The following is a 57,671-nucleotide window of genomic DNA, read 5'->3' as shown; positions in this document are numbered from 1 at the left end:
GCAATTCCCCAGGGATAGGAGGGGCAATGGGAATCATTATTATTTTGTTTGGAATTGTTGTATTGACATTATCCGGTTTCTTTTTTTGCCGTATTCTTGCAGTGAATCCGGAGCAGAGGGAACTAGAAGATAACGAGCAGATGGACTGGCTGAGAAAATACCAGGAAACAAAGTATACGGGATAATAATATAGAGAAAGGAAAATGAATATGAAAAAAAGAATGAAAGGAATCATCTGCTTGCTTTGTACATGCATGACAATAATCACATTGCCATCATGGGCAGTATATGCGGAAAATGGGCAGATCGCAGAAAAAACATTCCAGTTAGCCACTCCTTCCGAGGCGGACCGGGATACGGAAGACAATGAGGTGTTGGAGGAAGAGAAAGAAACCTGCGTGGATCTGGAATCTGGTTTAGAAACTGATGGAAAGATGGACGAGGATTTAAGAGAAGCTACTCCTTCTGCAGCGGAAGAAAAACCAAAAGCTGCACCTATAATCCTTCCCGCTAAAATAGGGGTAACGGCCACAGCGTTCAGCTCCCTGGGTGATATCTGGGATGCTTGGGCGGGAAAGACCAGCTTTGAATTCTTGAGCGAGAACCAGGGAGAAGGTACAAAAGAAAAACCCTTCCTTATCAAGAACAGGGAACAGCTTATGGGCCTCTCGGAGCTGACCGCCATGGGAATGATGGTTCCGGAGTCCGGGGAGACGAAATATGCCGGTGACTATTCCGGATGCTATTTTGCCCTAGGAGGAAACATTGATTTACAGGGAGTGGATTGGATACCCATCGGTTTTTACAGGGATTCCTCTGAAAATTCCGGTGAGGTCCCTTATCCCTTCAGCGGTGAGTTTGACGGGAACGGGTATACCATCAAGAACTTAAAGCTTTATTCTTTCGCCAGTTATAACAATGTAGGGCTGTTCGGGGCAGTCTTGGATGCGGAGATCCATGACATGGCTATCATACCGGACGGTAACGAGATAAAGGGAAAAGACCGGACCGGAGTTGTGGCCGGATATGCTGAGAATTCCAGGATCCGGAACGTGACCGTGAAAAATGCCTATATCCGCTCTAGCGGCATTGCCGGGGGAATCGCAGGAGAGGTCAGAGGTACCGTCATTGAAAATGCTATCTGTGAAAAGATGATGATTGATGCCACCGGTGGAACCGATGTGATTTATGTTGGAGGGATCGCCGGGATTGCATCGGATTCCTATATCGTGGACTCTAATGTTTCCACAGGGGACGGGACCACGGCCAGAATCCAGGGGACAGGGTATATCGGCGGGATCGTCGGATACCAGAATGCAGCCTATATCTATAATACGCATGTAAGCGGAACCATCGGCGGCTACCGTTCAACGGCTATCGGAGGGATCACTGGAAGATATGCAGCCGGGAAACTTAAAGTGGCACGGTTTGAGGGGACCATCGGAAACTCTCAGCTTGGTTCCTTAGCAAGAGAGGGAACCTTTATCGGAGCCAGACAGGGAGCCGCAACAAATTTTAATTACATAGAAGATGTGGCCTTTCTGTATGCGGATTCTGAAAGCAAGATCAGCTCCAATGTATGCGGATCAGAGATCAGTGATGATAACGACTATAGTGCGACACGTTCGTAAATGAAAAGTTTACGCACAAAGTCGAAGGCTCATAAAGCCAAAACTTTGGAGAACTGTTTATCCAAGAGGTGGAATGACAGGGTAACGCCTGAAAACGCCTCCACTAATACTCCGACTAGCTCTATAAGAAGAAATTCTAAGGGTTAGAAGCTCGGTGAAGTCGGCTGAATGGTATTGTAAATTTCCAATAACTAATAGGAGATACGAAAGCTCTTTGGAGGCAGAGGGTGTACCGGATAGGTCGGGTGTCGATAATGCATGGTGAGAATGTTTTAACGAACTGACGAACTTCTGAATGTACGGGTCTATACGTTGAATATGTAGAAATGCATATTATGCTAATTGCATAGTGAGTGTGGTCAAGTAAAAATTATAGTTATGAAAAACCATATACTGTTACAGGCAGTATCAAGCTCACAGGCTCAGAGGAAGCACCTAAACAATATCAATGATAGGATAAATGGAACGTGGAAAGGTATTGGGTCTCTTAAGAGATAATCTGACGAAAAGCTCAAGGCGTTTTATAAGCAGATGAACCAATGCTAAAGAGCGGAGGTCGCACCAGTGAAGTTCCTGTAATGGGAATGGAGGAATGGCCTCTAGTCAGTTGCATTTGTGTTAAATTCATACATCGCTCATGGAGTCGAGTATGACAGCAGAAATTGTCATCTCTTAAAGTAGGTGGCGCATACATGAAACCTACGGAAAATAGCCCCAAAAGGGCAAAATCGAGACATGCGGAATACTATGATTACCAACAAATTCAAGATGAACTTTATGCGAAAAGTCAGCGAGATGAAATCTTTGGACATCTGATGGAATTAATCATCAGTCAGGAGAATATCAAGATGGGATACCGCAACATCAAGAAGAATCATGGCAGTCATACCGCTGGAACGGATAAGAAAACAATCGATGACCTCGCTGAATTACCAGAGAGAGAATTTGTTGCCTATATCCAAAAGCTGTTTACGAATTATCAACCAAAACCTGTAAAAAGAGTAGAAATACCTAAACCTGATGGAAAAACTAGACCGCTTGGAATCCCATGTATTCAGGATAGAGTGGTACAACAATGTGTTCTGCAAGTTTTGGAACCTATTATGGAAGCGAAATTTAGCGACCACTCCTATGGTTTTCGGCCATGTAGAAGTACAGAGCATGCAATCGCGGAGACCTATAGACTTATGCAACAGTCTCATCTGCACTATGTGGTTGATGTGGATATTAAAGGTTTCTTTGATCACGTGAATCACAGAAAACTCATGAGGCAATTGTGGACGCTGGGAATTCACGACACAAAGTTATTGCAGATTATTAAGGCCATGCTAAAAGCCCCGATCCGGTTTCCTAACGGAAAATTGGTTTATCCTACAGAGGGCACGCCTCAAGGTGGTTTATGTTCCCCATTATTGGCGAATGTAATGCTCAATGAGTTGGATTGGTGGATTATGTCACAATGGGAACTGCAAAGTGACCATATGAAGAATCCTCTAAAACCGCAGTTTAATAAAAAAGGAAAAAGAGACCTTGGTGGCGAATTCACAGCATTGAGGAAATCAAATTTAAAAGAAATGTATATTGTGCGTTATGCGGATGACTTTAAAATCTTTTGTCGAGACTACAAGACGGCCCAGAAAACCTTTGTGGCAGTTAAACAATGGATAAAGGAACGGCTCCATCTTGAAATCTCGCCAGAAAAATCGAAGGTGACAAATCTGCGAAAACGATACAGTGAGTTTCTGGGATTTAAGCTAAAGGTCCACCAAAAGGGTAAGAAATATGTGGTAAAATCACATATTTCTGATAAAGCGGTTTTAAAAAGTCAAGAAAGCTTATCTAAACAGGTTAAGGAAATGCAGAAGCCCAAGGACAGTAAAGAACTTTATCAAAGAGCTGGAAAATACAATTCTATGGTAATAGGAATGCAGAATTATTATTCATTGGCAACGAATGCAAGCCTTGATTTTGGAAAGATAGGCTACAAGGTTAAAGCTCTGATTAAGAACAGGTTAAATACAACAAAAACAGGTGAAATTGGTCAAAAATATATTCGGGACAGATATGGAGGTTCTGGTCAAATAAGATGGGTGCAGGATATTCCTATAGTACCTATTGCATATGTTAAATGTAAAAATCCCATGAACAAAAAGCGTAAGGTTTGTCCATACACAGAAGCAGGCAGACAAGAAATACATGCTGGCCTGCGGATAGATGTGGAAAAACTCAGACAACTTATGCTAAATCCAGTCATGGGGCAATCCATTGAATACAATGACAACCGAATCTCATTATACGCAGCCCAATATGGTAAATGTGCTGTTACAGGTAGGATTCTGGAAGTAGAGGAAATCCACTGCCACCACAAAATCCCCTGTCACTTGGGAGGTGGAGACAGCTACCAGAATCTAATCATAGTGCAGAATATCGTACATAGATTAATTCATGCATCAGTAACAGAGACCATAGAAAAGCTGATAAACCAAATCAATCTAACCAATGACCAATTACAGAAAGTAAACAAACTGCGTGCTGCGGCAGGACTGGAAGCAGTCACAGCGGTTCCGTAGAGTTAGATGTATGAATAACAACATAAAGCAATTGATGGCAAGCCGTATGCGGTGAAAGCCGCACGTACGGTTTAGAGCGGGGGAAAATCTGGAGATAACTTCAAAGGATTACCTATCGCTATCCTATGCTGCGCATGTAGGCTACTGGCATACCGGGGATCTGTATTATACCTTGGTGCAGGGCGGGGCTAAAAGGACCATATTAGACCGGTATTTTTACGAAGAATTAGAAAATGGCATCCTGACTGTCATGGATGAGGAAAGTGGGGATTACGTTCTGGATCATTTTGCCCCAAATTCCCTTGGGCGTCCCGTGAGAGGTTACCTGTTAAATGTGAATCAGATCGACACGGTGGCAAATGGCCAGAACTTTTATGATATCGCTACACTTGAAGTGAGGGGAAGCTCCCAGCACTCCAGACCTCTTGATAAAGAACATCGGGGTGCCATTGCAGCCGGGACAACGGTAAGCGTAACAACAGCTCCAAAGAATACGGACACAGAAAAATTCCAGATGGAAGGTTCTCCAATTTACACAAACAGTAAAGGAGTAAAGAAGAGTACTGCCTATTCGGATAGCAGCCATGCCTATACCTTTACGATGCCTCAGGAGAATATATCTGTATCATCGGTTTATAAGAAGGTGGCCGTGTCCATTAAGGTGGAACCAGAGGATTATTCATTTGCAGTAGTACAGACCAGGACAGGTAACCGGAAAAGCCCGGTAAAGACCACAGAGATCAGGAATAAGGAAGGGAAGCTTATTGCCCGTTATATCAACGGAGTGTTAGAGCAGGGAACCGAAGTTCAACCAGTAAATATCAAGGCCATCATTGATGCCAATAATGACGTAGAGGACGGCCGGGTGAAATGGAGCATTGACGATCCCCAGCTTATCAGCCTGGCGAAAAATGATGATGAGGGAACTGATGGCTATACGGCCAAATCAGCCAGCCTTACCGTAAACCTTTTTTCCTCTTTTTTTACAAGCATCACAGAAGAGGCAGAAAGAACACAGGCGGAAGGGAATTACCGGTATAAGATCCCCAATACGATTTATGGAGCTGGTCACCAGAACGGCGGCGTTGCAGTCCTGACAGCACAGACCAGGCCATCCGCTTCCTTTGAGGGAAAGCCTTGTACGGCAAACAGCCGGATCAATGTTACATTTCAGATCCTGGATAATACCTTAGTGGCAACGGAGGGAGCGGCCCTTGATAAACAGGCCCTTACTTATACCGTAATAAGGAACTTGACCGGGGAACGGGCTAATCCACAGGAAACAGTGTCAGTAACGGCTCCCCAGTCATTAACGGCTGCATTTACACCGGATTTTTTCTCAAGGGATGAAGTAACCTGGTCAAGCTCGGACCCGGCAGTGGTCTTAGTATCCCAGGATCAAGAAGCTTACCGGGAAGCATCAGTTTCAGCCCTTAAGGATTCTGCCTGGATCAGAAATATCATGGCGACGGATAATGGAATCCGGGAGAGTGATAAGTATGTAAAGATCTCCGGGGCAGGAAACCGGGCTGTGATTGTTACGGTAACCGGGAAGGACAAGCTTGGAAATCAGGCTTCAGCTACATGCCAGGTAAACGTAAAGTTTGCAACCAATGACAAGACAAGGATCGTTCCGGAAGGGATCACCCTGGATAAGACGGCGCTTTCTTACAATCTTGGGTATCGGAAGGCAGGGGATATCCATTCCGAAACGGTTCAAAAAGTCGGCTTTGTAACGAGAAAACTGTCCGCAGCCGTTCTTCCGGAAGTGGAGGATAACACAGAGCATAATCCCTATGATCGCAGTGTTTTATGGACCTCTTCCGATCCGGAAGCAGTAACGGTGGATCAGGAAGGGAATGTAGCACCGGTTGACGGAGCGCCGTGGATCAGAGAAGCACTTTCAAAGGCGCCGTATCGGGCAGAAAAGAACGTGGAGATCACGGCCGTAACAAAAGATGGCCGGAAAGCTGCTTCCTGTAAGGTGACATTAACCTTCCAGGCAGAATGCATTGAGGCAGACCGGGAGAACGAAAAATATGACCTGATACTCACAAAGACGGGAAGATCAAGCAACCCCGTTCTATCATGGAAAGGATTTGAAAGCAAGAAATTCAATGCTTCTGTTTATTCTGGAATTCAGGATATGAAGAATGTTCTATGGCGTTCCTCTGATGCCAGCATCCTTACTATGGATCAGGAAGGAAACGCGGCTCCTGTAGTTTTTAATGAGAAACAGGAGATTACGGCTGACTGGATTAAGGAGGCTATGACAAAGTCCCCATATACCGGAACTGTAGCGGTAACGGTTTATGCATCTACAAATGATGGAAAGATGTTTGATTCGGTAACTGTTACTCTTAATTTTAAAGTAATTGACAATACGACCTCCGGCAGCTCCGGAGTAGGCGGTGGTTCTTTAAGCGGAGGAAGTGGAGCCCGCTCCGTGGGAGTAACGACTGCAGGGAATACACAGGGGCCAGCAGCTCCGGCCGGAGCAGTAACGGGAACCTGGACACAGGTTGCAAATGGAAAATGGATCTTTGCGTCTAATCGAACGTATACAGATGAATGGGCATATATCAGTAACCCATACGCAACCGGAGAGCAGGAAAAAGCCTCCTGGTTCCGGTTTGGCAGGGATGGGTTTATGGTAACGGGCTGGCAAACAGATCCAGATGGAAATACCTATTACTTAAAAACTGCAATGGACGGAACCCAGGGCCAAATGCTTACCGGGTGGCAGTACATACCCTGTGAAACGGGGCAAGCTGTAGGGAGAGCATGGTACTTCTTTAACCCGGAATCCGATGGAACAAGAGGTAAACTCTTAATCAGCACAGTTACACCAGATGGATATACAGTAAATGGGAAAGGCCAATGGGTACAGTAAAACGACATAATAAAAATACATATCCCCTGCCCATAGTGGCAGGGAGGAATGGAGGAAAATATGAATCGTGTAATATTAATGGGGAGACTAACCCGTGATCCAGAAGTAAGATATTCCCAAGGAGAGCGTGCTATGGCAGTTGCAAGGTATACCCTCGCAATTGACCGCAGAGCCCGCAGGAATCAGGACGGCAATGAACAGACAGCTGATTTTATCAATTGCGTTGCATTTGATAAAGCAGGAGAGTTTGCAGAAAAATATTTTCGTCAGGGTATGCGAGTGCTGATTTCCGGAAGAATCCAGACCGGGAGTTATACAAATAAGGACGGAAATAAAGTATATACAACGGATATTATTGTGGATGAACAGGATTTTGCTGATCGTAAGAATGCATCTTCTGATAATTCCAGGCCGGAGCCGTCTGATGTAGTAGGGGGCGGCTTTATGAATATTCCAGATGGAGTGGCTGATCCAGACTTACCATTTAATTAGGGGATAAAATAGTGATCTTGTACATTGGCAATAGAATATATTTAACTGATAGAAAAAAATGAAAATAGATTTTAATTAAGGCCGATTCTTGTAACAACACATATAAAAGCATGTGTTGATTGACACATATAATTGTATGTGTTACAATAATTATATCAGAAGGGAAGATACATGAAGAGTTATTCATCACGGGAAGTTATTGCAATGCTTGAAGTTGATGGATGGTATGAGGTTGGAGTAACTGGAAGTCATCACCAATACAAACATCCGATTAAGAAGGGACGTACAACAGTAAAAAATCCTGACAAAGATATTCCGCTCCCAACGCTGAAAAGTATTGAAAGACAGTCAGGGTTAAAATTCAAATAGCCCTTATTCTCTCACGATAAAATATAAATAGAGGAGGCCTTTTATCATGAAAAAATCAGAACGCTATTTTTATCCTGCTATTTTTACTTATGAATCTGGAAAGGAAATTGCAGTTGTTTTTCCTGATTTGGATTGCGCTACCAGTGGAAATGATGATGATGATGCATTTCTTTCAGCGAGGGAATTACTTGGTTGCGTCCTATATGGTTTAGAGGAAGATGAGGAGTATATACCAGATCCTACGCCGCTTTCGCAGATAGAAGTACATGAAAATGAAAGAGTGGTTTTGATTGACGTTTATATGCCTTCCATTCGTATGGCTCGAATCAACCGTTCCGTTAATCGTACAGTAACACTTCCGGCATGGCTCAATGCTATTGCCATGGAGCATGATATAAACTTTTCTCAGTTGTTACAGGAAGCTATAAAGTCCCAGCTACACATTAATAGATAAGTCCATTTGATAGCGAAAAGTTCTATAAAAATATGCTTACAAGGGAAGATGATAAATTAACAGACTGGAGTTAGCTATCCATTGTACCTTTTGAATAACACGAATTTATAGAGTTGTCAAACCGGAGATTTTTAAATAAGCTTTAAGGGAGGAATTAAGTATGAAAAAGAAATTATTGACGGCTGTTATGTCAGTTGTTTTAATAATTGGATCAGCAACAACATCTTTTGCAGGACAGTGGAAGCAGGAAGGTGCTGCATGGAAATACCAGAATAACAATGGCTCTTATGCTACAGGCTGGAATTGGATTGATGAAAAATCCTACTTCTTTGAAATAAACGGGAAGATGCTTGCAAACACGACCACTCCTGACGGTTATTCGGTTAATGCAGACGGGGCCTGGGTTATAAATGGTGTTGTGCAGACACAGAATACCAGTGAACCAGCTATGGACAATATAGGCGATTATGATCCGCAATACCCCTTAAAAGGCTATATGGAATCATGGTTTGTGACCAGTCCAGTTACTGGTACGACTGCCTGGAAGAGTGACCCGGATAATTTTGTCTACGAGGCCAATAATCATAGTAAGTATGCCTTTGATCTTGTGGTCCAAAATAGAGACCCACTTTCTCTTAACTATTTTGGTGGAATAGAATTGGCTGCTATTGCGAAGTTAACGAATTATCAAACTACGGGATTAGATCCGGATCAGGAAAAACTGGAACGCCTGACAACAGAACTAAGAAACTTTTTAAACAGCTTTGATTGGAGAAACGCATCCGATTATGAAAAGGCGGTGCAGATTGCAAAGCGAATTACTAAGGCGGATTACTTGGATCGGGAAGGTACCCAGTATCCCTACAGCTGCTTGGTGGAAGGAAAAGCTAACTGTAATGGCTATGCTTGGGCAGCACGCCTACTTGCTACATGTGTTGGATTACCTATAGAAGAACTTGGCTCAGTAAGTCATACTTATCCAGTGTTTTTGGTGGATGGTGTATGGTTGTCTTATGAGCCAACTAGTAAGGATAATTATTTTACTGTAGCGAAAGTTTATACTCCAGCATTTTATTTAGCAGGTGAACCACAATTAACGCCATTAGGAGAATATTGTAAGGCAACTGGATACGAAATCCCCACGCTAGAAAGTGTGGAGGCAATGTTCCCCGATGTTAGAAGAGGTATTATTTACGGAGAACAGGCTCCATTCATACATTTTGAACAAACAAATAATTAATTAAATAAGTAAAGAAGAAAAGCTATCGGTTGATCATAATCGGTGGCTTTTTTTGTTCAAAACATGAGAGAAAATTAAGGAGAATAGATGATTAGATATTGGAAAAATGGAACAAAACTAAATCAGAAAATTGCTGGGCTCCTTGCAACTGTCTTATTGTTAACACCTATATTCACCTATTTGCCACCAGGTATGTTTAATTCGTGGGGGTTTGGTTTGGTCTTTGTCAGTTCTGGACAGGCTGGACATCCCTATTTGATGGGAAAAGCGCCTGGTGACGATGAAAACAAATGGTTCTTGTGCATGAACCAAGGAGCATCAGCCCATAGCAATTATGACTATTCCAAGGTTAATATGGATATTGATTATAATCAAGGAACCATTGAGCAGAAAAGAATGTTCTGGGCTTACATTGGTGCCTTTAGAAGTTATGATAATGACATAACTCTGGATCGATTAGGTGTTTGTACCAAAGATGAAGCAAGAGACGTTGCATGGTCAAAAGGAAAAAGTAATGGTGGTTCGACCTGGGTAGAAAATATGGCGAATGATGGCTTTATGTCATTGGAAAATATCCCTGAAGGTTGTAAAAACCCAAAAGATATTCTTGAATTGATCAGTAAATTTAATTCCGAAAGCAAGGCCATGTATATCAATGACTTAAGAAGTGGTCCCGGTCAGATCGATACAAAAAAGCTCTATGAATTAACTGGGCTTTCCGATTGGGAAACATTTAAGAAATATTGTAAAATTGATCCTGTAACGCCAGGACTGGTAATTAACACGGAAGGCCAGAATCTCTCATGGAGCTTCCCTAACACCCCGGCTGGGCAGAAACCAGCTGAAGCGGTCATGAAGATTAGCTATGATCCTACCATTTTTAGAGTATTGGAAGTCACAGGCCGCATGGAGTATTTCCAGTGTAACGTTCCAGGTTCTCAGCAACTATATCGTGCAAAAGGAAGATTAAAAGAAATAACTTGTGAATTTTTCCTTACTACAAAATACAGTGCAAATGCACCTACTCCTACACCAGGGGATGTTGGAGAGATATCTTTAAAGGTTTATCAGCATAACGAAACCTTTGAATCCAATTATAAAGTTGATCTAGAAAAAAGGGATTATGAGACTGGAAATCCTTTACAGGGTTCCACATGGCAGGTATTGGAGCAGTTTGACGATAGCCAGTTAAGCAATGATGAATCTCGTGGAGGAATCATTGAAGACAACATGAGGGAAGACCCAACAACCTGGCAGGATTGGTTAGTGTTTGATGATGACCTAGTAACAGATGCCAGTGGCCGTGTTTCTCATAAGGATACCCGCTATTATGATTTTAATCACGCCTATTGTAATGGACATCCGATCCCCCCGGAGCCAGAAATAGAAGAATCAGAAGGTGGAGAAGAAGGAGAAGGAAGCAGCGAGGCTGACGAAGCAGCGGAAGCGTATGAAAGATTAATGGAGGAATGGCAAGCGGCAGTAGACGAATGTGAAACCCGTGCGGCAGCTAGTGGAGGAACATTCCATCACTGGGAATGCGGTAGTGAAGATGAGCCATCTGAGGATGATGCATTTGAAGCATCAGGCTGTAAAGATGCCAGAGATAATGCTTATAAAACTTTTATTAATCTTGAGTATGACTACTCGTTCAGAGAAACAAAGCCAAGGGATGGCTACATTATTCATGATCCAGGACATCCGGATGATGTTCCGATTGAAATCATTACGACGGCGGCATCTGAATCCGGAAGAGCTAAAAAGTGGAAAAGTGTCAGTAATGCAGATATAAAAGTCACAGGATATGTCCGTAACATAACAAAGGGCGGCTCAAGCGACATCGAGAGTTTTTCAGGATTAGCAATGGGGAGCTTTGCTGCTAACGTGGAAATCCCTGGATTAGAAGATTCTAACCTGTTAGAAGAAAGTGAATTCTTACTTGATGATAATGATACCAATATTGCAAGTCCTTCTACATATGCTGATGCTCCTGAGGAAAGCGGAGATTTAATCCTGAAAGAAACCTATGATCTCCCATTAGGAGAAAGAATCATCAACAAATTACTTAAGTTTATAGGGCTTCCTACTGCCTTTGCAGAGGAAAAGGAGATAACCGTAAAACTTACTGCTAAGGATGATGAAGAATTATATGATGAGGAGTTTGATGCAGAAGAGGAAGAAGAATTTACGGATGAGTATTTTGATGATGATGCTACTCCGTCGCAGGCTAGGAAAAACATTATGAGCCTTTCTTTCAGATCTGCATTGACTAATAGCCTGGCAACAGAATCTGAAGCATTTATTCCTAAGAAAGAAAGAGGAATAAGACAAATTAGTCTTTTGGCAGAAAATACTGATGAAGAACCAGTTATGACAACAATGCTTGGTTCTAGTGCTCTCAGCAGAGCTTCCAAAGGGATTGAAGAAGGAGAAGAGGACAGCCAACCGGAAGTGGACAAAGGACCGAGTAATAATACGGCCCAAACCTTTAAAGTATACGATCACCGTGTACCAGGACAGGTTCATTTCAATAAAAAAGACATGGAATTAAAGGCTAGAGAGTCTGGAAATTATAATTCTTATGGAGATTCCCAGGGAGATGCAACCTTAGAAGGTGCGATATACGGTTTGTTTGCGGCAGATCCAATTTACGGACCGGATACCCAACGGGATGATAGCGGAAATGTAACCTCCGGAATCGGAGTGGTATTTGACGCAAATGATCTTGTCGCAGTCGCATCTACAGATAAAAATGGGGAAGGTTCCTTCTTAACGATTACGGAAAGACCTCATAGTATCTACGATTATAAAGCTGGAAAGATCCAGTACACCGGAAAAGGGTATCCGGAGAACCTGTATGTAAAGGACGGATATGAAAAAGCACAGCCACAGGAAGAACGGGACCGTATCTACAAAGATAATAAAACTATGAATGGGGACAGCTGGATTGGAAGACCTTTAATCCTTGGCAATTATTATATCAAGGAACTTACCCGATCCGAAGGCTATGAGCTTTCCATCACCGGAAAGGATATGGAGGTTACGAATGCAAGCGATAGTACCCGTGAGTCCTATGGTGACACGGCTGACGCAAAGGCAGCTCCGGTAGGATCTGCATGGATATCAAAGCAGCTATATAATGCAGTTACTTTCCCGGAGGGAAATGAGGCTTATGGAAATAAGGAGAACTTACTTCTTCTTGAAACAAAATCAAAGGATGCCACAAATGGTTATAACGTAGTGCTTGACGGGATTCCGGAAGGAGCAGATGTTTATCTCAATAACGTCACATTGAATCCGGTAGTGATCCAGCAAGTTGATGGAGGAAAGTATGTTGATGCAAAGGAAGAACCATATTATCTGACAGCAGAATCAGACTCTGTTTATAAGCGTGACATCAATGGATACATGATTGAGAAACCTGGGGTTACTGCAAGTATAAAAATTCCATACGAAGCGGTCGGAACGGAAGCAGATAAACTTCCTACAGAAGGAACTGCTACAGCCAGTGATCCTGCAAAGTTTACCAGCACCTTTACAACCTCAGATAGCAACTTGAAATATGTAAAAGCCGAATTGGAGCAGATGATGCGTAACTCTCTCCATATGGAAACACCGAAAGATGGTGATTATTCTACGGTAGATACCCCTGTCTATGATGAGAACCGGACCATGAATGGTAAAACTGTTTATGGCAAACCGGAGATGGTTCTGGAGATTGATAATGTCACGACGAATAAATCAGTGATCGAAGCAATTTTAAATTATTACATCAACGAAAAGGTATTTACCTATGGCGGACTTCAAAAAATAGAATACAGTGCCGGAAAAGCTATTGTAACGGTCGTTGTAGGTATGAGTCCGGCGAGAACCTTGCTGTATCAGACAAATTCCAGTGGTGACATTGTTGCAGCTTACTTAACAAAACTGAATACAACCTATGGAAGATATGTCATTAGAAAGTATACAGGGAATGAATTAAATGCCGCAGAAGTAGGCAATACAGGTAAATATATAATTAACGTAACACCAGATTATGAAGTGGGCGATGATGGAATACCAACGGACAAGACTATGTACCCGACAGATAGCGAGAGGTACCTCCGTTATGCTACAGGAGAAACCTTATACGATTACTGGTACTTAAATGGCGGCTCTTACGTTGGACATGCTCCCGTAACCAGGAAAGTCTGGGAGCCTAATTATAAGGAGGTCACTGTAAATGAAGAGAATGTAAGCACATCTAAAATCACGAAGGTTGGCTCCTTGGAAGAAGTGGTGGACCGTATTGGCAGTACCTATTATTACTATGACAAGGTTGCAAAGCAGTACATCATTCATATTGGCTCAAAAGATATGGATCTTACTGGAGTAAAATCAGGTAACTTTACAATCGCACTTAATAATGGAAAGACCGTTGTAACAAATGAAGATATAAGTAAGATCGGTTCAAATAATGTGTGGGGGTATATGGCCGGGGCCGGCATATCCAATTCAGAATACGTAATACGTATTTCCGGAGCAGGGGCAGGAGTTTCTACTTCCGCAGAATTTGATTCGAATAAGACTTTCATTAAAAATCAGCATTTGATTTGCAATGGATATCACGATCTGCTTGAGGACGGAAATACAAGAGAAACACCAACCCCTGTGCTGGAACGTATCATCGGACAGCAGATTAAGGTAACGAAGGCCATAGATGAAAAAACATACAACAACAACAACTCCTATGCCGAAGTCCATGATGACTGGTTTACAAGAACCTTTGGCGGTCATCCTGGAAGGGACACGGTGGCCAGGAAGATGGACAACTTCCGCTTTAAGGTGTACCTAAAATCAAACCTGGAACGACTTTACCGTGACAACGATGGAAATGTAATCTGGCAGGACAGACTGGGGAATGAAATTAATGCAATTGACCGAAATGAGAAATTCCCGGCCCTGGTAAACAAGGTTTTCACAAAAGTGCAGCATGTCACCGCTCCTTTATATAAAGACTCAGAGGATGCAATTATAAGCAATAATACCTTGTACAGCTATACAAATGATTTTATAAATGGAAACCAGAATAATGGCTATACTTCCGTACTGGAAACCATATCGGTAAAAACGGATAGCAGCGCTGGAGCAAGAATTGTTTCTGTTTACAATTATGACAAGTTCTTCGATGCCATCAATGTGGCCAATGATGATAAGTGGGACCGTACAGAGAATGGAAGCACCTCTTTTAAGCCCTTTGCCTTTATAAAAAAGCTCCTCTTTGGAGCAAGCGGGGCAGAAAAGCAGTATCCAGCGGTACACAATAATCCGGAAATTATAAACCATAGCAACACATCGGATTTCGCTACGGATAATGCCTTACGTTCTGATAATGTTCGCCAGTTTGCCATTACCTGGTATCTGGATGACGAAGTGGCAAAGCTGGTGAAAAAGAATCCTGCCGGAGAAACGGAAAGCGCCACAGGTGGCAATGCTTATTCCGATGAAGTTTACGATAAAGCCCTTTCAGAAGCAATCTTAAAAGCGGAAAACTATTTAAACCCCTTCTTTGAATATGACCTTGACCGGATATATTCCATTGAATGGGACAGCGCACAGGATGGTGGTTCAGATAAAGATCTCACAACACTTTCAGCGGATACGCTGTTCGGAGATGTTTCTGGAAGTAGCGACGGTTATTACTTCGCCACATCGAAATATCTACCATACGGAACCTATGTAGTGGCAGAACAGCAGCCGAAATTCAGTAACCTGGGGGATTTAAAGAACAAGCATTACCAGGTTGACAAGCCAAGGGAAGTCTCTCTCCCTTCTGTATATGCAGATTACGATGGCTCCCAGGCTACACCGGAGGTAACAAATAATTATTACAATTATTCTGCCGGCATAACACAGGCTGAGATGGAGAGTAAGTACAAGATCCGTTTCAATGAGGAGAGTGTGAACGTAATCAAGGGTAGAAATGCGGATGGCGACTTTGAAGTTTACAAGTACGGCATGGACATTGACAACATCAGAAATGGCATGACTGGAACTGGATCAGGTGATTATTTTGCACTGAGTCAGAACGAATTCAAGCCATATAAAAACTACTACAATGATCAGGATGACAGGCTGAGTGGAAGTGTTCCCTATTATTTGTCAAAGGGCATGAGTGGTAGAGAAGCGGTATCAAAATATTACCGTTTCAGCTCAGTTGCAGAAAATAAAGGTATTGCAAATGATGTTCCATTCCCAGGGGGAACCATTACAGAAAGTAATGGTGCTGGTATTCAGTACAAAGATAATATAACGACCATGCAGGGTGCACAGGTTGCTTATGATGGAAAATATGCTCCTATGCTTGTGCCGTGGACGGTCGTGGCCTCTAACAATGCAGTTACAGAGATAGCAGACAGCGCCCTTTCATCAAATGGAGAGAGTTCATATAAGGGCTTTGGGTATACGAAGTTTCGGAACAGTTTTTATAAAGCAAAGCTAAGGATTGAAAAGCTGGATTCTGAAACAGGTGAAAACCTTCTCCATGACGGAGCCTTGTTTGCTCTTTATGCAGCATCCAGGGAGGATGAAAAGAATACGGATGGCCTGGTGAAGTTTTGTGAAACGGATACCCGGATCGAAGGATCACAGGAGTTTTTAGAAGCTATGGGAGCCAAGAATATTACCATAGAAGGGAACACCTGGAAGGGAACTGTCATGGCAGGAACACCCATATGTAAGGAATCGGAGCAGGTGGTACTTGTCGATCAGGAAGGAAGAAGAACAGGACAGTTTGAAGCCTTTACAACCACCAGGGACGGCCTTCAGGCCAAGGAAGAGGATCTAACAAAAACTTCCTATCAGGACCAGAATACCGGATATTTAATTACTCCACAGCCTCTTGGAGCCGGTACTTATGTCCTATGTGAAATTAAGCCTCCAGCTGGATATGTAAGGACAAAACCAGTAGCCATAGAAATTTACTCCGACCGGACCACCTACTACCTGGACGGAGACAGAGATAATCGGGTAGCGGCAGCTATATATGAGGATCAGACAGGGGATGTGACAACAACGGACATGGCCAGAATCTATGTAGGTAATACCCCGGTACGCTTAGAAGTTTCCAAAATTAAGGATTCCGCTCAAACTGTCACTTATAAGACCGACACCAGGTTAGAAGGATCAGAACTGGAATTAAAACAGAAATATGGTACAGAAAACCTGGAGTTTGCCTATAAAAACGGAACTTATTTAGGCTATGCCTGGTTCAAAGGTACCCTGGAGTACTTAGAATCCAGAAAGGCCGCAGGCGAAGATGCAGAGCCGGTCTATGTAGATAGTGTATTTGCCGGATATGGCCTGATATCTAGGCCCTTAGATACCGCCGACGATAACAACCGCTACGTGGCCGGGGCGCAGATGACTCTTTATGACGCCATAGAAATCAAGGAAAATGGGGACAGCGGAGATTATGGATATGATGGTATTGAGATAATAAGGGACCGGAATAACAATGTTCAGTCCATTCAGGTATTAAAGGGACACGCTGGGACAACTATTGAATTTATTCGAGAGGAGGATGAGGAAGGAAGCTTAAACGGAGAGTCAGGGGAAGGAACCTGGACTTACCGGACGATAGAGCGATGGGATACAGATATTCTTTTCTATTCCCTTGGAGAGCTGAAGGTAACAGAAAACGGGGCGAATGGGAAGCTTTATGGCTATGATCGAAACGGGAACCAGGTACAAGTGAAAAACCAGGAATCCATTTACGTGCTGAAAGCCGGGCAGCCTGTCTACGAGCTGACTGGAGGTGATCTGACTGCGGTGAAATATTCTTCAACAGACAAGTGCTTTAATTTAAGCCATGGAACGATCTTTTATCACCTTGACAGCAATGGCAACCGGGATGCATTTGTTAATCCAACTACCGGCATGGCCTACGCCAAAGAAGGACAAAAGGTCCTGGTATGGCCGGTAAAAGTATCCCGGATACCCGATAAAGCGGGGCAGGCCCCGAAAACCGGAGCGGTCATAGCCAGAGAAAAAATCAAAACTTGGAGAATCGCTGCCATCAACGCCGACACGGATCAGGAATATATCACAGGGACTTATAACGGAGTTCTATTTGATAAAAGCATGAATCCGGTCTTGAATAGCCATGGCCTTCCGGAGTATTACCAGAGATCGGCTGAAATCTATAAAAAGGGCGATCCTGTCTATGATATTGATGGTGATTTCGTCCGCTACAAATACGATGACCTTCTTTCTGCCTATAACAATGCAGCTTATAGGATCAATGACAAGACCGGCATGGAAGATATCGGGAAGGAAGAGGACATTACAGATGATAAGAAGCTTTATCACCGCAAGGGAGAAGCCTGGATCATGGAGAATACCTGGATTACCGGAGAGAAGTACCCCAATGATCCATTTAAGGCAGATATGACAGCAGGCCAGGCCGATATGCTAAAGCGGGTGATCCCAGGAACGTACATCATGGAAGAGGTCAAAGCTCCATCAGGCTATACCAAGGGATTTCCGGTAGGTGTTACCGTTATAGAAACCAGAGAAGTCCAAAAGACCGGGCTGGAGGATGAGAAGATTAAGGTGGAGATCGTAAAGACCGATGCACCGGACCAGTACCGAATTGATGTACTCAGTGATTATCAGGAGGGTCTTACAGTCACAGAGCCGAAGGGAGCCTACCGTTATGGTCAAGTTTCCGGGGCGCATTTGGCACTTTATAAAGCTAAGCGGGTTTATACCACGGACAGCGAAACCTATCCGAAAGGATACTATTTTGCAAAAGCAGAGAGTAAGGCGGCAGAATGGACGGTAGAAAATACAGCTGATAATGCGCCAGTGCAAATGATAGCCGACTGGATCACAGACGGGACTCCGAAATACTTTGAGGGAATTCCTGCAGGGGACTATATTCTGGAAGAGATAGATGCAGCTGTTGGGTATGTCCGAAGCTCCATGGAACTTACGATAAAAGCTGCCGGAGAAGTGCAGACTGTAAATCTAAAGAATGACCATACCAAGCTGGAGGTCTATAAATACTACGTACCCGATAAAACGGGGCAGGCTCAGGATAGCACCGGAAAAAAGGTTCAGCTTCCGAACAGCCATGCGGCTGGCCTGGCCCTTTATGAAGCGAAAACAGATAAAGACGGAAACATTCTGATGGATGGAGTGAAGCCAGTATATGACGTGGAAAAGAGGGTAGTGGGATGGATGACCGATGACCTGACTGAGTATACAGATAAAACAGAAAAAAGTGCTGGTTTTATGAACCGCATAAAGGACTTTTTTGGCCTGGCAGAAAACCAGTCCAGTTTTATCACGGACTTTGAAGCAGCTTACCAGGAGAAAGGGGAGGACCTTACTTCCCTCATCTGGTACACGAAAGACGGGGAGCGGAAGGCCAAGCGGAGCGAAATCATTCAGACCGGAAAAGGGGAGGGGACCGTCCAGACCTGGACCACTGATGCCGGAAAGACAATTCGAATCACCATATACCGGAATGTAAAGAATGGTTTCCTTGATCCAGATGGAAAACTTCCTCTTAACTTTGAATATCAATTCAACTACAAAGTGGAAAACGGGATAAAGAGTTATGACACCTTAGAAGGCTTGCACCGGATTGATTATTTGCCCTTTCATGCAGTAAAAGAAGGGAAGAAAGTAGGGAATTACGTCCTGGTGGAAGAAAAAACACCGGCTGGCTTTGAAACAGCCGATCCAAAGGCTATTGTCCTAATAGAGACTGGAAATGTGCAGAGATTCAGCCTTGAAAATGAGGAAAAGTACATTAACGTTCACAAAGTAGTAAAAAATGGTGCCGGAGAATATGCCGCAGAGGGCGCAGAACTGGCCCTTTACCGGGCTGATGAAGCTGGGAACTTTGTGGAAGATGAAGCCCACCTAATACAGACCTGGATTTCCGGATCAGATGGAAGGTATACGGAAAACGATAAATTTAATGGGGACATTCTGGAGGGATTCACCGTGGGAGATTTAAAACCTCACCAAATCGGCAAAACCCCTTATGGAACCTATTATATCGCAGAGCTTACGGCTCCAGCCTACATGCAGAAGATAAGCCCAATAAAGATCCTCGTAGGAACAGAAAAAGTTCCTGTTTACCGGGTCGTAAATATCCCAACCGTCGGGAAGCTGGAAATTAAAAAGAAGGCTTCCGATACCGGAGAGGGACTGGAAAACGCCCGTTTTAAGGTATCTAATAAAGATACCGGGGCTGTCTGGTACATGACAACTGGAACAGATGGAAAGGCAGAAATAGCCGAACTTCCGGTGGGCACAGTGCAGAAAGACGGAACTATAATACCTTTCACTTATGTTATTGAAGAAATTTCTCCACCGGATTTTTACCAGATCTCAGAAGGAATGAAGAAGTTCCAATTTGATGGAAAAGAAGTCGGAAAAGAAGTACTTTATACCTGTGAAATTGAGGACCAGCCAACAAAAATTCAATTCAAAAAAACTAACTTTGATAATGGGATGGCTGTGGAAGGTGCAGAAATAGCTGTGTATGAGGCAGTGGTCATTGATGGAGTGTACCAAAAGGCTGGAGAAGCCACCCAGACTTTCATATCAGGTCCGGATGGTTTTATCCTGACAAAGAAGCTGTCAGCGAACCGGGTTTACATCATGGAAGAACTAAAAGCCCCAGCCGGATATGCCCTTTCAGAGCCGGTGATCTTTACCTTAAATAAAACGGGAACCGGAATCAGGAATGTATCTAATGATTTTAGCATTTTAAAGCTGGCCTGTGACAATGATGCCATAGAAGCCTTAACCGTCACTTCAAGAGTTCCAGTAAAGGTATATACCATATTAAAAGACTTAGACGCAGGAATCCAGCTTCCGTCCTTTATTGGGACAGGCAGCGGTCAGGTTATAACGGCGGAAGATGGTATCATAAACGGCCATTTATATGAAATCACCGAATACACCAGATATTCTGATGGCAGGACAGAAAAGTCCTTTAAGGAAACGAAACGGATCTATCTTGACGAAAATGGATCTTATTCCATTCCTTCCAGGACATACCTGGAAACAAGGCAGGAGCTGGCCGATGGAAATGGTAACGTCCTTGCAAGCTGGACCGTTAATGAGGACAATCATGATTATACGATCAAAAACCCAGTAACAAGGGAAATCCCTATAGCACAAGTAACAAGCAGCATAGGAGCGGATCACAGTGCAGTAAAAACCGGAAGTGTCATAAAATACACGGTTACCTATACCAATCCTTACAATCATCCAATTGATATCCGTATCAATGCGGTCCTAAAAGATGGACTTGATTATTTAAGATCCACCAATTATGGAGTAGAACAAAACGGAAGTATTACCTGGAATCTTACGGATATCGATGCCCATGAAAGTGGTACGGTGGACGTGGTGGCTGTGGTCAGCGGTGAGACGGGAATGCAGACAAATGTGTATTTTGAAACACAGGCGGAGGCAGTTACGAGGCGTACTACTCTCACAAATCCCATTGTCCCGGAAGGTTCCATTACTATCATAAATAAGCTGACTGGAACCGGAAAGGATCAGACGGATGAATTTACTTACCATGTAAGACTTATGGACTCTGCTGGAAAAGCCTTAACTGGATATCAGGCATACGGTGGTACATCGGAGGGACGGATCAAAGGAGAAGGAAATATCACAATAACCGGTGACGGGTACCTCACCTTTGGAGGCTTGCCCTATGGAACCAGATATGAGATTACACAGGAGCAAAAAGACGGCTATGACAGCGTACTCCGCGCTACCGGGCAGATAGAAGAGGGAATGATAACGGGAGAGGTTTCAAAGGCCATACAGAGCGCAGTATTTGAAAACAACCGGAACAATGAAACGATCCGGGAGATCTTGACAGCAGGAGGTAACTACCGTCTCATAGAAACCACAATGTATAGTGACGGAAGCAGCCTGATAAGCGGAGTTTATCGCTTTCAGCTAAATGCTTCAGGAATGGTTGATAATGTGGATATGGAAGATCGGCCGGTACACTTATATTTCACGAAAGTGGATGGGCAAACAGGAGAGGAGCTTACAGGAGGCCGTTACAGCCTGATTGATGCAGAAACAGGAAAAATCATTTATGAATTCACGAAAGAAAAAGGAAGGGAGGTTCTTATTCCGGCAAAACTGATTACTCCAGGAAAAGAATATATCATCTTGGAAGAGCAGCCCCCAGCTGGATACTCTTTTGAAAAAGAGATCCGCTTCACGGCGGAGGAAAGCGGCATAAGGTCAACCATCATCATGCAGGATAAAAAAACAGAAATAAAGATTTTAAAAGTAGATGCAGAGACAGGAGATATTCTATCAGGCGGCCGCTTCTCTATCCGGGAAACGGATACTGGGACATTAATTAAGAAGTTCACTGCTACTGGGAGACCGATAGTTTTAACGGGACTACTGATTGCGGGAAAAACTTATGAACTTTCAGAAGAGAAGCCTCCGGCTGGATATAGCTATAGCAAGAGCGTGACCTTTACTGTTCCGGAGGAACCAGGTCTGATTACTGTAGTCATGAAGGATAAAAAAACGGAGGTCTTGATAAAAAAACAGAAAGGTTCCCTTCTTATTGGAACGCCATCAGAATCAGCCGGTCAGTTGCCGGGAAGTACGCTTCAGATCTTAAATGAAGATAAGACCCCGGCAAGGGCAATCCGTGATGAAAATGGTTTTAAGGCCGGAGAAGATTTGATCTTTATCACAGGAATCCAGTTGAAGGAATTAACAGGCCAGCTGGAGGCCGGGAAAAAGTACTGGGTTCACGAAATCACTCCGGCAGATGGATATGCCTACGCAGAAGATATCCCATTTACAGTCAGTATAAACAGTGATAAGGACGTTATTATCATGATTGACAATCCAACCCATCTGATCCTATCTAAAAAGGCTATCACGGGCAGTGAAGAGCAGCCAGGAAATCATATGAGTATAAAAGATAAGGATGGAAATATTGTGGAAGAGTGGATATCTGGGGAGCAGCCTCATGAACTCATTGCAAAATTAAAGGCGGGAGAACGGTACTGGCTCCACGAAATCCATCCTGTAGATGGATATTCATATGCAGAAGATGTTCCTTTTACCGTAAGCAAAAATGGTGCGGTAGACATGGTTGAAATGAAAAACGAAGTCACTGCGATTCGGCTTAACAAAGTGGATTCATCCGGTGTGCTTCTAAAGGGATCCATTTTACAGGTGTTGGATCATCAGAAAAATGTGGTTATTCCGGATTTTGAGACAACAGGCGAGGCCATAGATATCACTGGAAGCTTAGAGGCGGGAAAAACATATTACCTTCATGAGGTGAAAGCTCCATCAGGGTATTTTCTTTCCTCTGATATAGCATTTACAGTGCCAAAAGGCTCCGGACTATTGGAAGTCACAATGACAGATCTCAAGCAGCATAGCCCTGGTTCTGAAAAAATGTTTCTATATAAAATAGACGCTGCTACAGGGCAGGGAATAAAAGACGTGGAATTTTCTATTTACAGACCTAACGGAAGTTTATACCTGACTGTAAATACGGGAGAGAATGGGTATGCAAAATTCGATATGCCGGAAAACGGAACCTATACCTATAAAGAAGCAAAGTCAGCTCCTGGTTACCTTTTAACAGATCACATCTACTCCTTTACCATTCATAACGGTGAGGTATCAGGAAACAGTACAATATCAGTTGTAAATCATCCTTCTCCGGAGGTGTTAATCCAAAAGGCAGACGCTGAAACCTCAGAAAAATTAGCCGGTGCAGAGCTGGAGATCAGAAATGAAGCCGAAGAGCCGGTATACAAAGGAATAACAGATGAAAACGGTGAAATTTCCTTCCTTCCGCTTCGCTCTGGAAAATATACCGTACATGAAATAAAAGCCCCGGAGAGGTATATAAAGACGGATACCTGCCTGACCATTTATGTAACGGATGATGGAGCTGTAACAGGAGAATTTATATTGTATAACAATCCGGAACACGGGAAGAAAAAGGGTTTCATCACAGCCACATATCAATCCGGCCTAAATGGTCTTGGAGTTACTAACTATAAAGGAAAAGGATTCTGGGGTTGGCTGAGAAGGCTGCCTAAAACAGGTGATGTAGATCTGAGAGGAGGACTGCTCTTAAGTATAGGGCTGGTCGGTATCGTTACTTTCATCGCAATCGTAAGGAGAAGAAGAGATAAGAAGGATGAAAAATAGGATTAAGAAAGGTTTTGCTGCTATGTTCCTTGTCGCACCCCTTGTTTTGGGGTGCGCTGGAATAGCACATGCGGAAGAAACGTTCATTGAAATAAAAAAAGAGTATAGGACCTTCATGAAAGAGGAAGATGGAAGGCCCCGATTTAAAGAAGTTTATGAAAAGGGCGGTATTGTCTATCGGTTAAAGTCTGTTCAAATAAACAATGTGGAGGAAATTCATCCAGGGGATATTATTACCTATGACTCTGATCCCTTTGTTGGAGATCCAGAAGGATATGCACCAATAGAAGAGATAGTGAAAGAAGGAAAAAAATACACATTAAAAACCAGCGGGTTTTCAAAGGTGGTCACGGAAGAGACTGCGAAATATTCAGAAGCCTCCATATTGTATGAAGGAGTAGAATACATAGATTCTCTGCCGGAAGATGCCCAGGTCAAGGTTATCAATGAGGATTTAATGCAGGAATTAAATGTAACACTTCCAGCGGTTGGCTATAAAGAAGAAAGTGCCTACTGGGATTATAATTTTACATTCCCTATAACCGTGAGGGGATACGATGCGGACTCTTACATGCTGGGTCAGACTGAGATTTCTAACCGTTCCCCTTTAATAGATCACGCAAAATTATTTTTAAGTTATCTTAATTTGCCATCACAGTACTATGAGATAACAAGCATAGAATGGGAAGGGGATCCTGTGTCAAAGGATGGAGAAATGATCCGAAACGCTACTGCTCATGGGCGTAAATTTGTAAAAGATATCAGGGGAATTTATGGAGGGGATGTCACCTTCCCTTCCATAGAAGCCAATATTTATCATGGAACTTATATTGATGCAGAAGCTGAGAATCAGACAGAGCAGATTATATATAAGAAAGAAGCAGTAGCGGCCTATGAGCGGGATGGGCGAAAGGGGTTTTGGAATTTCTTAAAATGGCTTCTGACAAATTCCGTCACCTTGTCAATCCTTACAATTCTACTGATCATACTTTTATTACTTGTCATAGTTAAAAGAGTGCGAAAAAGAAACAGAGTTCAGAAAAAAACGGATGAAAGAACCGACATCCAGGCATACAGATAGGAAGGGAAACATTTATGATCTACAATATTGAAGTTCAGAGTGGAAGGAATACAGAATAACTGCAAAAGTTCAAGGTTCAGCCCTATTTGCCAGACAGGCTTTCTGTCAAAGTAAATAGGGCTTTTTTGTATGCAAAATGCAATATTGCGTTCCAAACCATAAGACTCTGGCTGCAATACTTGACAAAGGAACAGGTACTGCCCATAATACATTATATAGAAGAAGTTTTGAAGAAGCAGAATTATACGGGCACATGAGGAAATGAGGAGCATTAAGGAGGATCGGGTATGAAAGAGTATCGCTGGGCGACATTAGGCTGTGGAGTAATTGCAAAGCAGCTGGCAGAAAATTTGAAGAAGCAGGGAAGAACTTTATACGGGGTCGGAAACAGAACTTATGAAAATGCGGTTAAATTTGCAGAAACATACGGAGTGGAGAAGGTTTACCATAATGTCTATGACATATTTCATGATGATGATGTGGATATTATTTATATTTCAACACCCCATAATACCCATATTACTTATTTGAAAGAGGCATTAAAGAATGGAAAGCATGTACTGTGTGAGAAATCGATTACGCTGAATTCTGAGGAGCTTTCTGAGGCGGTCAGCCTTGCGGAGAAAAATGACCTGGTACTTGCTGAAGCAATGACAATTTATCATATGCCCCTTTATAAAAAACTGCAGGAAATTGCGAAAAGCGGTCAACTGGGCCCTCTGCGCTTTATCCAGATGAATTTTGGAAGCTATAAGGATTATAATATGGAAAACAGGTTTTTTAGTCCAAGTCTTGCCGGCGGAGCACTGCTTGATATTGGGGTGTATGCCCTTTCCTTTGCAAGATGGTTTATGGCAGAGGCCCCGGACCAGATCCTGTCACAGGTAAAGCTTGCCCCCAGCGGCGTTGATGAACAGGCAGGAATCCTGCTAATGAACAATCAGCAGGAGATGGCTTCCATTTCTCTGTCTCTTCATGCAAAGCAGCCTAAGCGGGGAACAGTGGCCTTTGACAAGGGCTATATAGAAATATATGAATATCCAAGGGCAGACAAGGCGGTGATCACTTATACGGAAGATAACCGCCGGGAAGTGATTGAAGCAGGAAACACCGACGATGCCCTGTTGTATGAAATCCTGGATATGGAGAAAGCTGTTGCCGGAGAATGTAAGGAAATGCGCCTGGAATATACGGTAGATGTCATGAACATAATGACAAAAGTACGAAATGACTGGAATATGAAGTATCCGGAAGAATTATAAACAATTTTCTTACGAAGGTTCGGGAAAGCGGGATATCATTGACACTTTATCAAAGCAGGGATATACTCTTGTTACAGCCGGAAGGCTTCTTTCGGATTATCGCAAGAGGTTCTTCCTCAAGGGATTTTAGAATACGGGAGAATAATAATGGATTTGTTTGATTATATGAGGGAAAATACCATGAAAAAAGAGTCCCCCCTTGCATCAAGGCTTCGACCGTCGACACTTGAAGAGGTAGTGGGGCAGCAGCATATCATTGGCAGGGACAAACTGCTTTACCGGGCCATTAAGGCGGACAAGCTGGGATCTGTGATATTCTACGGTCCTCCGGGAACCGGTAAAACCACTCTGGCAAGGGTGATTGCCAACACCACCAGCGGAGAGTTCAGACAGATCAATGCCACTGTAGCCGGAAAAAAGGACATGGAAGAAATCGTGAAGGAAGCCAAGGATTCCTTAGGAATGTATGGTAAAAAGACAATCCTGTTCGTGGATGAGATCCATCGTTTTAACAAAGGGCAGCAGGATTATCTCCTTCCATTTGTGGAGGATGGGACACTGACTCTCATAGGAGCCACTACAGAAAATCCTTATTTTGAAGTAAATGGAGCTCTTCTTTCAAGATCCAGGGTATTTGAGCTTAAGCCTCTGGAAAAGGAGGACATCAGAAAACTGGTCCACCGGGCGGTATATGATAAGGATAAAGGAATGGGCTCCTATAACGCAGAGATTGACGAGGAGGCGGAAGAATTTCTGGCGGATGTTTCCAATGGAGATGCAAGAGCCGCTTTAAATGCGGTGGAGCTGGGAGTCATGACCACGGACCGGGATCCGTCAGACGGAAAAATCCATATCAGTCTCCAGGTGGCAGAAGAATGCATCCAAAAGCGGGTGGTGCGTTATGACAAAACAGGAGACAATCATTACGATACCATATCGGCCTTCATAAAGAGCATGCGGGGTTCGGACCCCGACGCGGCCGTTTACTATCTGGCAAGAATGCTTTATGCGGGAGAAGATATAAAGTTCATTGCCAGAAGAATCATGATCTGTGCTGCGGAGGATGTAGGTAATGCAGATCCCCAGGCTCTTATTTTGGCAGTGGCAGCCGCCCAGGCAGCGGAAAGGATCGGGCTTCCTGAAGCACAGATCATTCTGGCGGAAGCGGTCACCTATGTGGCCTCGGCACCTAAGAGCAATGCGGCCTGCATGGCGGTGTTTGGGGCTCTGGATACAGTACAGAACCAGAAAACCATGCCTGTGCCGGTTCATCTGCAGGATTCCCATTATAAGGGAGCGGCGAAGCTGGGCCATGGGCAGGGCTATCTCTATGCCCATGATTATCCGGGCAATTATGTGAAACAGCAGTATCTTCCGGACGGGATGGAGGACATATCGTTCTATCATCCTACGGAAAATGGTTATGAGCGTAGAATCAAAGAGCATTTAAGGGAACTGAAAAAATAACTTTTCTTTTTTAATATTAAGGTATATAATAGGCGTATCGTACGACCTGGTTTATCATGATTTGGGCCGGAATAACATTTCCGGCCATCTGTTGCGATATTCTATCGTGAAGCATTCCCAAGATTACGAAACAACTGTTATAAGGAATCATGAAGGAGAATAATATGCGTGAAAAATTACAAACATTGCCGTTAGCGGAATTAAAGGAGCTTGCCAAAGCCCAGGGAATCAAAGGGTGCAGCTCCATGCGAAAAGCTGAAATTATAGATTTACTTTGCGAAAAGGGAGAGGAGGCTCCTGCTTCGCCGGGGAATGTTTCAGTAGAAAAGGCGGAGGAAGTAAAAAAAGAGGCTTTTAAGACTGTTACGGCACAACCAGCCGCTCAGACCCAGCCTCATACGGATTCTGCGAGCCAACAGGGACAGATGAACGGGGATCAGCAGATACAGTCTGCGGCCGGCGGCCAAAGGAAGACTGTTGTCCGTTCCTATCGTCCGGAAAGTCAGCAAAGGCCTGCAGGCTATCGGCCGGCACAGGGAAACAGCACAGAGCCATCCGCCAGGAATGAGGCAAGGCCCGAAACTGTTACGGAAGAACCAAGAGGAGATTTTCAGCCAAGCCCTGAACTGCAGGAACTGGACAGCGGTATCGAGGCTCATGGAATTCTGGAGGTCATGCCAGATGGCTTTGGTTTCATCCGCTGTGAAAACTACCTTCCAGGTGAAAATGACGTCTACGTGGCTCCTTCTCAGATCCGCCGGTTTAACATGAAAACAGGAGATATCATTCATGGAAGCCGCAGAGTGAAAACGGCGGCAGAAAAGTTTGCTGCCCTTCTATATGTAAAGAAAATCAACGGCTATCCCACCAGTGCGGCAGAACGCCGTCCGAATTTTGAAAATATGACCCCCATATTCCCGGATGAAAGGCTTCATATGGAGACCCAGGGAGGAAAAAACACCACCGCCATGCGTGTCCTGGACCTTTTAGCTCCTATTGGAAAGGGGCAGAGAGGTATGATCGTATCCCCGCCAAAGGCAGGAAAAACGACCCTGCTTAAAGATGTGGCAAAGGCAATAACCGTAAACCACCCGGATATCCATCTCATGATTCTATTGATTGATGAGCGTCCTGAAGAGGTCACGGATATTAAGGAATCCATTTACGGAAATAATGTGGAAGTGCTCTACTCCACCTTTGACGAGCTTCCGGATCGCCATAAGAGAGTGTCGGAAATGGTGATCGAAAGGGCCAAGCGCCTTGTTGAGCATGGCCGGGATGTGGTGATCCTGTTAGACAGCATTACTCGTCTGGCAAGAGCCTATAACCTGACGGTAGCTCCAAGCGGACGTACTTTATCTGGTGGTCTGGATCCGGCAGCCCTTCATATGCCGAAGCGTTTCTTCGGTGCAGCCAGAAATATGAGGGAGGGAGGCAGTCTTACCGTTCTTGCCACCGCTCTTGTGGAGACGGGCAGCCGTATGGATGACGTTATTTATGAGGAATTTAAGGGAACCGGCAACATGGAACTGGTTCTCGACCGGAAGCTGTCTGAGAAGAGGATATTCCCTGCCATTGACATTCTTAAGTCGGGTACCAGAAGGGATGACCTGCTGCTTACAAGGGAAGAAGCAGAAGCGGTTGATGTCGTCAGAAAGGCTACAAATACCCTGAAACCGGAAGATGCGGTGGAGAAAATACTGGACTTATTCTCAAGGACAAGAAACAACAGGGAATTCGTGGAAACCTCCAAAAAAATGCGCTTTTTCTAGAGAATACGGGTTTTTTATAGAAATAAAAGCTTGCATTAAAAAAATTTCTATGTTATACTATGTAAGCTGTTTATTAGACAAAGTCGGTTTACGGACTGCGATTTAATAGAAATCAAAGTATGTGAGGTGAAAATCATGAAAGAGGGAATCCATCCAAATTACTACCAGGCAAAAGTTGTTTGCAACTGTGGTAACGAATTTGTAACTGGTTCTACTAAGGAAGATATCCACGTAGAGGTTTGTTCTAAATGCCATTCATTCTACACCGGTCAGCAGAAGGCTGCTTCCGCTCGTGGACGTATTGATAAATTCAATCGTAAATATGGCGTTAAGGCTGAAGCATAATTTACTTATGAAGGCAAAGGTTGTGCAGCCTGAATTTAGTAAATTAATCGTTCGAGGAACCTCGGGTGAATCGGACTTCCTTCATGAATTCAGGAAATCAGCCGTTCTATGTGCACATTGGGCGTATGGAACTTCCTTATTATATCAGGGGCAAAGAAGAGGTTGAGTTTGGTGGAAACACTTTAGCTCAGCCTTTTTTGGGATTTTAACTAGTGAAAAGCTTCCATTTTAAACGGAAAGGTGGTTTGGCGTATGAAGTATTCAGGAATCGGCGGGCAAGCCGTGATTGAAGGCGTTATGATGAAAAACGGGGATGAGTATGCCACGGCAGTCCGAAAGCCGGACGGAACCATTGAAGTGAAAAAGGATACTTATGTCAGTATGGGAGAAAAGGTAAAGCTTTTTTCTCTGCCATTTATCAGAGGAATATTCAGTTTTGTGGATTCCATGGTGTTAGGTATGAGGGCTTTGACCTTTTCAGCCAGTTTTTTTGAGGACGATGAGGAGGATATGGAGCCTTCCAAATTTGAAAAGATGTTGGAACGGCTGTTTGGGGAGAAGATGGAAAAGTCATTGATGAGTATTGTGATGGCATTTTCTGTGGTAATGGCCATCCTGATTTTCATGGTACTGCCGATGTTTCTTGCAAATATATTCCATAGTTTTATAAAATCCCAGACGGTCATGGCGATTCTGGAAGGTGTGATCCGAATCGGAATTTTTATCGCTTACATCAGTCTGGTTTCACGCATGGAGGATATCCGAAGGACCTTTATGTATCATGGAGCGGAGCACAAGTGCATCAACTGCCTGGAGCACGGTCTTGATCTTACTGTTGAAAATGTCAGAAACAGCTCCAAGGAACATAAGCGCTGCGGAACCAGCTTTCTTTTGATCGTCATGATCATCAGCATTCTGTTTTTCATGGTGGTGAGAGTGAATACTCTGCCCCTTCGGATCCTCAGCCGGATTATACTGATTCCTGTCATAGCCGGAGTATCCTATGAATTTTTACGTCTGGCAGGGCGCAGCAATTCCAAACTGGTGGATTTATTGAGCCGCCCAGGCATGTGGATGCAGGGACTGACCACCAAGGAGCCGGACGATGAAATGATTTTAGTAGGTATTGCTTCTGTAGAGGCTGTGTTTGACTGGAGGGGATTTCTTAACAGGAATTTCCCGGAGAAGAGAGCATGAATCTGACTTTACAGCATTTATTGGAAGAAGGAACAGAAAAGCTATCAAGGGCAGGAGTGGAAGAGGCAACTCTTGATTCCAGATACCTGCTTTTTGAGGCATTCCGCACGGATATGGTCCATTTTCTTATAGACAGGAACAGAGTGCTTTCGGATGAGGACTTTTCTAAAGAGACTGTTTCCAAATACCGGTCCATGATAGAGAAACGTTCCAGGAGGATCCCTCTTCAGCAGATTACAGGAAGCCGGGAGTTCATGGGCCTTGAATTTTTTGTAAATGAGCATGTGCTGATTCCAAGGCAGGATACGGAAACTCTGGTGGAGCTGGTCTTAAAGGATTATAAAGGAAAGCAGCCGGAAGTACTGGATCTATGTACGGGAAGCGGCTGCATCGCCGTCAGCCTTGCTAAGCTTGGTGGATTTGACCGCGTAACTGCCGTGGATATCTCCAGGGAAGCCCTTGAGGTGGCGGAAAGGAATGTGGGGAAGCTTTTAGGAGAGGGAAAGGTCACTTTAATAGAAAGCGATTTATTTGCCTCGTTAGAGGAAGAGAAAAAGTTTGATGTGATCGTGTCAAATCCTCCCTATATTCCAACGAAGATAATAGAAGGACTGCAGCCGGAAGTCCGGGATCATGAGCCGATGCTGGCCCTTGACGGGAAGGAAGACGGTTTGTATTTTTACAGGAAGCTTGCTTTGGAAAGCCGCTCTCATTTAACCCTGGGAGGCGCGGTTTATTTTGAGATCGGCTATGACCAGGGAGAGGCTGTCAGCGGTTTATTAAAGGATGCCGGCTTTGGAGAGATCCAGGTGGTTAAAGATGCGGCAGGACTGGACCGCGTGGTTTGTTCACGAATGCCCGTGAGCCCTTAAACCGCAGGTTTTAAGGGTTGCAATGCGGATTCATGATAAATGTGAACAACAGTCCTTTCCATGAAATTCAGGAGGTTACCAATGTTTGATAGATTAGATGATATTTTAATACATTATGAAGAATTGATGCAGGAGCTTAACAATCCTTCCGTAGCAGAGGATCAGAACCGGTTTCGGAAGCTGATGAAGGAGCAGGCGGATCTGGCGGACTTAGTAGAGACTTATACCCAGTATAAAAAGGCTAAGCAGACCGTGGAAGACAGCCTGGCACTTCTGGAGGAAGAGAGCGACGAGGAGATGCGGGAGATGGCAAAGGAGGAATTATCCGATGCCAAGAAGCAGATCGAGGCGCTTGAGCAGGAGCTTAAGATCTTACTTTTACCTAAGGACCCTAATGACGACAAGAATATTATTCTGGAGATCCGTGCCGGAGCAGGCGGTGACGAGGCGGCCCTGTTCGCTTCTGAACTTTACCGTATGTATGTAAATTATGCGGAGGGATATCACTGGAAGGTAGAACTGATCAGCGTCAATGAAAATGGGATCGGCGGTTTTAAGGAAGTAGTTGCCATGATTACAGGCAAGGGCGCTTATTCCAAGATGAAATATGAAAGCGGCGTCCACCGGGTACAGCGGGTTCCGGAGACAGAGAGCGGTGGCAGAATCCACACCTCTACGGCCACTGTGGCAGTTATGCCCGAAGCAGAAGAGTTTGACGTAGTGATCGAGGATAAAGATGTGAGAATCGATGTTATGCGTGCTTCCGGAAACGGCGGACAGTGCGTAAATACTACCGACTCTGCCGTTCGTCTTACCCACATGCCTACGGGAATCGTGATTTACAGCCAGACGGAAAAGTCACAGCTTCAGAATAAGGAAAAGGCCTTCCGCTTATTGCGTTCCAAGCTTTATGATATGGAGATTGAGAAACGGCAGAATTCAGAGGCCGAGGAAAGAAGAAGCCAGATCGGTACCGGAGACCGTTCTGAAAAGATCCGGACCTATAATTTTCCCCAGGGCCGTGTAACGGATCACAGGATCAAGCTGACTCTTTATAAGATTGACTCTATTATGAATGGAGACATTCATGAGCTTCTGGATTCTCTCATTGCTGCGGATCAGGCTGCGCGCTTAAGCAAGTTAAATGAAGAGGTGTAAAGAACCCGGATTTGTGGTGTTTTCCGGACTTGTATAGATTAAAAAATATGGACCCATGTCGTCGCCCCGTTCCGCAATGGAATGGGGTTTTTTGTATTAGCTATCGGTAAGAAGAGTTTACCACATTTAAATTGGAAAAAAGAATCATTTAGTTCCCTTGCAGATTATGGTATTATGTAAATATGCATAAAAAATATAGCTAAAAGTATTTCGTATTTGGCATGAATAAATAGGAGTGAATAGATATGGATAGGCGAAAGAGACAGATCCTGGATATTTTGTCAGACAGTGAATACTATACGGCAGAAGATCTTGCAGGGCAGATCTGTATCGGGACAAAGACCATTCGCAATCTGCTGAAAGAAATGAATCAGGAAATAGAGCCCAATGGGGCCTCGATTCTTTCAAAATATGGTGTAGGATATTATCTGAACGTTTCGGACAAAGAAAGGTTCGGTTCTTTTATTCAGGACACCCATCATTCCGATCAATATCTGCCTGATACGTCGGAGGAACGGATACAATACCTGCTGGAATATCTGTTTAACAGCCCTTCCTATGTAAAATTGGATGAATTGAGTGACAGTCTGTATATTTCGAAGCGGACATTGACTGCGGATTTAAAGGAAGTAGAACAATACTTAAATAAATTTAACATAAAAATCATCCGAAAACCTAATTACGGAATTAAGCTGGAAGGAGGAGAGTTCGAGGCAAGATTATGCATTGCGTCTTTTTCTGGAAAACGGCTTCATAAAGGCAATCAGAGTATGGATGAGATTGCGGCATGCGTATCGGATGTTCTTAAAAGGAACGATTTTCTGATTCCCGGAGCTGCCTATCAGAATCTTGTTGTTCATCTCTACATAGCGATCAGCCGGATCATGGAATGCCATTATGTGCCCATGCCTGAGGAGCCTTTGAAGAATTTGAACGGCCGGTATGAGTATCAGATCGCAAAAGAAATTGCGGAACAGATAGAATCCACATTCCACATCACATTCCCTGAGACAGAGATCGTCTACATCGCCATACATTTAGCAGGGAAGAAGATGATATACCATGCCGATGAAACGGATCAGAATATCATCATCACCCAGGAAATCAGTGATCTGGTAACTGTCATGCTGGAACGGGTGTATGATCTGTTCAAATTTGATTTCCGCAATGATCTGGAGCTGCGTATGCTATTGTGCCAGCATCTGGTGCCATTAAGCATCAGGATCAAATATGATATGGACTTGAAGAATCCTCTTCTTCGGGATGTAAAGGAAAGGTTCTGCCTTTCCTATACCATGGCCTGCAATGCGGTCACAGTCATAAACGAACATTTTCATATCCTTTTGTCAGAAGATGAAATTGCATACTTTGCCTTTGCTTTCGCGTTTGCCCTTGAGCGGAAAAAGACAGAAATAGAGAAAAAGAATATACTTCTGATATGCTCTTCCGGTCGGGGAAGTGCGAAGCTTCTCCAGTATAAATACCAGAATTCGTTTAAAGATTATATAAACGAAATCACTGCCTGTGATGTGGGAAGTATTTATAAGGTGGATTTTTCAAAATATGACTACATCTTTACCACCGTACCAATCACGGTTCCCGTACCTCTTCCGATCCTGGAGGTTCAGTATTTTCTTGATGACAAAGACATTGTTAATGTAAAAAAGGTTCTTACTTCCGATAAGGCATCTTCCGTGCGGAATTACTATGAACGGGAGATGTTTCTGCCTCATTTAAAGCTGCAGACAAAGGAAGAGGTCCTCCGCTGTATGTGCCAGTTTGTTATGGAAAAGAAGAAGCTTCCGAAAGAATTTTATGAATCTGTGCTTAAGAGGGAGAGGTTAGCTAAGACAGCTTTTGGCAACATGGTGGCAATGCCTCACGTTTACAAGGCGATCAGTGAGGAGACATTTGTATGTGTTGGTATCCTTGATGAACCGGTGGACTGGGAAGGGCAGAAGGTACGCGCCGTTTTCCTGGTGTCCATAGCCAATAAGGATCATACCAGTGAAGAACTGCAGCGCTTTTATCAGATGACGGCGGCCTTTCTTTTAAGCCAGAAACAAATCCAGGAGCTGATCAAAAAGCAGGATTATGATGCATTTATAGAAGCCATGAGCATCATAGAAGCCCAGATCCCAAAGGAAGTATGAGGAAAAGGCGTAATGAATAAAGAATAAAGCGGGACGTGTACAAGATGATGATCATTTTGTGCACGTCTTTTTCTCTGTGGGGGATCAGCTTCGCAGAGGCTTATATTCCACCGGAAAAGAGAGGAAAAAGGTACCATTACGAAAATGGAAAAAGGCATCATGGAGTTCTAAAAAAAAGTATGATAGTATGTGAATGTGCAATAGATAACTGCATTATTTTCAATGGAGACAGGGAAGTGATAAGGGGAAGTTTATGAACGGCCTGCTTGCAGCAGCAGGGGCTGCCGTTCGTTCTGTACCAGCTGCCAACAGAGGGAGAGGTTAACAGCAGATAGAATAATACAGATAATACAAGATCAGCATGAGGTAGTTATGAATCACTTCATTACATTTGTAAGACTCATAATTACAGGTTAAGAGAGAGGCAGTGTGAGAATGGATATTGAAATGATTGTTATGAAGCTTGTAGTCTGCGGAGGGAACGCCAGAAGCACTGCGATTGAAGCGCTGCGTTCGGCAAAAAACGGTGATTTTAAACATGCGGACCAGTTGATGGAAGATGCAGAAAAGACGATTCAGGAAGCACATGAGGTCCAGACAGAAATGATCCAGAATGAGTTAAACGGCAAAAAGGCAGAAGTCGGGCTATTAATGGTTCATGCCCAGGATCATCTGATGAATGCCATGACGGTCATGGACCTGTGCAAGGAAATGATTGATATTTTAAGAATAAAATAATTCATTTATAGAAAGGAAGGCAGTTATGAGAAACATTATTTTGTTTTGTGCGGCAGGAATGTCCACCAGCCTCTTGGTTCATAAGATGAAAGAGGCGGCAGAAAAAGAAAATTATGAGTGTAAGATCAATGCCTATGCACTTGCAAGCACCAAGGACAAGGGAAAGGATGCGGATATCATCCTGCTGGGGCCACAGGTTCGTTTCAGCAAGGCGAAAGTAGAAAAGGACTGTCCAGGTAAGATCATTGAATGCATTGATATGCAGGTATATGGCACTATGAACGGTGCAAAGGTCATAGCTCAGGTCAAAAAGGCTTTGGGCGATTGAATTTGAGCACACAATAAGGGGGAAATAAAGATGGATAAATTGATGAACTGGCTGCAAGACACGATTATACCGCCCTTGTCAAGATTGGGGAATCAAAGACATTTGGTAGCGGTACGTAATGGTTTAACCTTAACGTTACCGGCAATCATAAGCGGAAGTATTTTTCTTATCATAGGAAATATTCCAATTGAAAGCTGGACTAATTTTTTAGCACCTTATGAAGACATGATTAATGCTGCTGTCGGTGTCTCATTTGGCATTATTTCACTTTTAGCAGCGATCGGAATCGGTTATGAGTTAAGTAAAAGTTACGACCTTGATGCTATTTCCGGTGCGGGCCTGTCGGTAATGGCTTTTATTACCACTCAGCTTTCAGACGGCTTTGTCATTGATCCTGCAGGTTTTGATTCTACGGGTCTATTTACAGCAATCATTGCGGGTATTGTTACGACTGAAATTTATCATTTCTGCATTAAAAAGAATTGGGTATTTAAGCTGCCTGAGGGTGTGCCGCCAGCAGTAAGTAATTCCTTTGTTTCTTTGATTCCGGCAATGCTGATTTTAGTTCTGTTCTGGACCATTCGTGTTCCGCTGCATTTTAATATTACTGAATTTATTCAAAGTATCTTTTCGCCGTTACTTCATGCATTAAATAGTTTACCTGGTATTTTGCTCTACACATTTTTAGTAAGCTTATTGTGGTGTGCAGGAATCCATGGAGATATGACATTAGAAGGTGTTGCAGATCCCATATTTTTAGCCTTTGTTGCTGCAAATGCTTCTGCATATGCCAAAGGAGAAGCGCTTCCTTATATCACTGCTTCTGGATTTTCCAGCCTGTTTGTCAATGTAGGCGGAACAGGAGCCACATTAACCTTAGTTCTTCTCATGATTTTTTCAAAATCAAAAACCTATAAGGAATTGGGAAAGGTGGCACTGCCAGGTTCGATTTTTGAAATAAATGAGCCGGTAATCTTCGGATTTCCAATTATCATGAACCCATTGATGATGATTCCGTTCATATTGATTCCGTTAGTATTGGCTGCCAGCAGTTATTTTCTTATGTCCATTGGATTGGTTGGCAGACCGATGATGATGGTTCCCTGGACAATGCCTCCGATTATTGGACCTTTAATGGCTACTGGCTGGGATATAAGAGCCGCAATCTGGTCCGGACTTGAAATTGTCATTGCTATTGTCATCTACATGCCATTTTTCAAGATTGCTGAAAAACAAATGTTGGAGAATGAAATACAAGCACTTGAAACAACGGATACTGAAGTTGATGGAGCTGCAGAAAATTGATCATGGAGGAATTTGCTATGTCAAAAAAAATTAAAGTTGTAACAATTGGCGGAGGATCCAGCTATACACCAGAATTGGTTGAGGGTTTTATTAAAAGATATGATGAATTTCCAGTCAGTGAATTGTGGCTGGTGGATATCGAAGAAGGCAGGCATAAGTTAGAGATTGTGGGAGAGATGGCTAAGCGGATGGTAGAAGCAGCAGGAATTGACTGCAAGGTTTACTTAACACTGGACCGGAGGGAAGCTTTAAAAGATGCGGATTTTGTTACCACACAGCTGCGGGTTGGATTATTAGATGCACGAATTCTGGATGAACGTATCCCTTTAAGCCATGGATTGATCGGTCAGGAAACCAATGGGGCTGGAGGAATCTTTAAGGCCTTAAGAACCATTCCGGTAATATTGGATATTGTAGAGGAAATGAAAGAGCTATGTCCGGAAGCTTGGTTAATTAACTTTACAAATCCTTCCGGTATGGTTACGGAAGCTGTTTTAAGATATGGCAATTGGAACAAGGTCGTTGGTTTATGCAATATTCCAATTAATGCGGTTTATGAAGAAGCTGCAATACTTGATGAAATGCCATCAGACTTATTCTTCCAGTTTGCAGGCATTAACCATCTGCACTGGCACACGGTGGTTGATAAAAATGGAATCGACAGAACGGATGAACTTATTAAAAAAATGTATGGAAGTGGAGAAACAAATTCAATTGTTGCAAATATTAAGGATAATCGTTTGATTTTTGAACAAGTTGAAAATCTTCATATGGTTCCATGCCCGTATCATAATTATTATTACTATACGGATAAAATGTTGGCTGAGGAATTAGAAGACTTTAAAAACAATGGAACCCGTGCGGAAAAGGTCAAGAAAATTGAAGCCGAATTATATGAATTATACAAGGATCCCAATTTGAATTATAAACCGAAACAGTTAGAAGAACGCGGCGGAGCCAGATATAGTGATGCGGCTTGTGAGACGATCACCTCAATCTACAATGATAAAAGAACAACCATGACCGTTAGTACCCGTAATAACGGTACGATAAAAGATCTTCCTGATGACTGCGCGGTTGAAGTGACCTGTACATTAACAGGGAAAGGGCCGGTTCCTTATAATTTCGGAAGCTTTAAACCTCAGGAAAGAGGATTGCTGCAATTAATGAAAGCTATGGAGGAATTAACCATTGAAGCTGCTGTTACAGGAGATAGAGGAACCTTATTACAGGCCTTTATGATGAATCCACTGATTACCAGCGGGGACGTAGCGAAACAGGTAATGGAGGAATTACTGGAAGCACATAAAAAACATCTTCCTAATTTCTTTCAATAGGCCACTGTAAATTTTGTTTGATGAAAGGAGATAAATTTTCTTGAATAAAAAAACAAACAAAATCATGGTTATTATATCTCTCATGGGGTTATTGATTTTGACAGGCTGTACTTCCAACCAAAACGGCGGTCAGTTAAAGAAAGAGAGCGAAAGAAGCGGTTCTTTGAAAGACTCAGAAAAGAAAGAGATAGCGATGGAGTTAGTTTCCAGCGCAGAAAATTCATCGTTGGATTGGAAAGCTCAATACAGCTATATTGAAGATATTGAAGATGGGAGAGGTTATACAGCCGGAATCATCGGGTTTTGTTCCGGAACGGGAGATATGCTGCAATTAGTAAAAGGCTATACAGAAACAAAGTCAGAGAATCTGCTGGCTAAATACATAGAAGCTCTTGAAAAAGTGAATGGTACGGATTCTCATGAAGGCTTAGGGGAAGCTTTTGAAAATGACTGGAAGGCTGCCGGCGAAGATGCAGAATTTCAGGAAGCGCAGAACAAAATCAGAGATGATATGTATTTTAATCCGGCAGTTGACCAGGCGGTCAAAGATGGATTGTCCATTTTGGGTCAGTTCATTTACTATGATGCAATCGTAATGCACGGCCCTGGTGACGGATCTGTTCCATATGAAGAAAGTTTTCCAGGCATAAGAGAAGCAGCAATAAATAAAGCGAAGTATCCGGCAGATGGAGGAAATGAAGCGGATTATCTTACGGCTTTCCTTGATGAAAGAGATAAGGTTATGAAACTTGAAAGTGCTCATGAAGACTTAAGCAGAACAATTGCCCAAAGGAAATTCTTAAAGGAAGAGAATGATTCCTTACAAAAACCTCTTGAGTGGGAAATGTATGGAGATCCCTTTAAGATTGATCAATGATAGAGCAATTAAGGTAAAAAGACAGCAATTCCAGGAGGCCCCTGGAATTGCTGTCTTGTCTATGTTACACCTCTATCATCATCCGTATAATTTCCTTGTTGGTTTCTCTCATTCCTTCTCTCCCCAGTCTTCCAACATTTCTAAGGGTAGCCTCCACGCCTTTGGTGACGATACCGTCGCCGTCAAAGAACTGCTGTCCCTGCATGTACATATTGTAACCTAGGATTCCGGCTTCTATGGAAGAGGCGATTTTTGCCGCGCAGGAAGATTTTGCCCCATCGCATACGATACCGGAGACAATGGCGAGCGCATTGACTATGGTATGGATGACTTCCTCATAGCCCCCTCCGCAGAGATAGGCAATTCCAGCTCCGGCCCCGGCTCCTGCATTGACGGCTCCGCAATAGGCGGATAATCTGCCGATGGGAGTTTTCTGGTGAATAGCGGCCAGATTGGATAAGGCTAAGGCCCGGTACAATTTCTCTTCGCTGACCTTTAAGGCCTTTGCATATACGATAACAGGTACGGAAACGGTGATCCCCTGATTTCCGCTTCCGGAATTGATAACCACCGGCAGTCCGCAGCCATTCATTCTGGCATCAGAACCTGCAGCCGCCATGGCCTTTGCCTTAACGGATAAGTCATCTCCGGAATTTTTAAGAAGTACCTTGCCGATATTGGCTCCATAGCTTTCCTTAATCCCCTCTTCGGCAATGGCCCAGTTGTAACGGATCTGGCGGTCCAGGACCTCCTGTATGTCAGAGATGTCCACGGAATTGATAAAGTCCCAGATATCCTCCATATTGAGTAAATTCCGTTCGGTCAGCGTTTCTTCTTCTAATGCCGTTTCCTTTTTCTTTTGTATGGTCCCATCCTTTTCAATGAGGACGATGTTGGTGTGGTAGCCCGCAATGCGTACCCTGCTATAGGATGATCCCTTATACAGAGTGACCAGGATGTCAAAATTAATCCCCTGATCCAGGTGTTCTACCGTGATCTCTCGTTCTTTCATAAATTCTCTCATTTGTATTATCTGCTCCGGTGAGACCTCTGCTATGACCTCCAGCTCTCTTTCCGGATTCCCTGCCACAATCCCTGCCGCCACTGCCGCAGGAATGCCCTTTAAATGGCCTGTGTTGGGAACGATCACTGATTTCACGTTCTTAATAATGCTTCCACTGGCTGCCACCACCACTTTATCAGGCATTTGCCCCAGAGCTTTTCTGGCTGCTGCTGCGGCATAAGCCAGGGCGATTGGTTCGGTACAGCCCATGGCGGGAAGCAGTTCTTCCTTCAGTATCTGCACATAGGCGCGGTATTTCGTACATTCCCTTTCCATATGAACATTAATTCCTTTCTGAAAGTATCATTGATTTTCTGTAAACAGCCTGTCAATAATCATTGATTTCTTATTAGTTATAATGTACCATATAAAAGTGTAGATGTAAAATTTAATGTTTTTAAGATAACGTTTAATATTTTTAAATTGAAAAGGAAGGGGATTTTAAGATGGAGCTTCGGGAAATAAAGACATTTTTAGAGGTGGCAAACCGGAAAAGCTTTTGCAGGGCGGCTGAAAAGTTGGGCTATTCCCAGGCTGCTGTCACCGTACAGATCAAACAGCTGGAACGGGAATTAAATGTTCATTTGTTTGACCGGATCGGGAAGCAGACGACCCTGACTCATGAGGGGGAAACCTTTTATGAATATGCGGCTGATGTGGTAAAGAACTTAACCCATGTAAAAAATATTTTATCCGTATCCTCGGAACTTACGGGAAGGCTGGTGATCGGAACCATAGAGTCCATCTGTTCGACCTTGTTTCCGCCTCTCATTAAAGAGTTCCACCGCCTTTATCCCTTAGTCAACGTAAGCATTGTTGTGGACTCTCCTGATGCGCTTCTTACCATGATGAACCATAACACCATTGATCTGGTGTATTTCCTTGATAAGCGCATGTATGATTCAAAATGGGTGAAAGTGATGGAAGAGCCTGAAAACATTATTTTTGCTGCTTCAAAGAACCATCCCTTTGGAATGGAAACAGGTCTTACCATTGATCAGGTCATTTCACAGCCAATGATCCTTACGGAAAAGGATGCCAGTTACCGGCTTATGCTGGAACAGTACCTTGCTGCTTATGGAAAAAAGGTTCATCCCTTTCTGGAGATCGGCAATACGGAATTCATCATCAAGCTTCTCCGCAGCAACGCAGGGATCTCTTTTCTTCCGGAATTCACCATTTGCAGGGATATTGAGGAAGGAACCTTAATGCCTCTTAACATGAAGGATTTTCACTTGCACTCCTGGAGACAGATGGTTTATCACAGGGATAAATGGATCAGCAGAGAGATGAAGGCATTTATTGAACTGGTTCAAAGGATGGAGCAGGAGTGCAAAGGGGCAGCCCCTTTGCACATTCCAAAAGAATAATTGTACAGACTCTTTTCATGTGCTATACTGAACAGGAAAATATATGAAATAATAGCACGGAGGTTTAAGACATGGAAGCGTTAAAAATCGGAATCATGGGAACAGGTAGGATCGCATCGGTACTGGCAAATACAATGCTTCAGATGCCGCAGGTAATTCTGTTGGGAGCAGCCTCCAGGAGCCTGGAAAAAGCGGAAGAATTTGCGGCACGTTTTTCCATTGAAAGGGCTTACGGCTCTTATGAGGAGCTTGCGAAAGACCCGGATATTCAGCTGATCTACATTGCAACACCTCATTCTGAGCATTGCAGCAATGCGAAGCTATGCCTGGAAAACGGAAAGCATGTTCTCTGCGAAAAGGCTTTTGCCGCCAACTATGCTCAGGCCAAGGAGATGATCGATCTGGCGGAGGAAAAAAATCTTATGATAACGGAAGCTATGTGGGTGCGTTACATGCCTATGGCAAAAACCCTGAAAGAGGTTTTAAATTCAGGCGTTATCGGAGAGCCTATGACCCTTACGGGAAATCTCTGTTATCTGGTTTCTGACAAACCGCGCCTTATAAAACCGGAGCTTGCAGGGGGAGCACTTCTTGATGTAGGAGTGTACACGCTTAATTTCGCTTCCATTGTTTTTGGTGATGAGATTACAGATATCCAGTCCAGTGTGATTAAGACAGACAGCGGAGTAGACGCCCAGAACAGCATAACCCTATGCTATCCTGGAGGAAAGATGGCAATCTTAAACAGTTCCCTGCGGGTGCTCTCTGACCGTATGGGAGTCATATACGGAACCAAAGGATATCTTGTAGTTGAGAATGTCAATAATTTTGAGTCCATCCGGGTTTATGATGCCAATAGAGAGCTGATTGAAACTCACATCAGGCCGGAACAGATATCAGGATATGAATACCAGATCGAAGCCAGTGGGGAAGCCATCAGAAATGGCTGGACAGAGTGTCCCCAGATGCCTCATAAGGCAACCCTGGACGTAATGAAGGTCATGGATGAGCTAAGAAGACAGTGGGGAATCCGCTACCCGTTTGAGGCATAATAAGAGGAAGGTTAATGTTTACTAGAAAAGATTTGATGAAGCTGCTGGCCCCTTTGATCGTGGAACAGATATTGATCGTTCTGGTAGGAATGGTGAATGTCATGATGGCGGCAGCAGTGGGAGAGGCATCTGTTTCAGGCGTTTCTCTGGTGGAATCCATCAACATTCTGGTCATTCAGATGCTGTCGGCACTAGCTACCGGAGGAGCTGTCATTTCGTCCCAGTATCTTGGGAAAAAGCAGTCAGAGAATGCCTGCAAGGCAGCGGGGCAGCTCATTGGAGTCACGACCGTACTGTCAGTGCTTGTTACCCTTATTGCACTGGCAGGCAGGGGAGGCCTTTTAAAGGCTATTTTCGGCAGTGTGGATGAGTCAGTCATGAGCGCCGCAGTGGTTTATTTCTGGATTACGGCCCTGTCCTATCCCTTTGTGGCAGTCTATAATTCCTGTGCGGCCTTATTCCGCTCCATGGGTAACTCCAAGGCTTCCATGGCAGTTTCCCTTGTGATAAATACCGTGAATGTTGGGGCAAATGCAGTCTGTGTATACGGCCTTCATATGGGAGTGACCGGCCTGGCATGGCCTACCCTGTTTTGCCGGGTGGCAGCTGCGGTAGTGATGCTTTTCATGATTCAAAGTCCCGGCAATGTTGTGAGGATCAACCGTCTGGAGGATCTTAAGCCAGACATTCCGATGATTAAGAAGATACTGTCCATTGGTATCCCAAACGGTCTGGAAAATGGCATGTTCCAGTTTGGAAAGCTTGCGCTGCAAAGCCTGGTATCTTCCCTGGGAACGGCGGCGATTGCCAGCTATGCAGTGGCTTCCAATCTGGTGACCCTGCTGTACCTGCCCGGCAATGCCATAGGCTTAGGGCTGATCACCATTGTTGGACAATGTGTGGGAGCGGGAGAGAAAAAGGAGGCAAAGCGCTATACCAGGCTTTTGGTTGGTGCTAATTACGGAATCCTTCTTTTGTTGTGTGCGGTCATGGTCATATTTTCTGACCAGCTTGCTTCTGTCTACAACCTTTCGGGGGAGGCTGCAAAAATATCCGTCCGGATGGTGGTGGTCCACAGCTATGCGATGATCGTATGGCCTTTGGCCTTTACCATTCCTTATGCCCTGAGAGCTTCCATGGATGCCAAATTTACCATGGTGGTGTCCATATTCTCCATGTGGCTGTTTAGGATCGCATTTGCTTATTTCTTCGTCCGTGTGATGAATGCAGGCGTCATGGGTGTATGGTATGGGATGTTTATTGACTGGATTTTCCGCGCGGTTTTATTTAGCTGGAGATTCCGGGGAATTGAAAAAAGAGCGGTGTCTGTTTCTTAAACAGCACTGCTCTTTTCTTCGTTTACCGGACCTCATTCATGCGCCCGTTTGCATCCACATAGGAACCGTCAACAAATTGGCTTACAGCCATAAGACCGAGTAGACCGTCGGATTTCGGGTTAAAATAGTACCAAAAGCCATCGATTTTATGCCAGCCGGTTACCATAATTCCTATCTGGTTTGTGTAAAACCAGCCGCTATGATCAGAGTCATAAACCCAGCCGGTTACCATGGAACCTTCCTCTTTTCCCTGACAGGGATTAAAATAATACCATTTTCATTGATAAAACGCCAGCCGGTCGCCATGTACCCATTATCCATGAAATAATAGGAATGGCCCTGATATTCCGCCCATTTTCCGGCAGGATAGGTGGAATTCCATTGATTAAAAAAACGCCAGCCAACCTCATCCTTTATCCAGGTGCCGGACAGATATATGGATTCCTCCTTTGTGTGAGCAAAGCTGTCAAAGGGGACTGCGGCTGCAAAAAGAAACAGGGAAACAGCAGCGGCTGCTGCTCCATGGAGTATAAAACCGCGGCGGGAAAGATTTTTCATAAAATGTCACCTCCTGAATTAAGGGAATAAGAATCACTGCTTTGATTATAGAGGAAGGTCCTGGAAAAAACAATGCAGGGCTTGAAACTGTAAGATTTTTGTTCGATTTCTGTTGGAATCCGGAAAAATCATCTTGACACAGGAAACACTATTTGTTATATTACATATAGAACAAGTGAAGCAATACTTTTACATATCCGAAAAAAGGAGGAGCTATTATGAACATCAATAAATTTACGCAAAAATCTATGGAAGCCGTCCAGAATTGCGAAAAGCTTGCATATGAATATGGAAATCAGCAGATCGAGCAGGAACATATGCTGTACAGCCTTCTTACCATTGAAGACAGCCTGATTTTGAAACTCATTACCAAGTTGAATATACAAAAAGAGCAGTTCTTAAATGAAACGGCTCAGGCAATAGAAAAACTTCCCAAGGTCAGGGGAGGACAGATTTACGTCAGCAATGATTTAAATAAGGTCTTAATAAATGCCGAGGATGAGGCAAAGGCCATGGGAGATGAATACGTTTCTGTAGAGCATTTATTCTTAGCCATGCTAAAGCAGCCCTCCAAAGCGGTAAAGGAACTGTTTCGGAGTTATGGCATAACCAAGGAAAACTTTTTACAGGCCCTTTCCACAGTAAGAGGAAACCAGCGTGTAGTCAATGACAATCCGGAGGCAACCTACGATACCCTTACCAAATACGGCTATGATATGGTGGAGCGTGCCAGGGACCAGAAACTGGACCCGGTCATCGGCCGGGACAGCGAGATCCGGAATGTGGTGCGGATCCTTTCCAGGAAGACGAAGAACAACCCGGTTTTGATCGGTGAGCCTGGAGTCGGTAAGACTGCTGTAGTGGAAGGTCTGGCTCAAAGGATTGTCAGGGGCGATATACCGGAGGGATTAAAGGACAAAAAGCTATTCGCCCTTGACATGGGAGCATTGCTGGCAGGAGCCAAGTACCGTGGCGAATTTGAGGAACGTTTGAAGGCAGTTCTTGACGAAGTGAAGAAAAGCGACGGCCAGATCATACTGTTCATTGACGAGCTTCATACCATTGTAGGAGCAGGTAAGACAGAAGGTTCCATGGACGCAGGCAATATGTTAAAGCCTATGCTTGCCAGAGGCGAGCTTCACTGCATCGGAGCCACCACCCTTGATGAATACCGTCAGTATATTGAAAAGGATCAGGCTTTGGAACGGAGGTTCCAGCCGGTCATGGTCGACGAACCTACGGTGGAAGATACCATTTCCATATTAAGGGGACTGAAAGAACGGTATGAGGTCTACCATGGGGTAAAGATCACAGACTCTGCCCTGGTATCGGCGGCGGCTTTGTCTGACCGTTATATCAGCGAGCGTTTTCTGCCGGATAAGGCCATTGATTTAGTGGATGAAGCCTGTGCTATGATAAAGACAGAACTGGACTCCATGCCGGCTGAGCTTGATGAGCTTTCCAGGCGTATTATGCAGATGGAGATTGAAGAGGCTGCCTTAAAGAAGGAAACCGACCGTTTAAGCCAGGATCGTCTTGCAGAGCTTCAGAAGGAACTGGCGGAGCTTCATGATGAGTTTGCTTCCCAGAAGGCCCAGTGGGAAAATGAAAAGGCATCCGTAGAACGGTTATCCGCCCTGCGGGAAGAAATTGAGAATATGAACCGGGAGATCCAGACCGCGCAGCAAAAGTATGATTTAAACCGCGCGGCAGAGTTACAATACGGAAAACTGCCCCAGCTCCAGAAGGAACTGGAGGAAGAGGAAGAACGGGTAAGGAATCAGGATATGAGCCTGGTTCATGAGAGCGTGACAGAAGATGAGATTTCCAGAATCGTGTCCAAATGGACGGGAATTCCGGTAGCCAGACTGACGGAAGGGGAAAGGAATAAAACCCTCCACCTTGATAAGGAGCTTCATAAGAGGGTCATCGGCCAGGACGAGGCAGTAATAAAGGTGACCGAAGCCATAATCCGTTCCAAGGCAGGGATCAAGGACCCTACCAAACCCATTGGCTCCTTCCTGTTTTTAGGACCTACGGGCGTTGGAAAGACCGAGCTTGCCAAGGCTTTGGCGCAAGACCTGTTTGACGATGAAAACAACATTGTCAGAATCGATATGAGCGAATACATGGAGAAGCATTCCGTATCCAGACTGATCGGAGCACCTCCAGGATATGTGGGCTACGATGAGGGCGGCCAGCTGACAGAGGCAGTCAGGAGAAAGCCGTATTCCGTAGTGCTATTTGATGAGGTGGAAAAGGCTCACCCTGATGTATTTAACGTACTGCTTCAGGTTCTTGACGATGGACGGATCACAGATTCTTCCGGAAAAACCGTTGACTTTAAAAACACCATCATCATAATGACCTCAAATATCGGTTCCCAGTATCTGTTGACAGGTATTGATGAGACCGGAAGGATCAGGGAAGACGCAAAAGCAATGGTGATGAATGACTTAAGGAACCATTTCCGTCCGGAATTCTTAAACCGTCTTGATGAAATAATCCTGTTCAAGCCTCTTGAAAAGGAAAATATTGCAGGAATCGTTGACCTGCTTCTTGAGGACTTAAACAAACGGATTGAAGATCGGGAATTAAAGATTGAACTGACTGAGCAGGCAAAAGAGTTTGTGGTGGAACAAGGCTATGATCCGGTTTACGGAGCCCGTCCGCTAAAACGGTACCTGCAAAAGCATGTGGAAACTTTAGCGGCCAGGATCATCCTTGGGGATGAGGTCCGGGCAGGAAATGTAATCGTGATTGATGTGTCGGAAGACGGCCAGAGGCTGATTGCTTATCTGGAATAAAAGATAAGACATGATATGTATGTTTTAAGAAGGCGCTGCAAAAGGGATGATCGCTCATCTGTTTTGCAGCGCCGTATTTTTATACCTGCCAAAGAATGTCTCTGTTAATGGTCCGGTAAAACAATTCCTGGATCTCTTTTTCGTCGCTGCTCTGTCCCAGAATCCACATGAGCTTTGTCACTGTGGCTTCCAGAGTCATGTCATAGGCCTCTATAAGGCCCAGCTCCTTTTTGATGGAATGTCCTACCTCGTACACGGACATGTCGCTGCCTTCATTGGTCACCTGGGTGGCCATGACCACGGTTTTTCCAAGGGAGATCCATTTTTTTACGGCCTTATAAAAATCACCGGTATCATAGGAGGGAAGGCCGCCCACTCCGAAGGATTCTATGATCACCGCATCATAATGCTCTGCCAGAAAATCCAGAACATCCGATCCCATGGATGGGATCAGCTTCATCAATGCTACATTAGGATTCAGCTTTTGGAAAAACTGTACCTGCCTGGGGCAGGAAGCCTTGTCATCTACGTAAAACAGAACATGCCCATCCTGAATCGCGGCAATATAAGGAAAATTGATGCTGGAGAACGCATTATAGCTCTTGGTACGCTCTTTTTTCCCTCTGGTGCCTGCAATGACCTTGCCGTCAAATACGACGGTAACGCCATGGGCCTTAGGCTCGCTGGCAAACCGGAGGCTGTCAGATAAATTGGTGCGGGCATCGGTATTCTCCATGTCAATGGGCCTTTGCGCGCCGGTGATGACAATTGGTTTTTCCGAATTCTGGACCAGGTAAGAAAGAGCAGAAGCTGTATAAGCCATGGTATCCGTGCCGTGGCAGATGACAAAGCCATCGTAATCCTTATAATGGGTTTCAAGAGCTTTTGCCATGGTAAGCCAATGGCCTGGCTGCATATTGGTACTGTCTATATTGAGTATCTGCAGGCTGTCTGCCTGACAGAATTCTGACGTTTCCGGAACATAGGAAAGAATTTCGTCAGTGGTGAGAAGAGGTTTTAAACCACTGTCGCTCCGCTTACAGGCTATGGTGCCCCCAGTTCCCAGCATAAGTATTTTTTTCATATACAGGATACCTCCTAAAGGATTTCAATATCTGATTGTAGCACTGATTTCCTCATTCGTACAGGAGAACTTTTGCTTAACAATCCTTTATGCTGATTTTGACTCCAATATCCAGGGGTGAAGCTGTATACAGGCTTGTGGTGACAAGGCCGTCAACTCCAGGGGAAAGGAATTCTTCAGCTAATTCCAATGAAATTTCTTCGGCCCCTGTTCTGAAAGATTCACAACTGGGAAAAACTATGATAGAATAAATGTGTTAACAGAATAGGAGGAGGAAAAAATGTTTAAGATACCTAAAGATCCGGTGATGCTGCTAAGCTATGTCAATACTCAGTTAAGAGATTATTATCCTTCTCTTGAGGAATGCTGCCATAGCCTTGGGATCCAGGAGGATGACCTGACCCTTTCTCTGGCCGCGATTGATTATCATTACAACAGGGAGAGAAATCAGTTTGTATAAAAGGGTCATCGCATCAGCGGTGGCCCTTTTCTGCAATTAAATATCCCGAAGAAAGCAAAGAGGTATGACTCATTGCTCGCATAAAGCGGATCGTGACCGCTTAGACAGGAGGGATTTATTATGGAAACGATTTTTTTACAGGCAGTTGAGATCTGGAACTGGCTGATTGATCATTTGATTTATATCAACCTGATTCTGTCAATTATCATCGTATTTTTCCAGCGTCGTGATCCCAAAGCAGTTTGGACCTGGCTCCTGGCCCTGTATTTTGTTCCCGTATTCGGTATTCTTGTTTATCTGCTTCTGGGCCAGGATATGCGAAAGGGCAAGCTGTTCAGGATTAAGGAAGTGGAAGACCGGGTGCGTTATTCTGCAAAAAACCAGGAAGAATTTTTAAAAAGCCATGATATCAGTCTGATATCGTCTTTGTCCCGTGACTATGAGGACCTGGTGCTGTACAATCTGGAGATTTCCGGATCTGTGCTGACCGTTGACAACACGGTTGAGATTTTTACGGACGGTGAGGAAAAATTTAAAGACTTGAGAATGGAGCTTTCCAATGCGGCCCATTTTATTCATTTGCAGTATTATATTATAAAGGACGATGAAGTGTTTGACTCCATAATTCCCATCCTCATAGAGAGGGCCAGAGCAGGAGTTGAAGTGCGTATTCTCTGCGACGGTATGGGGGGACGTTTCATGCGTAAGGACAAATGGAACCTGCTCAAGGAAAACGGGGTAAAGGTAGGAATCTTTTTCCCGCCCATACTTGGCAGGCTTCAGCTTCGTGTAAACTACAGAAACCACAGAAAGATCGTGGTCATTGACAACAGGATCGGATATGTGGGAGGCTTTAACATCGGCCGGGAATATATTTCAAAGGATACCAGGTTCGGTTATTGGAGAGACACCCATTTAAAGCTGCAGGGAGGGTCTGTGCTAAGCCTTCAGATCCGCTTTGCCCTGGACTGGAATTATGCAGCAGGAGAAAACCTGTTCCGGAATATGAAATATTTTTGTGAAGATGAAGACGGAAGCTGTCTGGATTTCCTTGGTGTGGTTGACATAAATGACGAGAGAAAGCATCTTGGAATCCAGATCATTGCAAGCGGCCCGGATGCAAGGAGCCGCCAGATCCGGGATAATTATATCCGGCTCTTTTCAAAGGCCAGGGATCATATCTACATCCAGACACCTTATTTTGTGCCTGATGATGCTGTGCTTACCGCTTTGCAGGTAGCTGCCCGTTCCGGTGTTGATGTAAGGCTTATGATCCCCTGTAAGCCGGATCACCCCTTTGTTTACTGGGCGTCCTATTCCTATGTAGGGGATTTGATATCTGCCGGGGCCAGGTGCTATACCTATGAAAATGGGTTTCTCCATTCCAAGGGTGTCATGACCGACGGAAAGGTCAGCTCTTATGGCACTGCCAATATGGATATCCGAAGCTTTGAGCTTAACTTTGAAGTAAATGCGGTAATCTACGACGAGGAGACGACCCGCAGGCTGGAAGCTCTGTTCTTAGAGGATCTAAAGGTGTGCAAAGAGATCACAAGAGAGGTGTATGAGGAGAGAAGTCTTTTCATCCGGATCAAGGAACAGGGGAGCAGATTGTTGTCTCCTCTTTTATAGAATTCTTTTACAGAAGAACATAATATCCCTATAACCGGCGCATAATGAAGGGTATGAAGACACTATCACAAATAAACTTAAAACAACTGCCACTTAATTTCTGCAAATGCGGGGTGACAGGCTGGTGCCTGGAGGTTATCTTTACCTCCACGGAATCCATTTTGCGCCAAGACTGGCGGCTTATGGGGCAGACGTCCCTTTTGATGTTTCCTATTTATGGCTGCGGAGCACTATTAGGTCCCATTGGAGATCTTATTGACCAGTGGGTGAATCCCGGTTCAGGATTTACGGCAAAGAAAGCGGATCTTGCTATCCGCCATGGATTTCTTTACATGGTCCTCATTTTTGTGGCGGAATATTTTGCCGGCTCCCTTTTGCGGGGCAGAGGGATGTGCCCGTGGGATTATACGGGGCGAAACTCCAACATAGACGGACTGATCCGTCTGGACTTTGCACCGCTGTGGTTTGCCACAGGACTGTTGTTTGAACAAATTACAAAAAAGAAAGGCGGGTAGTATTGTAATTAAAGTCACCATTTTATATAATAGATGAAATGGAGGGCTAGACCAATGATACGTTTTATTCTTGTAGCAGCAACAGTCATCTTATTTTTGATTTTAAGCATTCCGGTCATTATTTTTGAGTGGCTGACCGGTAAAAGGACCGCCGCCAGCGGGATGTCCAGAGTCTGGCGGTGGTTCAATGGATTTTCCGGATCATTCTTCGTATGGCGGGCGTGAGCATCACGGTCAAGGGAAGGGAGAACATTCCTGATGACCGGGCGGTTTTGTACGTTGGAAATCACAGGAGCTATTTTGATATTCTTGTAGGTTATGTGACGGTTCCCGATCTTATGGGATTTGTGGCAAAAAAAGAAATGGAGAAGATCCCTCTGCTTTCCACCTGGATGAAGTATGTAAATTGTCTGTTTCTAGACAGGAAGAATTTAAAAGAAGGCTTAAAGACCATTCTCACAGGAATCGATCAGGTAAAACGAGGTGTTTCCGTCTGGATCTTCCCGGAAGGTACCAGGAACCGGGAGGAGAGTCCCTTAGACCTGATTCCTTTTAAAGAAGGAAGCCTTAAAATTGCGGAAAAAAGCGGCTGCCCGGTAGTGCCGGTTGCAATTACCGGAACTGCGGAGGTGTTTGAACGGCAATTTCCCCGTATGCTTCCCTCTCAGGTGACGATTGAATTTGGCAAACCCTTTTTTCCAAAGGAGTTGGAGCCGGAGTTTCGGAAATTCCCCGGCGCTTATGTAGAGAATCAGATAAAGGCCATGCTGGAAGCAGAGCTGAAAAGCCAGGGAAAGATTTCTGACAGGGCTTAAGCACACATCAGATAAGACAAAGGAATGATAAGACCCATGAAAACATTGGATTTACAGGAAATCAGAAAACAGCTTGACGGGATTGACCGTGAGATTGTATCGTTATTTGAAAAGCGGATGGCGCTTAGCGGCCAGGTGGCCGAATATAAAATTGAAACAGGTAAGCAGGTTTATGACAGGGATAGGGAGCAGCAGAAGATCGAGGCCGTGACCGGTATGGTGGAAGATGAATTCCATAAACAGGCGGTAAGGGAGCTGTTCACCCAGATGATGACCATCAGCCGCCATTTCCAGTACAAGCTTATGGCGGAACACGGATTGAAGGCGGAATATGATTTCCGACCGGTAAAGAGCCTTCCTGTCAATCAGGCACGTGTGGTGTATCAGGGAGTGGAAGGAGCCTACACCCACGAGGCGGCCCTTAAATATTTTGGAGCCAATGCAGATATATACCATGTGGACTCCTGGGAAGATGCCATGAAAGAGGTGGAGGCAGGAGCGGCGGATTATGCGGTTCTGCCCATTGAGAATTCCTCAGCCGGGGCGGTTACCCATAATTATGACTTACTTATAAAATACCACAATTATATTGTAGCGGAAACCTTCCTTTCCGTAGACCATGCGCTGCTTGGGCTTTCGGAGGCAAAGGAGGGGGACATCCGAACGGTATTTTCCCACCCCCAGGCCCTTATGCAATGCTCTGAATTTCTAAATGCCAACAGGGACTGGAGGCAGATCAGCGTGGAGAATACGGCCGTAGCTGCCAAAAAGATCTTTGAGGATGGCGATACGTCCCAGGCGGCGGTGGCCAGTGAGATTGCAGGGAAAATTTATGGGTTGAAGGTCTTAAAATCTTCCATCAACCATAATAAAAACAACACGACCAGGTTCATCATCCTGTCAAGGGAACCGGTATACCGGGAAGATGCGGCTAAAATAAGCATAAGCTTTGAACTGCCCCATAAGAGCGGTTCTCTTTATAATATGCTGAGCAATTTTATCTATAACGGGGTCAACATGATGATGATCGAGTCCAGGCCCATCCTTGGAAGGAACTGGGAATACCGGTTTTTCATAGATATTGAGGGGAATTTAAGTGATGCCTCCATTCAGAATGCCTTAAAGGGAATCTCTGAAGAGGGGAGCAATATGAGGGTTTTGGGAAATTATTAGAGGCTGTGTGACTTATTATTCAACAGAAGGAAAAAGGTTGAAAGAACAACATCTTTCAACCTTGAATTTGTGAATCTACTGGATATGCCCGCATATCTGCCTGATTCATTTAGGAGGCAAATTATGAAATCCCAGGAATTGATTTTGTACCGTGATTTGAATCATCGTGAACTTTTTGACAAGATTTCCGGGCTTTTGAGCCTGGAAACGGAGGCGATAACAGAAACAATGCCGGATTCCTATGCCTGCGCCGGTCAGCTCACTCAGCTGGCGGCTTCCTATGGCTTTGAGGGGAATCTCTGGCATTGTTTTTTAGCATTCTGCCTGGCAAACAATGAGAATGCCTATAGTACCTCCTGTGAGATCGTAGGCCCCATCGAAGGGACTTTAAATGAACTGGCTGCTCATGATTTCCGGGTCATAAAGGGATTGTTTGATCATGACATCCGAAAACTGGACCGTTTAAATCACGGGGAGGGGATATGGACCGCCCTTTCCGCTTACCAGACGGCAGATGGCAGCAGCAAGATCTATAATAAGAGGATCAGGGACCAGATCGTTGCCCTGGCCGTTGCCTTAGAAGAAGCGGAGGATGAGACTGTTTTTGCTGCTGAGATAACAGAGTTTTACCGCAGATTCGGAGTAGGCAAGTTCGGTCTTAATAAAGCCTTCCGCATCGAGGATGCAATCGGCGAACCCCAGATCCTGCCTATCACCAGCATTGAACATGTCCATTTAGACGACATCATCGGCTACCAGCTCCAAAAGAAGAAGCTGATCGAAAATACGGAGGCTTTCATAAACGGGCGGGCTGCCAATAATGTCCTGCTGTTTGGGGACAGCGGAACCGGAAAATCCTCGAGCATTAAGGCTGTGCTCAATGAATATTATGACAGAGGGCTTCGGATCATCGAGGTCTATAAGCATCAATTCAAATCCCTTTCAAAGGTCCAGGAACAGGTGAAGGATCGGAATTACAAATTTATCATTTACATGGATGACTTATCCTTTGAGGATTCTGAATTGGAGTATAAGTATTTAAAGGCGATCATTGAAGGCGGTCTTGGGAAAAAGCCGGGTAATGTGCTGATCTATGCCACTTCCAACCGCAGGCATCTCATACGTGAAAAATTCAGTGACAAAAGGGAACTGGATGATGACTTACATAATAATGACACCGTCCAGGAAAAGCTGTCCCTGGTGGCCCGCTTTGGCGTGACCATCTACTACGGCTCGCCGGACAGAAGAGAGTTTCAGGAGATCGTAGGGGAACTGGCCGCCCGCAGCGATATAAACATGTCTCTGGAAGAATTGTATGCAAAAGCAAATATTTGGGAACTAAACCACGGAGGCTTATCAGGCAGAACGGCAAGCCAGTTTATTACACACCTTTTGGGAACAACCGAAAAGAAAGACTTGGATATTTAAAAAGCTGCCTGACGAATGGCAGTAAGGAGGAAAGGTATGGCAATACGATTATTTGCCGCCATTGATGTGGGATCGTTTGAACTGGAGCTTGGTATCTATGAGATTTCTGCTAAGACAGGAATCCAGAAGGTGGACCATGTCCGTCATGTCATTGCCCTTGGAAGGGACACCTATAATGATGGAAAGATCAGCTATGAGCTGGTGGAGGAGATGTGTCAGGTCATCAAGGATTTTGCGGGTATCATGCAGTCCTATAAGGTGATCGGGTACCGGGCCTATGCTACCAGCGCCCTGCGGGAAGCGAAAAACAGCCGGATCGTGCTGGATCAGATCAGGGTGAGGACCGGTATTGAAGTGCGGGTCATCAGCAACTCCGAGCAGCGATTTATCAGTTATAAGGCCATCGCCTCAAAGGATGCGGAATTCCATAAGATCATACAAAAAGGTACGGCCATTGTGGATGTGGGCTTTGGAAGCATGCAGGTTTCCCTTTTTGACAGGGATGCCCTGGTTTCCACCCATAACCTAATGTTAGGTGTCTTAAGGATCCGTGAAATGATGGGTACCGTACAAGTCGATAACCAGATGCAGAACACCCTGATCGAAGAAATGGTGGATAATGAACTATATACGTTCCGCAAGGTTTATATAAAGGACAGGGAGATCAAAAATCTGATCGGGATAGGAGAAAGCATCCTTTATCTGTCCCGGGGCAGCCGCGGCGGAAAGCCTGTGGAGCGGGTCACTGCGGAGGAATTCGGGTTTTTTTATGAAAAGATTGTAGGAATGTCCTTAGACCAGATCCAGGAACGGTTTGGAGTTAATTCGGAATACGCATCTCTCCTGGTTCCGGCGGCTATCATCTTTAAACGTGTTCTGGAACTGACCAGGGCGGAGCTTTTTTGGATTCCGGGAATCCGCCTTTGCGACAGCATTGCCGCTGAATTTGCAGAAGAGACAAAGGCGGTGAAATTCAACCATGATTTTTCCGAGGACATTCTTGCTGCCTCCCGCAATATGGCAAAGCGTTATAAATGTCATGGCCCTCATACGGTGAATATGGAAAAATACGTGGTAGATATCTTTGACAGTATGAAGAAATACCACGGAATGGGAAAGAGAGAAAGGCTTCTTTTGCAGATCGCGGCCATCCTTCACGCCTGCGGCAAATTTATCAGCATGAGAAATCCCAGCGAATCCGCCTACCATATCATCATGTCAACAGAGATCATCGGTCTGTCCCATATGGAACGGGAGATCATTGCCAATGCGGTCCGCTACAATGGGGTGGAATTTGATTATAACCGGATCCATTTCAGTGAGGAGGTGTTCCGGAACACAAAGGGAGAATTTCCCCGAGAAGACAGCCTCATACTAGTGGGAAAGCTGACAGCCATTTTAAGGCTTGCCAATTCCCTGGACCGCAGCCACAAGCAGAAGCTGTCAGACACCCATATGAGCGTGAAGAACGGGCAGCTGGTGGTGACCGTTTCTTATGAGGGCGATATCACCCTGGAATCCATGGCATTCCGGCAGAAAGCAGATTTTTTTGAGGAAATATTCGGAATAAGGCCCGTATTAAAACAGAAGAGGAGGTTATCCTGATGACAGGCGCCGATGAAATATACAACAATCCTGAAAATTATGTAAACCGGGAACTGAGCTGGATTGAATTTAATTACCGCGTGCTCAGTGAAGCGAGAGATAAAAGCCTCCCTCTTTTTGAACGGCTGAAGTTTTTAAGCATCACAGCCTCAAACCTGGATGAATTCTATATGGTCCGGGTGGCTTCCTTAAAGGATATGGTCCATGCCAAATATACAAAGCCGGATATTGCAGGCCTAAAACCGCCGGAACAGCTTGAAAAGATCAGCGTGCGGACTCATGAGTTGGTTGCTTTGCAGTATTCTACCTACAACCGTTCCCTTCTGCCTGCATTAAAACAGAATGGACTGCGGGTGGTTCAGAGCCATGAGGACCTAAGCGAAAAAGAGGGAAGCTATGCGGACAGCTATTTTGAAAGGAATGTATATCCGGTTCTCACTCCCATGGCTGTGGATTCCTCCAGGCCATTTCCGCTGGTCCGTAACAAATCCTTAAACATCGCGGCTCTCCTTCAGAAAAAAAGTGGGGAAGAGGAGCTGGAATTTGCCATGGTCCAGGTGCCAAGCGTTCTCCCCAGGATTGTGGAGCTTCCCACCGGGAAAAAGGATGAACGGGCGGTCATTTTGCTGGAACAGATCATTGAACGGAATATCGGAAGCCTGTTTTTAAACTACAACGTCATTACCGCCCATCCTTTCCGCATCATGAGAAATGCGGATCTTACCATTGACGAGGATGAAGCGGAGGACCTTCTTGAGGAGATCCAGAAACAGCTTAAGAAACGGCAGTGGGGCGAGGCCATCCGTCTGGAAGTGGAAGAGAAGATGGATAAACGACTGTTAAAAATACTGAAACGGGAGTTAAGCATCAGCTCCGCCGACATCTTTGAGATCGCAGGTCCTCTGGATCTGACCTTTCTCATGAAGATGTACGGAATGAAAGGCTTTAACCATCTAAAGGCAGTTCCCTATATTCCCCAGCAGGTTCCAAGGCTTATGA

General features: G+C 44.4%; 38 protein-coding genes and 2 pseudogenes (1 of these 40 cut by a window edge). 36 read left to right on the top strand and 4 right to left on the bottom strand.

Annotation, left to right across the window (positions count from 1 at the left end):
• From RT269_RS02980 to RT269_RS02865, 24 genes are all read left to right on the top strand, one after another.
• Positions 1-18, top strand: the final stretch of a protein-coding gene (locus tag RT269_RS02980; protein WP_313180505.1) for a DUF6273 domain-containing protein. It extends 2,385 nt beyond the left edge of the window; the window shows 18 of its 2,403 coding nt (coding positions 2,386-2,403); its start codon lies off the left edge, out of view; its stop codon occupies positions 16-18.
• An 8-nt stretch (positions 19-26) separates the two neighbouring features.
• A complete protein-coding gene (locus RT269_RS02975) occupies positions 27-185 on the top strand; it encodes a hypothetical protein (protein ID WP_313180504.1) in 159 nt (52 codons plus the stop codon).
• Positions 186-209: 24 nt separating this feature from the next.
• Positions 210-1,631 carry a hypothetical protein gene (locus RT269_RS02970; RefSeq protein WP_313180503.1) on the top strand — a complete coding sequence of 474 codons (1,422 nt, stop codon included), beginning with the start codon at positions 210-212 and terminating at the stop codon, positions 1,629-1,631.
• A 692-nt stretch (positions 1,632-2,323) separates the two neighbouring features.
• Positions 2,324-4,201 carry a group II intron reverse transcriptase/maturase gene (gene ltrA, locus RT269_RS02965; protein WP_313180502.1) on the top strand — a complete coding sequence of 626 codons (1,878 nt, stop codon included), beginning with the start codon at positions 2,324-2,326 and terminating at the stop codon, positions 4,199-4,201.
• A 175-nt stretch (positions 4,202-4,376) separates the two neighbouring features.
• Positions 4,377-7,094: an Ig-like domain-containing protein gene (locus tag RT269_RS02960; RefSeq protein WP_313180562.1), complete on the top strand. Its 2,718-nt coding sequence runs from the start codon at positions 4,377-4,379 to the stop codon at positions 7,092-7,094.
• Between the two features lie 60 nt (positions 7,095-7,154).
• Positions 7,155-7,586, top strand: a complete 432-nt coding sequence (locus RT269_RS02955) for a single-stranded DNA-binding protein (protein WP_313180501.1) — start codon at positions 7,155-7,157, stop codon at positions 7,584-7,586.
• A gap of 171 nt (positions 7,587-7,757) precedes the next feature.
• Positions 7,758-7,955: a type II toxin-antitoxin system HicA family toxin gene (locus RT269_RS02950; protein WP_313180500.1), complete on the top strand. Its 198-nt coding sequence runs from the start codon at positions 7,758-7,760 to the stop codon at positions 7,953-7,955.
• A gap of 46 nt (positions 7,956-8,001) precedes the next feature.
• Positions 8,002-8,409, top strand: a complete 408-nt coding sequence (locus RT269_RS02945) for a type II toxin-antitoxin system HicB family antitoxin (RefSeq protein WP_313180499.1) — start codon at positions 8,002-8,004, stop codon at positions 8,407-8,409.
• Positions 8,410-8,569: 160 nt separating this feature from the next.
• Positions 8,570-9,649, top strand: coding sequence for a hypothetical protein (locus tag RT269_RS02940; RefSeq protein ID WP_313180498.1), 1,080 nt, complete (start codon positions 8,570-8,572; stop codon positions 9,647-9,649).
• Between the two features lie 87 nt (positions 9,650-9,736).
• Positions 9,737-23,881, top strand: coding sequence for a SpaA isopeptide-forming pilin-related protein (locus tag RT269_RS02935; RefSeq protein WP_313180497.1), 14,145 nt, complete (start codon positions 9,737-9,739; stop codon positions 23,879-23,881).
• On the top strand, positions 23,871-24,962 hold the full coding sequence (locus tag RT269_RS02930) for a hypothetical protein (RefSeq protein ID WP_313180496.1): 1,092 nt from the start codon (positions 23,871-23,873) through the stop codon (positions 24,960-24,962). Before RT269_RS02935 ends, RT269_RS02930 begins: the two co-directional genes overlap by 11 nt.
• A gap of 287 nt (positions 24,963-25,249) precedes the next feature.
• On the top strand, positions 25,250-26,224 hold the full coding sequence (locus RT269_RS02925) for a Gfo/Idh/MocA family protein (protein WP_313180495.1): 975 nt from the start codon (positions 25,250-25,252) through the stop codon (positions 26,222-26,224).
• A 147-nt stretch (positions 26,225-26,371) separates the two neighbouring features.
• Positions 26,372-27,691 (top strand): replication-associated recombination protein A, encoded by a 1,320-nt coding sequence (locus RT269_RS02920; RefSeq protein WP_313180494.1) that lies wholly within the window; start codon positions 26,372-26,374, stop codon positions 27,689-27,691.
• A gap of 164 nt (positions 27,692-27,855) precedes the next feature.
• Positions 27,856-29,463, top strand: coding sequence for a transcription termination factor Rho (gene rho / locus RT269_RS02915; RefSeq protein WP_313180493.1), 1,608 nt, complete (start codon positions 27,856-27,858; stop codon positions 29,461-29,463).
• Between the two features lie 135 nt (positions 29,464-29,598).
• Positions 29,599-29,808: a 50S ribosomal protein L31 gene (gene rpmE / locus RT269_RS02910; protein ID WP_013271164.1), complete on the top strand. Its 210-nt coding sequence runs from the start codon at positions 29,599-29,601 to the stop codon at positions 29,806-29,808.
• Positions 29,809-30,060: 252 nt separating this feature from the next.
• Positions 30,061-31,005: a DUF1385 domain-containing protein gene (locus RT269_RS02905; RefSeq protein ID WP_313180492.1), complete on the top strand. Its 945-nt coding sequence runs from the start codon at positions 30,061-30,063 to the stop codon at positions 31,003-31,005.
• Complete coding sequence (prmC, locus tag RT269_RS02900; RefSeq protein WP_313180491.1) at positions 31,002-31,877, top strand: peptide chain release factor N(5)-glutamine methyltransferase; 876 nt, start codon at positions 31,002-31,004, stop codon at positions 31,875-31,877. The genes RT269_RS02905 and prmC overlap by 4 nt, the downstream gene beginning before the upstream one ends.
• Positions 31,878-31,958: 81 nt before the next feature.
• Complete coding sequence (prfA, locus tag RT269_RS02895) at positions 31,959-33,035, top strand: peptide chain release factor 1 (RefSeq protein ID WP_313180490.1); 1,077 nt, start codon at positions 31,959-31,961, stop codon at positions 33,033-33,035.
• A 245-nt stretch (positions 33,036-33,280) separates the two neighbouring features.
• A complete protein-coding gene (locus RT269_RS02890; protein ID WP_313180489.1) occupies positions 33,281-35,188 on the top strand; it encodes a BglG family transcription antiterminator in 1,908 nt (635 codons plus the stop codon).
• 435 nt (positions 35,189-35,623) lie between these two features.
• The gene (locus RT269_RS02885; RefSeq protein WP_025231194.1) at positions 35,624-35,926 is read left to right on the top strand and encodes a PTS lactose/cellobiose transporter subunit IIA; all 303 of its coding nucleotides are present in this window, start codon (positions 35,624-35,626) and stop codon (positions 35,924-35,926) included.
• A 25-nt stretch (positions 35,927-35,951) separates the two neighbouring features.
• A complete protein-coding gene (locus tag RT269_RS02880) occupies positions 35,952-36,254 on the top strand; it encodes a PTS sugar transporter subunit IIB (RefSeq protein WP_313180488.1) in 303 nt (100 codons plus the stop codon).
• A 30-nt stretch (positions 36,255-36,284) separates the two neighbouring features.
• On the top strand, positions 36,285-37,559 hold the full coding sequence (locus tag RT269_RS02875; RefSeq protein ID WP_313180487.1) for a PTS sugar transporter subunit IIC: 1,275 nt from the start codon (positions 36,285-36,287) through the stop codon (positions 37,557-37,559).
• Between the two features lie 17 nt (positions 37,560-37,576).
• A complete protein-coding gene (locus RT269_RS02870) occupies positions 37,577-38,896 on the top strand; it encodes a 6-phospho-beta-glucosidase (protein WP_313180486.1) in 1,320 nt (439 codons plus the stop codon).
• A gap of 40 nt (positions 38,897-38,936) precedes the next feature.
• Positions 38,937-39,773 (top strand): chitosanase, encoded by an 837-nt coding sequence (locus RT269_RS02865; protein WP_313180485.1) that lies wholly within the window; start codon positions 38,937-38,939, stop codon positions 39,771-39,773.
• A gap of 64 nt (positions 39,774-39,837) precedes the next feature.
• On the opposite strand, the gene RT269_RS02860 is transcribed toward RT269_RS02865, so the two are convergent.
• Positions 39,838-41,112, bottom strand: coding sequence for an L-cysteine desulfidase family protein (locus RT269_RS02860; RefSeq protein WP_313180484.1), 1,275 nt, complete (start codon positions 41,110-41,112; stop codon positions 39,838-39,840).
• Between the two features lie 170 nt (positions 41,113-41,282).
• Between RT269_RS02860 and RT269_RS02855 the strand changes: the two genes are divergently transcribed.
• From RT269_RS02855 to RT269_RS02845, 3 genes are all read left to right on the top strand, one after another.
• Positions 41,283-42,206, top strand: coding sequence for a LysR family transcriptional regulator (locus RT269_RS02855; protein ID WP_313180483.1), 924 nt, complete (start codon positions 41,283-41,285; stop codon positions 42,204-42,206).
• A gap of 71 nt (positions 42,207-42,277) precedes the next feature.
• Positions 42,278-43,258, top strand: coding sequence for a Gfo/Idh/MocA family protein (locus tag RT269_RS02850; RefSeq protein WP_313180482.1), 981 nt, complete (start codon positions 42,278-42,280; stop codon positions 43,256-43,258).
• Between the two features lie 14 nt (positions 43,259-43,272).
• The gene (locus RT269_RS02845) at positions 43,273-44,595 is read left to right on the top strand and encodes an MATE family efflux transporter (protein ID WP_313180481.1); all 1,323 of its coding nucleotides are present in this window, start codon (positions 43,273-43,275) and stop codon (positions 44,593-44,595) included.
• 22 nt (positions 44,596-44,617) lie between these two features.
• On the opposite strand, the gene RT269_RS02840 is transcribed toward RT269_RS02845, so the two are convergent.
• Both RT269_RS02840 and RT269_RS02835 read right to left on the bottom strand, forming a co-directional pair.
• The gene (locus RT269_RS02840) at positions 44,618-44,827 is read right to left on the bottom strand and encodes a hypothetical protein (RefSeq protein ID WP_313180480.1); all 210 of its coding nucleotides are present in this window, start codon (positions 44,825-44,827) and stop codon (positions 44,618-44,620) included.
• Entirely contained in the window at positions 44,821-45,153 is a 333-nt protein-coding gene (locus RT269_RS02835; RefSeq protein ID WP_313180479.1) for a hypothetical protein, read from the bottom strand. Before RT269_RS02835 ends, RT269_RS02840 begins: the two co-directional genes overlap by 7 nt.
• Before the next feature lie 218 nt (positions 45,154-45,371).
• On the opposite strand from RT269_RS02835, the gene clpB reads away from it, so the two are divergent.
• Complete coding sequence (gene clpB / locus RT269_RS02830; RefSeq protein ID WP_313180478.1) at positions 45,372-47,960, top strand: ATP-dependent chaperone ClpB; 2,589 nt, start codon at positions 45,372-45,374, stop codon at positions 47,958-47,960.
• A gap of 79 nt (positions 47,961-48,039) precedes the next feature.
• On the opposite strand, the gene RT269_RS02825 is transcribed toward clpB, so the two are convergent.
• A complete protein-coding gene (locus tag RT269_RS02825) occupies positions 48,040-49,044 on the bottom strand; it encodes an asparaginase (protein ID WP_313180477.1) in 1,005 nt (334 codons plus the stop codon).
• A gap of 280 nt (positions 49,045-49,324) precedes the next feature.
• On the opposite strand from RT269_RS02825, the gene RT269_RS02820 reads away from it, so the two are divergent.
• From RT269_RS02820 to RT269_RS02785, 8 genes and pseudogenes are all read left to right on the top strand, one after another.
• The gene (locus RT269_RS02820) at positions 49,325-49,504 is read left to right on the top strand and encodes a DUF4250 domain-containing protein (RefSeq protein ID WP_313180476.1); all 180 of its coding nucleotides are present in this window, start codon (positions 49,325-49,327) and stop codon (positions 49,502-49,504) included.
• Between the two features lie 120 nt (positions 49,505-49,624).
• Positions 49,625-51,136, top strand: coding sequence for a cardiolipin synthase (gene cls / locus RT269_RS02815; RefSeq protein ID WP_313180475.1), 1,512 nt, complete (start codon positions 49,625-49,627; stop codon positions 51,134-51,136).
• A gap of 44 nt (positions 51,137-51,180) precedes the next feature.
• Positions 51,181-51,651 carry a putative ABC transporter permease gene (locus RT269_RS02810; protein WP_313180474.1) on the top strand — a complete coding sequence of 157 codons (471 nt, stop codon included), beginning with the start codon at positions 51,181-51,183 and terminating at the stop codon, positions 51,649-51,651.
• Positions 51,652-51,705: 54 nt separating this feature from the next.
• A pseudogene (locus RT269_RS02805) lies at positions 51,706-52,466 on the top strand (lysophospholipid acyltransferase family protein).
• Between the two features lie 36 nt (positions 52,467-52,502).
• The gene (gene pheA / locus RT269_RS02800) at positions 52,503-53,639 is read left to right on the top strand and encodes a prephenate dehydratase (RefSeq protein ID WP_313180473.1); all 1,137 of its coding nucleotides are present in this window, start codon (positions 52,503-52,505) and stop codon (positions 53,637-53,639) included.
• 123 nt (positions 53,640-53,762) lie between these two features.
• On the top strand, positions 53,763-55,067 hold the full coding sequence (locus RT269_RS02795) for an ATP-binding protein (RefSeq protein ID WP_313180472.1): 1,305 nt from the start codon (positions 53,763-53,765) through the stop codon (positions 55,065-55,067).
• Positions 55,068-55,103: 36 nt separating this feature from the next.
• Positions 55,104-56,672 (top strand): Ppx/GppA phosphatase family protein, encoded by a 1,569-nt coding sequence (locus RT269_RS02790; RefSeq protein ID WP_313180471.1) that lies wholly within the window; start codon positions 55,104-55,106, stop codon positions 56,670-56,672.
• Positions 56,672-57,671: pseudogene (locus RT269_RS02785) on the top strand (RNA degradosome polyphosphate kinase); the annotation flags it as partial. The gene RT269_RS02790 and the pseudogene RT269_RS02785, both read left to right, overlap by 1 nt.

The organism is Lacrimispora sp., from assembly GCF_032078915.1.
In the GTDB taxonomy this organism is placed as follows: domain Bacteria; phylum Bacillota; class Clostridia; order Lachnospirales; family Lachnospiraceae; genus Lacrimispora.
The sequence above is the reverse complement of the archived record's forward strand: the minus strand, read 5'-3'. Positions and strand labels throughout refer to the sequence as shown.

Coding starts and splice junctions, on each gene's coding strand:
- RT269_RS02810 (WP_313180474.1), top strand. CDS start 51,181: ATGAAGGGTATGAAGACACTATCACAAATAAACTTAAAACAACTGCCA.
- RT269_RS02885 (WP_025231194.1), top strand. CDS start 35,624: ATGGATATTGAAATGATTGTTATGAAGCTTGTAGTCTGCGGAGGGAAC.
- prmC (WP_313180491.1), top strand. CDS start 31,002: ATGAATCTGACTTTACAGCATTTATTGGAAGAAGGAACAGAAAAGCTA.
- RT269_RS02890 (WP_313180489.1), top strand. CDS start 33,281: ATGGATAGGCGAAAGAGACAGATCCTGGATATTTTGTCAGACAGTGAA.
- rho (WP_313180493.1), top strand. CDS start 27,856: ATGCGTGAAAAATTACAAACATTGCCGTTAGCGGAATTAAAGGAGCTT.
- RT269_RS02955 (WP_313180501.1), top strand. CDS start 7,155: ATGAATCGTGTAATATTAATGGGGAGACTAACCCGTGATCCAGAAGTA.
- RT269_RS02945 (WP_313180499.1), top strand. CDS start 8,002: ATGAAAAAATCAGAACGCTATTTTTATCCTGCTATTTTTACTTATGAA.
- RT269_RS02870 (WP_313180486.1), top strand. CDS start 37,577: ATGTCAAAAAAAATTAAAGTTGTAACAATTGGCGGAGGATCCAGCTAT.
- RT269_RS02950 (WP_313180500.1), top strand. CDS start 7,758: ATGAAGAGTTATTCATCACGGGAAGTTATTGCAATGCTTGAAGTTGAT.
- pheA (WP_313180473.1), top strand. CDS start 52,503: ATGAAAACATTGGATTTACAGGAAATCAGAAAACAGCTTGACGGGATT.
- RT269_RS02835 (WP_313180479.1), bottom strand. CDS start 45,153: ATGAAAAATCTTTCCCGCCGCGGTTTTATACTCCATGGAGCAGCAGCC.
- RT269_RS02975 (WP_313180504.1), top strand. CDS start 27: ATGGGAATCATTATTATTTTGTTTGGAATTGTTGTATTGACATTATCC.
- RT269_RS02850 (WP_313180482.1), top strand. CDS start 42,278: ATGGAAGCGTTAAAAATCGGAATCATGGGAACAGGTAGGATCGCATCG.
- RT269_RS02970 (WP_313180503.1), top strand. CDS start 210: ATGAAAAAAAGAATGAAAGGAATCATCTGCTTGCTTTGTACATGCATG.
- cls (WP_313180475.1), top strand. CDS start 49,625: ATGGAAACGATTTTTTTACAGGCAGTTGAGATCTGGAACTGGCTGATT.
- RT269_RS02860 (WP_313180484.1), bottom strand. CDS start 41,112: ATGGAAAGGGAATGTACGAAATACCGCGCCTATGTGCAGATACTGAAG.
- RT269_RS02935 (WP_313180497.1), top strand. CDS start 9,737: ATGATTAGATATTGGAAAAATGGAACAAAACTAAATCAGAAAATTGCT.
- RT269_RS02840 (WP_313180480.1), bottom strand. CDS start 44,827: ATGGTAACCGGCTGGGTTTATGACTCTGATCATAGCGGCTGGTTTTAC.
- RT269_RS02790 (WP_313180471.1), top strand. CDS start 55,104: ATGGCAATACGATTATTTGCCGCCATTGATGTGGGATCGTTTGAACTG.
- RT269_RS02795 (WP_313180472.1), top strand. CDS start 53,763: ATGAAATCCCAGGAATTGATTTTGTACCGTGATTTGAATCATCGTGAA.
- RT269_RS02820 (WP_313180476.1), top strand. CDS start 49,325: ATGTTTAAGATACCTAAAGATCCGGTGATGCTGCTAAGCTATGTCAAT.
- RT269_RS02825 (WP_313180477.1), bottom strand. CDS start 49,044: ATGAAAAAAATACTTATGCTGGGAACTGGGGGCACCATAGCCTGTAAG.
- RT269_RS02920 (WP_313180494.1), top strand. CDS start 26,372: ATGGATTTGTTTGATTATATGAGGGAAAATACCATGAAAAAAGAGTCC.
- RT269_RS02930 (WP_313180496.1), top strand. CDS start 23,871: ATGAAAAATAGGATTAAGAAAGGTTTTGCTGCTATGTTCCTTGTCGCA.
- RT269_RS02925 (WP_313180495.1), top strand. CDS start 25,250: ATGAAAGAGTATCGCTGGGCGACATTAGGCTGTGGAGTAATTGCAAAG.
- prfA (WP_313180490.1), top strand. CDS start 31,959: ATGTTTGATAGATTAGATGATATTTTAATACATTATGAAGAATTGATG.
- ltrA (WP_313180502.1), top strand. CDS start 2,324: ATGAAACCTACGGAAAATAGCCCCAAAAGGGCAAAATCGAGACATGCG.
- RT269_RS02875 (WP_313180487.1), top strand. CDS start 36,285: ATGGATAAATTGATGAACTGGCTGCAAGACACGATTATACCGCCCTTG.
- RT269_RS02940 (WP_313180498.1), top strand. CDS start 8,570: ATGAAAAAGAAATTATTGACGGCTGTTATGTCAGTTGTTTTAATAATT.
- RT269_RS02845 (WP_313180481.1), top strand. CDS start 43,273: ATGTTTACTAGAAAAGATTTGATGAAGCTGCTGGCCCCTTTGATCGTG.
- RT269_RS02855 (WP_313180483.1), top strand. CDS start 41,283: ATGGAGCTTCGGGAAATAAAGACATTTTTAGAGGTGGCAAACCGGAAA.
- clpB (WP_313180478.1), top strand. CDS start 45,372: ATGAACATCAATAAATTTACGCAAAAATCTATGGAAGCCGTCCAGAAT.
- RT269_RS02905 (WP_313180492.1), top strand. CDS start 30,061: ATGAAGTATTCAGGAATCGGCGGGCAAGCCGTGATTGAAGGCGTTATG.
- RT269_RS02880 (WP_313180488.1), top strand. CDS start 35,952: ATGAGAAACATTATTTTGTTTTGTGCGGCAGGAATGTCCACCAGCCTC.
- rpmE (WP_013271164.1), top strand. CDS start 29,599: ATGAAAGAGGGAATCCATCCAAATTACTACCAGGCAAAAGTTGTTTGC.